General features: G+C 69.5%; 47 protein-coding genes and 1 pseudogene (2 of these 48 cut by a window edge). 32 read left to right on the forward strand and 16 right to left on the reverse strand.

Features of this window, described 5'->3' with window-relative positions; translation table 11 throughout:
- The 3 genes from KV396_RS06880 to KV396_RS06890 form a co-directional block, all read left to right on the forward strand.
- Nucleotides 1-1,473, forward strand: the end of a protein-coding gene (locus KV396_RS06880; protein ID WP_247957305.1) for an SdrD B-like domain-containing protein. 2,019 nt of this gene lie to the left of the window's left edge; the window shows 1,473 of its 3,492 coding nt (coding positions 2,020-3,492); its start codon lies beyond the left edge, outside the window; the stop codon is at nucleotides 1,471-1,473.
- A 185-nt stretch (nucleotides 1,474-1,658) separates the two neighbouring features.
- Entirely contained in the window at nucleotides 1,659-7,220 is a 5,562-nt protein-coding gene (locus tag KV396_RS06885; protein WP_247957306.1) for a DUF7507 domain-containing protein, read from the forward strand.
- A gap of 95 nt (nucleotides 7,221-7,315) precedes the next feature.
- A complete protein-coding gene (locus tag KV396_RS06890; protein ID WP_247633362.1) occupies nucleotides 7,316-8,893 on the forward strand; it encodes a LuxR family transcriptional regulator in 1,578 nt (525 codons plus the stop codon).
- Here KV396_RS06890 and KV396_RS06895 read toward each other — a convergent pair.
- Nucleotides 8,872-9,453, reverse strand: a complete 582-nt coding sequence (locus tag KV396_RS06895) for a hypothetical protein (protein WP_247957307.1) — start codon at nucleotides 9,451-9,453, stop codon at nucleotides 8,872-8,874. The genes KV396_RS06890 and KV396_RS06895 overlap by 22 nt on opposite strands.
- A 110-nt stretch (nucleotides 9,454-9,563) precedes the next feature.
- Here KV396_RS06895 and KV396_RS06900 point away from each other — a divergent pair, with 110 nt between their 5' ends.
- The 8 genes from KV396_RS06900 (at nucleotide 9,564) to KV396_RS06935 (ending at nucleotide 21,857) form a co-directional block, all read left to right on the forward strand.
- Nucleotides 9,564-11,120, forward strand: a complete 1,557-nt coding sequence (locus tag KV396_RS06900) for a LuxR C-terminal-related transcriptional regulator (protein WP_247957308.1) — start codon at nucleotides 9,564-9,566, stop codon at nucleotides 11,118-11,120.
- A 360-nt stretch (nucleotides 11,121-11,480) separates the two neighbouring features.
- Nucleotides 11,481-12,254, forward strand: a complete 774-nt coding sequence (locus KV396_RS06905) for an RNA polymerase sigma factor (protein WP_247957309.1) — start codon at nucleotides 11,481-11,483, stop codon at nucleotides 12,252-12,254.
- A gap of 32 nt (nucleotides 12,255-12,286) precedes the next feature.
- Nucleotides 12,287-13,828, forward strand: coding sequence for a response regulator transcription factor (locus KV396_RS06910; RefSeq protein WP_247957310.1), 1,542 nt, complete (start codon nucleotides 12,287-12,289; stop codon nucleotides 13,826-13,828).
- 108 nt (nucleotides 13,829-13,936) lie between these two features.
- Entirely contained in the window at nucleotides 13,937-17,476 is a 3,540-nt protein-coding gene (locus tag KV396_RS06915; RefSeq protein WP_247957311.1) for a DUF11 domain-containing protein, read from the forward strand.
- Between the two features lie 293 nt (nucleotides 17,477-17,769).
- The gene (locus tag KV396_RS06920) at nucleotides 17,770-19,782 is read left to right on the forward strand and encodes an RCC1 domain-containing protein (RefSeq protein WP_247957312.1); all 2,013 of its coding nucleotides are present in this window, start codon (nucleotides 17,770-17,772) and stop codon (nucleotides 19,780-19,782) included.
- A 106-nt stretch (nucleotides 19,783-19,888) separates the two neighbouring features.
- A complete protein-coding gene (locus tag KV396_RS06925; protein WP_247957313.1) occupies nucleotides 19,889-21,265 on the forward strand; it encodes a sigma-70 family RNA polymerase sigma factor in 1,377 nt (458 codons plus the stop codon).
- Nucleotides 21,266-21,369: 104 nt separating this feature from the next.
- Nucleotides 21,370-21,606: a hypothetical protein gene (locus KV396_RS06930; protein ID WP_247633357.1), complete on the forward strand. Its 237-nt coding sequence runs from the start codon at nucleotides 21,370-21,372 to the stop codon at nucleotides 21,604-21,606.
- Nucleotides 21,603-21,857 carry a hypothetical protein gene (locus KV396_RS06935; RefSeq protein WP_247633356.1) on the forward strand — a complete coding sequence of 85 codons (255 nt, stop codon included), beginning with the start codon at nucleotides 21,603-21,605 and terminating at the stop codon, nucleotides 21,855-21,857. The genes KV396_RS06930 and KV396_RS06935 overlap by 4 nt, the downstream gene beginning before the upstream one ends.
- 48 nt (nucleotides 21,858-21,905) lie before the next feature.
- Here the strand turns inward: KV396_RS06935 and KV396_RS06940 are convergent, their stop codons facing one another.
- Both KV396_RS06940 and KV396_RS06945 read right to left on the reverse strand, forming a co-directional pair.
- The gene (locus KV396_RS06940) at nucleotides 21,906-23,090 is read right to left on the reverse strand and encodes an alcohol dehydrogenase catalytic domain-containing protein (protein WP_247957314.1); all 1,185 of its coding nucleotides are present in this window, start codon (nucleotides 23,088-23,090) and stop codon (nucleotides 21,906-21,908) included.
- 104 nt (nucleotides 23,091-23,194) lie between these two features.
- On the reverse strand, nucleotides 23,195-23,557 hold the full coding sequence (locus tag KV396_RS06945; RefSeq protein ID WP_247633354.1) for a winged helix-turn-helix transcriptional regulator: 363 nt from the start codon (nucleotides 23,555-23,557) through the stop codon (nucleotides 23,195-23,197).
- A 70-nt stretch (nucleotides 23,558-23,627) separates the two neighbouring features.
- On the opposite strand from KV396_RS06945, the gene KV396_RS06950 reads away from it, so the two are divergent.
- Nucleotides 23,628-24,671, forward strand: a complete 1,044-nt coding sequence (locus tag KV396_RS06950; protein ID WP_247957315.1) for a zinc-binding alcohol dehydrogenase family protein — start codon at nucleotides 23,628-23,630, stop codon at nucleotides 24,669-24,671.
- Between the two features lie 4 nt (nucleotides 24,672-24,675).
- On the opposite strand, the gene KV396_RS06955 is transcribed toward KV396_RS06950, so the two are convergent.
- A complete protein-coding gene (locus KV396_RS06955; RefSeq protein ID WP_247957316.1) occupies nucleotides 24,676-25,368 on the reverse strand; it encodes an aspartate/glutamate racemase family protein in 693 nt (230 codons plus the stop codon).
- 158 nt (nucleotides 25,369-25,526) lie between these two features.
- Complete coding sequence (locus KV396_RS06960; protein ID WP_247957317.1) at nucleotides 25,527-25,976, reverse strand: MarR family winged helix-turn-helix transcriptional regulator; 450 nt, start codon at nucleotides 25,974-25,976, stop codon at nucleotides 25,527-25,529.
- A gap of 114 nt (nucleotides 25,977-26,090) precedes the next feature.
- Between KV396_RS06960 and KV396_RS06965 the strand changes: the two genes are divergently transcribed.
- Entirely contained in the window at nucleotides 26,091-27,281 is a 1,191-nt protein-coding gene (locus tag KV396_RS06965) for an MFS transporter (protein WP_247957318.1), read from the forward strand.
- Between the two features lie 117 nt (nucleotides 27,282-27,398).
- Here KV396_RS06965 and KV396_RS06970 read toward each other — a convergent pair whose 3' ends face one another.
- The gene (locus tag KV396_RS06970) at nucleotides 27,399-28,196 is read right to left on the reverse strand and encodes a shikimate 5-dehydrogenase (protein ID WP_247957567.1); all 798 of its coding nucleotides are present in this window, start codon (nucleotides 28,194-28,196) and stop codon (nucleotides 27,399-27,401) included.
- A gap of 667 nt (nucleotides 28,197-28,863) precedes the next feature.
- On the opposite strand from KV396_RS06970, the gene KV396_RS06975 reads away from it, so the two are divergent.
- On the forward strand, nucleotides 28,864-29,070 hold the full coding sequence (locus tag KV396_RS06975; RefSeq protein WP_247623963.1) for a cold-shock protein: 207 nt from the start codon (nucleotides 28,864-28,866) through the stop codon (nucleotides 29,068-29,070).
- A 208-nt stretch (nucleotides 29,071-29,278) separates the two neighbouring features.
- Here the strand turns inward: KV396_RS06975 and KV396_RS06980 are convergent, their stop codons facing one another.
- The 3 genes from KV396_RS06980 to KV396_RS06990 form a co-directional block, all read right to left on the reverse strand.
- Nucleotides 29,279-29,947, reverse strand: coding sequence for an HAD hydrolase-like protein (locus KV396_RS06980; RefSeq protein ID WP_247633349.1), 669 nt, complete (start codon nucleotides 29,945-29,947; stop codon nucleotides 29,279-29,281).
- Between the two features lie 70 nt (nucleotides 29,948-30,017).
- Nucleotides 30,018-30,713: an endonuclease NucS gene (nucS, locus tag KV396_RS06985; protein WP_247623961.1), complete on the reverse strand. Its 696-nt coding sequence runs from the start codon at nucleotides 30,711-30,713 to the stop codon at nucleotides 30,018-30,020.
- Between the two features lie 204 nt (nucleotides 30,714-30,917).
- Complete coding sequence (locus tag KV396_RS06990; protein WP_247957319.1) at nucleotides 30,918-32,144, reverse strand: MFS transporter; 1,227 nt, start codon at nucleotides 32,142-32,144, stop codon at nucleotides 30,918-30,920.
- A 60-nt stretch (nucleotides 32,145-32,204) separates the two neighbouring features.
- Between KV396_RS06990 and KV396_RS06995 the strand changes: the two genes are divergently transcribed.
- On the forward strand, nucleotides 32,205-33,269 hold the full coding sequence (locus tag KV396_RS06995; RefSeq protein WP_247957320.1) for a LacI family DNA-binding transcriptional regulator: 1,065 nt from the start codon (nucleotides 32,205-32,207) through the stop codon (nucleotides 33,267-33,269).
- 114 nt (nucleotides 33,270-33,383) lie between these two features.
- Here KV396_RS06995 and KV396_RS07000 read toward each other — a convergent pair whose 3' ends face one another.
- Nucleotides 33,384-34,880 (reverse strand): hypothetical protein, encoded by a 1,497-nt coding sequence (locus KV396_RS07000; RefSeq protein WP_247957321.1) that lies wholly within the window; start codon nucleotides 34,878-34,880, stop codon nucleotides 33,384-33,386.
- Between the two features lie 168 nt (nucleotides 34,881-35,048).
- On the opposite strand from KV396_RS07000, the gene KV396_RS07005 reads away from it, so the two are divergent.
- From KV396_RS07005 to KV396_RS07015, 3 genes are all read left to right on the forward strand, one after another.
- Nucleotides 35,049-35,522 (forward strand): hypothetical protein, encoded by a 474-nt coding sequence (locus tag KV396_RS07005; protein ID WP_247957322.1) that lies wholly within the window; start codon nucleotides 35,049-35,051, stop codon nucleotides 35,520-35,522.
- A gap of 110 nt (nucleotides 35,523-35,632) precedes the next feature.
- Entirely contained in the window at nucleotides 35,633-36,070 is a 438-nt protein-coding gene (locus tag KV396_RS07010; protein WP_247957323.1) for a hypothetical protein, read from the forward strand.
- Nucleotides 36,071-36,093: 23 nt separating this feature from the next.
- Nucleotides 36,094-36,300 carry a hypothetical protein gene (locus KV396_RS07015; RefSeq protein ID WP_247957324.1) on the forward strand — a complete coding sequence of 69 codons (207 nt, stop codon included), beginning with the start codon at nucleotides 36,094-36,096 and terminating at the stop codon, nucleotides 36,298-36,300.
- A gap of 152 nt (nucleotides 36,301-36,452) precedes the next feature.
- Here the strand turns inward: KV396_RS07015 and KV396_RS07020 are convergent, their stop codons facing one another.
- Together KV396_RS07020 and KV396_RS07025 are read right to left on the reverse strand one after the other, a co-directional pair.
- The gene (locus KV396_RS07020) at nucleotides 36,453-36,779 is read right to left on the reverse strand and encodes an L-rhamnose mutarotase (protein WP_247957325.1); all 327 of its coding nucleotides are present in this window, start codon (nucleotides 36,777-36,779) and stop codon (nucleotides 36,453-36,455) included.
- 27 nt (nucleotides 36,780-36,806) lie between these two features.
- Nucleotides 36,807-38,135, reverse strand: a complete 1,329-nt coding sequence (locus KV396_RS07025; protein WP_247957326.1) for an alpha-L-fucosidase — start codon at nucleotides 38,133-38,135, stop codon at nucleotides 36,807-36,809.
- Nucleotides 38,136-38,220: 85 nt separating this feature from the next.
- Here KV396_RS07025 and KV396_RS07030 point away from each other — a divergent pair, with 85 nt between their 5' ends.
- From KV396_RS07030 to KV396_RS07095, 14 genes and pseudogenes are all read left to right on the forward strand, one after another.
- Nucleotides 38,221-39,570, forward strand: a complete 1,350-nt coding sequence (locus KV396_RS07030; protein ID WP_247957327.1) for an alpha-L-fucosidase — start codon at nucleotides 38,221-38,223, stop codon at nucleotides 39,568-39,570.
- 77 nt (nucleotides 39,571-39,647) lie between these two features.
- A complete protein-coding gene (locus KV396_RS07035; RefSeq protein WP_247957328.1) occupies nucleotides 39,648-40,907 on the forward strand; it encodes an ABC transporter substrate-binding protein in 1,260 nt (419 codons plus the stop codon).
- 13 nt (nucleotides 40,908-40,920) lie between these two features.
- Nucleotides 40,921-41,883 carry a carbohydrate ABC transporter permease gene (locus KV396_RS07040; protein WP_247623951.1) on the forward strand — a complete coding sequence of 321 codons (963 nt, stop codon included), beginning with the start codon at nucleotides 40,921-40,923 and terminating at the stop codon, nucleotides 41,881-41,883.
- Nucleotides 41,876-42,760 (forward strand): carbohydrate ABC transporter permease, encoded by an 885-nt coding sequence (locus tag KV396_RS07045; RefSeq protein WP_247957329.1) that lies wholly within the window; start codon nucleotides 41,876-41,878, stop codon nucleotides 42,758-42,760. The genes KV396_RS07040 and KV396_RS07045 overlap by 8 nt, the downstream gene beginning before the upstream one ends.
- On the forward strand, nucleotides 42,760-43,932 hold the full coding sequence (locus KV396_RS07050) for a mandelate racemase/muconate lactonizing enzyme family protein (RefSeq protein WP_247957330.1): 1,173 nt from the start codon (nucleotides 42,760-42,762) through the stop codon (nucleotides 43,930-43,932). The genes KV396_RS07045 and KV396_RS07050 overlap by 1 nt, the downstream gene beginning before the upstream one ends.
- On the forward strand, nucleotides 43,929-44,957 hold the full coding sequence (locus tag KV396_RS07055; RefSeq protein ID WP_247957331.1) for an aldo/keto reductase: 1,029 nt from the start codon (nucleotides 43,929-43,931) through the stop codon (nucleotides 44,955-44,957). The genes KV396_RS07050 and KV396_RS07055 overlap by 4 nt, the downstream gene beginning before the upstream one ends.
- A 5-nt stretch (nucleotides 44,958-44,962) precedes the next feature.
- The gene (locus tag KV396_RS07060) at nucleotides 44,963-45,667 is read left to right on the forward strand and encodes a GntR family transcriptional regulator (RefSeq protein ID WP_247633337.1); all 705 of its coding nucleotides are present in this window, start codon (nucleotides 44,963-44,965) and stop codon (nucleotides 45,665-45,667) included.
- Nucleotides 45,668-45,893: 226 nt separating this feature from the next.
- The gene (locus tag KV396_RS07065; protein WP_247957332.1) at nucleotides 45,894-48,857 is read left to right on the forward strand and encodes a Na+/H+ antiporter subunit A; all 2,964 of its coding nucleotides are present in this window, start codon (nucleotides 45,894-45,896) and stop codon (nucleotides 48,855-48,857) included.
- Nucleotides 48,857-49,360 (forward strand): annotated as a pseudogene (locus KV396_RS07070) (Na(+)/H(+) antiporter subunit C); the annotation flags it as partial. The gene KV396_RS07065 and the pseudogene KV396_RS07070, both read left to right, overlap by 1 nt.
- A 242-nt stretch (nucleotides 49,361-49,602) precedes the next feature.
- A complete protein-coding gene (locus KV396_RS07075; protein ID WP_247623944.1) occupies nucleotides 49,603-51,159 on the forward strand; it encodes a Na+/H+ antiporter subunit D in 1,557 nt (518 codons plus the stop codon).
- The gene (locus KV396_RS07080) at nucleotides 51,156-51,758 is read left to right on the forward strand and encodes a Na+/H+ antiporter subunit E (protein WP_247633335.1); all 603 of its coding nucleotides are present in this window, start codon (nucleotides 51,156-51,158) and stop codon (nucleotides 51,756-51,758) included. The genes KV396_RS07075 and KV396_RS07080 overlap by 4 nt, the downstream gene beginning before the upstream one ends.
- A complete protein-coding gene (locus KV396_RS07085) occupies nucleotides 51,755-52,024 on the forward strand; it encodes a monovalent cation/H+ antiporter complex subunit F (RefSeq protein ID WP_247623942.1) in 270 nt (89 codons plus the stop codon). The genes KV396_RS07080 and KV396_RS07085 overlap by 4 nt, the downstream gene beginning before the upstream one ends.
- On the forward strand, nucleotides 52,021-52,410 hold the full coding sequence (gene mnhG / locus KV396_RS07090) for a monovalent cation/H(+) antiporter subunit G (RefSeq protein WP_247623941.1): 390 nt from the start codon (nucleotides 52,021-52,023) through the stop codon (nucleotides 52,408-52,410). The genes KV396_RS07085 and mnhG overlap by 4 nt, the downstream gene beginning before the upstream one ends.
- A gap of 207 nt (nucleotides 52,411-52,617) precedes the next feature.
- A complete protein-coding gene (locus KV396_RS07095) occupies nucleotides 52,618-53,499 on the forward strand; it encodes a type IV toxin-antitoxin system AbiEi family antitoxin domain-containing protein (protein WP_247957333.1) in 882 nt (293 codons plus the stop codon).
- A 243-nt stretch (nucleotides 53,500-53,742) separates the two neighbouring features.
- Here KV396_RS07095 and KV396_RS07100 read toward each other — a convergent pair whose 3' ends face one another.
- From KV396_RS07100 to KV396_RS07115, 4 genes are all read right to left on the reverse strand, one after another.
- On the reverse strand, nucleotides 53,743-54,504 hold the full coding sequence (locus KV396_RS07100; protein ID WP_247633333.1) for an alpha/beta fold hydrolase: 762 nt from the start codon (nucleotides 54,502-54,504) through the stop codon (nucleotides 53,743-53,745).
- 63 nt (nucleotides 54,505-54,567) lie between these two features.
- The gene (locus tag KV396_RS07105) at nucleotides 54,568-56,424 is read right to left on the reverse strand and encodes a YhgE/Pip family protein (protein WP_407665594.1); all 1,857 of its coding nucleotides are present in this window, start codon (nucleotides 56,422-56,424) and stop codon (nucleotides 54,568-54,570) included.
- Between the two features lie 11 nt (nucleotides 56,425-56,435).
- Nucleotides 56,436-57,302, reverse strand: coding sequence for a hypothetical protein (locus tag KV396_RS07110; RefSeq protein WP_247957335.1), 867 nt, complete (start codon nucleotides 57,300-57,302; stop codon nucleotides 56,436-56,438).
- Nucleotides 57,299-57,671 carry the 3' portion of a TetR/AcrR family transcriptional regulator gene (locus KV396_RS07115; protein ID WP_247957336.1) on the reverse strand. 254 nt of this gene lie beyond the right edge of the window, so the window shows 373 of its 627 coding nt (coding positions 255-627); the start codon falls outside the window, past its right edge; its stop codon occupies nucleotides 57,299-57,301. Before KV396_RS07115 ends, KV396_RS07110 begins: the two co-directional genes overlap by 4 nt.

Raw genomic sequence — 57,671 nt, forward strand, 5'->3', positions numbered from 1 at the left:
GTCGACAACGCCGCGCGGTACGAGGGGGAGGGTCAGGAGATCGTCTACACCTCGACCTCGCGCACGACGGCGACCAGCTTCGGCAACGAGATGGAGGTGCGCAAGCGCGTCTACGACGCCGCGAACGACGCCTTCACCGGAAGCCTGCGGGTCGAGATGGATGCCGAGGGCGCCCTGACGCAGACCGACTTCATCTACCGCGTCGAGCTCATGCCGCACGGCACCTTCACCCACATGGTCGAGGACGTCGTCGACGTGCTGCCCGCGGGCGTGGAGTTCCTGGGATGGGTCGCACCGGGTGACGTGACCTCGGGCACGACGACCGGCGGTGCCACCTACACGGTGCCGGGCACGAACATCACGGCTGCGTACGACGCGTCGACCGACACGGTCACGCTCGAGCGCGGACGCCTCGTGAGCGGTGAGACGCTGGCCCTGTTCTTCAAGGTGCGCGTCGTCGACTACCAGGCGAACGTCGGCATCACCAACATGATCGGCGCCGTCGGCGCCACGATCACGCCGACGAACGACTACCCGCTGAACCTGCTCAAGCGCGACAGCACGGATGCCGCGAAGCTGATCACCGACGCGGGCGCCCGCTTCTCGGTGCTGGCCGACGACCAGCAGACGGTCGTGCTGAGCGACCTGCGCGTGGTCGACGGCAAGATCGTCACGGCCGAGGGCACGACGCCGACCGTGAAGAGCGCCGGAACGTTCTGGCTGCGCGAGGACGTCGCGCCCGCCGGGTACCAGCTGGCGACCGAGCTCACCCGCATCGCCGTCGCGGCGAACGGGGTCTCGGACGACGTGGCGCTCTACAACACCCCGGGCACGACGCCCGAGCCCGAGAAGACGTACGCGATCGGCGACGTCACGTGGATCGACGCGAACAAGGACGGCCGACAGGACGACGACGAGCAGGTTCTGCCCGGCGTGACCGTCGAGCTCATCCAGGACGGCGAGGTCATTGCGACTACGACGACCGACGAGCGCGGCCGCTACCTGTTCGACGAACTGCCGGCCGGGGAGTATCGCGTGAAGTTCACCCTGACCGCGGACCAGAAGAAGACGTACGTCTTCACGCAGGCGGATGCCGGGGCGGACGACACCGTGGACTCGGATGCGGACACCACGACCGGCATGACGCAGACGATCGTGCTCGGGCCGGACAACGTCCACCTCTCGCGCGATTACGAATGGAACGACGTGCGGGCCACCGAGGGCGTCGACCCGACCTGGGATGCCGGCGTGATCGTGCGCGAAGCGCCGACCGAACCGACGCCGGGCACCCCGGGTGCAGGCGCCGAGGAGCCGGGAGAGAGCCCGGTCGACCCGGCGCGGCCGGGCACCCCGGGCGTCAACGCGCTCGCCACGACGGGCGGCGACCTGCCGCTCGCGCTCGCCGGAATCGCGCTGCTGCTGATCTCGGGAGGTGCCGTCACGTTCGCCGTACGACGACGCCGCGCGGTCTGACCCGCGGAAACCTCGAGTCCGGCGCGGGACACCACGAGAGACGTGGTGCCCCGCGCCGGGGTGGGTGAAGCGAGGGTGAAGTTTCGCCTTCGCGGCGGTTGGGCGACCCTTCAGACGACAGCATGCAGATGAGGCTCTGTCCTCGCGACCTCTGCGTCGCCCTGCGGTTTCTGAAGGGGAGTTCAATGACCGGTCCATCTCGCGCGCCCTCGCGCCTGCGCACCGCAGCCGTCGCCATGCTGGCGACGCTCGCCACCGTCACGATGATGCTGGTGGCCGCGCCCGCGGCGTACGCGGCGGGACCCGCCGTGCTCTCGATCGAGATCACGCCGGTGAATCCCACCACCGGCGAGGCGGTGACGGCGACCGGGTACGGACAGCAGAACAACCGTCTCGGATACCGCATCGCGTACTCCTGCTCGGTCGCCGAGTGCACCGACACCGTGGTCACGCTGCCCGCGGTCGCCCTCGACCCGACCTACGGCACCTTCCGCATCCACCGCTACGAGACGTGGACACCGCCCGCCGGCGGTGGCGCGACGATCGCCAACACGGTGACGGGCGGAGTCACCGTGCGATTGGGCACCGTCGCGGCCGGGACGTCGTCGACGTTCCTCGTGCAGTACGTGCGCGACATCGACGCCAGCGCGCCCGGCGCCGCGGCTCCCGCCTACTTCCCGAACGGATACCAGATCAGCAACTCGGCGACGATCACCTCGCCGAACGCGGTCGGACCCGCCACGGCCACTGCAGCGCCGGTCACGTGGCAGATCGCATTGCCCGCAACGCCCACCGTCGTGAAGACCGGTCCGGCGACGGTGCGCCCCGACACCGACATGACCTACACGGTCGCGATGTCGGACGGGTGCTTCACCAACCGCGGCTCCGGTCGCTGGACCGCCGCGGGCAACCTGCTCTGCGGCGAGAGTTACAGCGTGGTGGATCGGCTGCCTGCCCAGGCGCAGTTCGTCAGCGCCGGGGACGGCGGCGTCTACGACGCGGCGAATCACAGCGTGACCTGGACGAAGTCCGGCGCGACCGCGGCCGGTGGATTCGGTGTCGCCGCCGTGGGCGGCTGGACCCAGGGGTACGGATACAACCCGCGCACCGTGACGGTCCGCTATCCCGCGAGCGCCTTCCCCGAGTCGGCGGACGGAGCGGACTTCATCGCTCCCGTCACCAACAACGTCGATGTCAGTGTGACCTACCTCGACGACGCGCAGACCGTGAAGACGGCGACCACCTCGTTCCGGCACGATGTCGTGCGGGTCGAGCCGTTCGGCCGCGCCGAGCAGACGAAGATCGGCAACGCCGACCAGGACATCAACGGATCACGCTGGGTGAACGTTCCGCCGGACACGACCGGACTGGTCTGTCCGACGAGCGGCCGCGACGACTGGAACCGCGTCTGCACGCCGGGACAGACCGTCGCGCCATTCGCGACGCGCACCGACCGCTTCTGGCAGGTCGACACCTACAACCGCGGCAACGTCGCCGGCATCGCGACCGTCGTCGACAACGATCTGGGCAACTCCGACGTGCGCGTGCGGCGGATCACGACCTCGGGCGGCGCGACCGCACCGACGATCGCCTGGACGATCACCGACGGCACGACGACGACGCAGGGAACCACGACCGCGACCACCTACACGGCCCCGGCGGGCTCGTGGCTGACCGCGGCCACCGTGACCTCCGGTTCGCTGGCCGGCCCCAACCTGCTTCCGAGCGGCACGGCCGGAACCCTCTTCCGCATCAACTACGGGTACGACCTTCCCGTGGGCAGCCCGCTGTTCACGTGGCGCAACGCTGCGTCGGCGACCATGACCTACCCCGATCAGCCGCAGATCTCCCCGATCCCGGTGACCTCGACCGCAGCGGTGATCTTCCGCGAAACCCCGAAGGTCGCCGCCGCGGCGCCCGCTTTCAGCGCGGGATTCGTCGGCACACCGGTGGTCGAGGGCGGCGGACAGGTCGTTCCCGGGGGCAAGGTGACGTACCGCGTCAACGGCGCCACTGCCAATATTCCGGCCGACCGTACGGTTTCGCCCCAGTACGTCTTCATCGCACCGATCGGGTGGAACATCACTCCGAACTCGGCGAGCTTCGCCGCGGGAACCGTGCCGCCGGGAGTGAGCTTCACCTCCAAGAACGTGACGATCGCAGGCGTGACGCGTCAGGCGGTCATCGCCTCGTGGCCGACCGGGGCGACGTTCGGCGCCAACGCGACCTGGCCGACGATGAGCGTCTCGGCGAGCCCGACCTCGGCGGTCGCCGCCGGAACGAGCAGTGTCGCGAACGTCTGGACAGGAGACTCGCGCAATGCGTTCGCTCCGGACACCACCACATGGGGCGGAAAGGTCGTCGACACGACGGACGTCGACGGAGACGGCAACATCACGGAGGCGTTCGCCTCGAACTCCATCAGCGTCTCGGTGAGCGGCGTGGCACGTCTCGACGTCGTGAAGGAGATCTGCGTGGTGACCGACGACGACTGCGTGTGGGTGTCGAACCCCGACGTGGTGGTCGGCGTCGATCCCGACGCGAGTGACATCACCTACCGCGTCACGCTCGTGAACTCGGGAAACACCGTGCTCTCGGGCATCGTCGGCTACGACATCCTGCCGCACGTCGGCGACGGCCGCGGCAGCACGTTCGCCGAAACGTTGAACACCGTCACCTTCCGATCCTTCAACATGGCGCTGAGCTACTCGGCGTCGCAGAATCCGTGCCGCACCGAGGTGCTCCCCACGAACCCCGGATGCACCACCGGGTGGACGGCCGGCGCGTTCGGTGCCTCCGCGATCCGCGCGCAGGTGAGCGGCAATCTCGCACCGGGAGAATCGTCGTCGTTCGAGTTCACGGCCAACGTCGTGCCGGGCGCCCCCGCCGACGCGATCGCCTGCAATTCGGTCGCCATCGACAGCGCCAGCACACTGCCGACCGAACCGCGCCCGGTGTGCGCGACCACGCAGGAGGCCGATCTCGCGGTCTCGGTGCCCGATCGCCTGCCGCTGCAGGCCGGACGCCCCGGCACGGTTCCCTTCGTGGTGACGAACCTCGGCGGGTCGGAGGCTGCGCCGGCGACCGTCGAGATCGCCGTTCCTGCCGGCATCCGCATCACCAGCCTGACCCCCGAGGGGTGGGTGTGCGATGCCGATGATGTCGCCGCCGACGGCTCGGTGCTCGGACCCGTGACGTTGACGTGCGATCCGGTGACGGCGGAGGGCGCATCGCGCATGCTCGCGCTCGACGAACCGAACCCGCTCGACCTGCCCGCCGTCATTCCCGATGACCAGCTGGTCGGTGACGACACGTGCTTCGGGGCCGAGGTCTCCGGCCTGATGTCCGACCCCGTCGACGCGAACAACACCGCCGAGGCGTGCTTCGTCGTCGCGCAGGGAGACGCCCTCGTCGGCATCACCAAGACCGACGGCGTCGACACCGTCGCGATGGGCGAGGAGTTCACGTACACGATCGACGTCGCCAACCTGCTCACGGGGGAGGCGATCGCGGATGCGGTCGTGACCGACACCCTGCCCGACACCCTCGCGTTCGTCTCGGCCAGCGCGGGTGGCGTGGTGACCGATCAGGGCGAGGCGGATGCCGACGGCCTGCGCCCGGGAGGAACGGTGACCTGGAGCATCGCGTCCTTGGCGCCATCGGGCCGGCTCGGCGACGGCGATGCCGCGACGGGGGCGGCGGGCTCGACCCAGCAGGTCACCGTCACGGTGCGCGTCGTGCAGGCCGCGGAGACGCAGGACGAGATCGTCAACGGCGTCCGGGTCGAGGCGGGCGATCCGGCTCTCCCGGGTGTCATCCTGGCTGCCGACGACTCCGACACCGACGACCTGATCCGATCGGCCGCACTGACGCTCGTGAAGTCGGCATCGCCGACCATCGTCGACGGCGTCGGCGACGAGGTCGCCTACTCCTTCGAGGTCACCAACTCCGGTGACGTCACCGTCACCGACGTGCAGATCGACGAGACCGCCTTCTCGGGAACGGGTACGGCTCCGGTCGTCACGTGTCCGGCGGAGGCGGGCGAGCTCGCCCCGGGCGACGTCGTCACCTGCTCCGCTGCGTACGAGGTCACGCAGGCCGACCTCGATGCCGGAGCGATCACCAACACGGCCATCGCCTCGGCGTCGGCTCCCGCCGGCGTCGACGGCCCCGAGTCCGAGCCGTCGAGCGCGACCGTCGACGTGACCGCGGCGCCCACTCTCTCCCTGGTGAAGTCGGTGGCATCCGATCCGATCCAGGCGGCGGGTGACGAGGTGTCCTACGTCTTCACCGTCACGAACGACGGCAATGTCACACTCGAGGGCATCGAGATCGAGGAGACGGCGTTCACCGGATCGGGTGAGGACGTCGTCGCGAACTGCGCCGACGGCTCCCTCGCGCCGGGCGACTCCGTCGACTGCACCGCGACGTACGCGGTGACCCAGGCCGACGTGAACACCGGACGGATCGACAACACGGCGGTGGCCCACGCCACCACCCCGGCGGATGACGTCGTGTCGAGCGACCCGTCGTCGGCCCCCGTGATCATCGACGCGGCTCCGGGTCTCACGGTCGTCAAGTCCGCGACCCCGACCGACCTCGCGGTCGACGACGAGGTCACGTACTCGTTCGTCGTCACCAACACCGGCAACGTCACGCTCCAGAGCGTCGCGGTCGTCGAGGGCGAGTTCACCGGATCGGGCGACCTCTCGGCCGTCGACTGCGGCGATGTCTCGCGCACCCTCGATCCCGACGACCAGTTGATCTGCGAGGCGACGTACGTCATCACGCAGGACGACGTGGATGCCGGTTCGCTGTCGAACACTGCGACCGCGACGGGTACCGGTCCGGGCGGGCCGATCGCGTCCGACCCCTCGCGCGAGGATCTCTCGTTCGAGCGCGTGCCCGGCCTGGCGATCGTCAAGACGGCCGACGTCGAGGGCATCGAGGCGGCGGGGCAGGAGATCGAGTACCGCTTCCGGGTGACGAACACCGGCAACGTGACGGTCTCGGGCATCGAGGTCGAGGAGGGGGCGTTCTCCGGAACGGGCGAGCTCTCCGAGATCGGCTGCGAGACCGGAAGCCTCCTGCCCGGTCAGTACGTGGACTGCGTCGCTGCGTACGAGGTCACGCAGGACGACGTGGATGCCGGCGGCATCACCAACACGGCGTCCGCGACGGCGAGCGTGCTCGGCGATGCGACGGTCGATGCCGATCCGTCGACCAGTGAACTGCCGTTCATCGGCGTGCTCTCCCTCTCTCTCGAGAAGGTCGGTACCCCGATCGACGTCGACGGTGACGACAGGATGACGGTGAACGACCGCATCCGCTGGACCTTCACCGTCACGAACCCGAGCGCGGCGACGCTCTCGGGTCTCGAGGTGTCGGACCCGATGGCGGGTGCGATCGAGTGCGAGGCCGACGTGCTCGCTCCCGGAGAGACGGTGGCGTGCGCGGCGATCGAGGAGTATCAGGTCACGGCCGCGCAGGCCGCGGCAGGGGAGGTCGTCAACGTGGCGACGGCCACCGCGACGGGTGTGGGTGACGCCCGGGCGGATGCCGAAGCGACGGCCAGTGTGACGATCGTCGAGGTCGCTCCCGCTGCTCCCTCGCCGGCGGGTCCGTCGGGCCCGCTGGCCACGACCGGCGGCGACCCCCGGGCGTGGACTCTCCTCGCCCTTCTGGTGATGCTCGCCGGCGCGGGACTGGTCGTGGTCTCGCGGCGGCAAGGGGTGCGACGGGGTTAGCGTCGCGCCCGCGTACGGAGCGGCGGCCGACGACCCGAAGGTCGGTCGCCGCTCGGTATATTGCATAGGAGAAAAGAGAGCGATTCCCTCCCCCCATGAGCAGTGATCCCCTGGGTGACGTGCGCCTCCGACCGTCCCCCGACCAGGTCGAGCACGGCCTGCGCCGCGCGCTCGATGAGGAGGACTGGTCGTCGGCCGTGCAACTGCTCGGCACACACTGGTCTCTGCTCCTGGACGAGCATCGGGAGCTCCTCGACCTGGCCCTGAAGGCCGTGCCGCTCGGTGCGTTCGAGCAGGATGCCCGCGCCGCGGCCGTGCGCGACATCCGCCTGCACTCCTCGGCGGACGCCGTCGACCGGATGCTGGGCGCTGCCACTCTCCCCGACGCCGACGACACCGCGAAGCTGGAGTCCCTCGCGCGTTCGGAGCGAGCGCTCAGCCTGCTCAGCGTCGCCTCGTCGCGCATGATCGCGCTCCGCGTGCGAGGCAGGATGTCACGCGCGATCCAGCTCGCCCGGCTGGTGGAGATGTTCGGGCGCATCGCCGCGGTGCATCAGCCCGCACTCGTGCACGATCGTCTGCCGGCGGCGCTGCTGCAGGCGGGGATCACGCGCGGACTCGCCGACGACCTCCCCGGCGCCACCGTCGGGCTGCGCGATGCCTACGAACGCGCTCATCAGTCCCGCGTCGCCTACGTCGAAAGGGATGCCGCCGGGAAGTCGGCCCTCTTCCATGCGCTGGAGGGCGACATCGAGCAGGCGCGCTCCTGGCTGGAGCGTCACGACGATGCACCGACCGCCGACGGCTGGTATCGCTCCCGGATCGCGCTCACCGCGGATGTCGCGCGGAGCCTCGTCGCGATCGAGGGTCTCCGGTCGTCCGAGGCCCAGGCCGCCGTGCGCTTGCTCGATCAGCCCGTCAACGCCGAGCAGAGCTGGGGGCCGACCGTCTCTTACGCTCGGCTGCGCTACGCGCTGGCGTGGGGGGACCGGCTCAGCGCGCTGGATTCACTGCGCTCGGATCGCGTCAGGTACGCGGAGTGGCTGGGCGAAGGCACGACGATGGGACCCCTGTTGGCCCAGGGAGAGGTCGATCTCCTGCTCTCCCTGGGGCAGACGCGTCAGGCGCGCCTCGTCATCGACGCTCAGGACGACCACCTCGTGAACCGTGTGGCGCGCGCGCAGCTCGCCCTCGTCGAGGGAGACGTCGTCGGGGCGGCGCGTCGTGCGGCGGCGACGCTGGGGGAGAGGCAGACGATCCGCGCGCGGGTGAAGGCCCTGACGGTGCACGCCGTCGCCACCGATCGCCGTCCCGGGGGGATGAGTGCGGCCGAGAGCTACTCGGATCTCAGAGCGGCGATCGGCGAGCGCGGGTTGCTGTTCGCTGCGCTGAGCGTGCCGGCCGATGTGCGAGGGCCGCTCGATGCGCTCCTGCCACCGGATCACGGCGCACGCCAAGTGCTTCCGGATCCGACGGATCGGGTGCGCCTGACGCCCCAGCAGCAGCACGTGCTCCTCGGGCTCGAGCGGGGCCTCACCGTGCGTGAGATCGCGCTCGAATCGCACCTGTCGACCAACACCGTGAAGTCGCACGCACGGGCGCTCTACCGCCGTCTCGAGTCGACGACTCGCGATGAGGTGATCGGGCGGGCCTACGAGCTGGGGCTGTTGTGAGGTGCCTCCGTACGGTTTCGTCCGACGCCGGCGCGATGCAGGGCGGAGGCGAGGGCGCCGGAGAGCTCCGACGCCAGCAACTCGCCGACGATGCGCCCGAGGAATGATCCCAGCAGGATCGCCGGGGAGAGGTGCTCGGGCGAGAACACGACGACGGAGACCCCGAAGAGAGCCGTCCCGGCGCACACCGCCGCCAGGAGATACCGTCGGCGTACCCGCGCGCCCGTGCCTCGCGTGCGCCAGACGACGAGATCGATGACCGCTCCGGCCAGCACCAGCGGGAAGATCACGATCACTCCCGCGGTGTTCGCGACCGCGATGAAGACGGCGGCGATCGCACTGGTGAGCACGGCCGTGCCCGGCACATCGGTCAGCCGCCGGGCCAGGAACGGCAGGAGGCTGTGCACTCCGGCCACCAGTGCGTACAGCGGCGGGGCGAGCGGGGCGAGCGCGGTGAGCAGGGGGGCGGTCGCGAGGTGGATCAACAGGTGCACCGCGGCCAGCGCTCCGCAGATCAAGAGCACGCGAGTCGTCGGGCGACGATGAGTCGGGGAAGCCATCACCCTCACCGTATCGGGGTATCTCGGGTCGCCACGTCGCAATATATTAGAAGGCGAACCGATGCCATGCGAGATGCCGGAGGGGCTCTCGCATCAGGGAGGTGAGGTTCGTGGAGTGGTCTCGGAGTGGGCGCGACGCGCTCCTCGGCGACCTGCGCTCCTTCCTCGATCACGAGCAGTGGGACGACATCGCGATCCTGCTCGACGACTACTTCTTCGCCCTGTCGTTCGCTGCACCGGAAGCGGTCTTCGAGGTGTGGGAACGGGCTCCTCGCGAGTGGCTGCAGGAGCATCCGCGGTACCTGATGGCGCGGGAACTGACCCGCAAGGCCTGGCGGTCGTCGGCGCTCACCGAGCACCGCATCGAGCGGATCTTCGCCGACTGGGTCGCATCGCAGGAGCATCCGATGGCCCGCGACGTGCTCGGCGTGAAGACGGCCGAGATCCGCCGCCTCCTCGCGTTCGGACGCATCGAGGAGGCGCTCGGCGCCGTCGCCGAGGTGCAGGAGCTGATCCGCACGACGCGCGATCACGACGGATTCGACGACGTGCTGGGCAGCGTGCTCATGCGCATGGGCCTGACGTTCGTGGCCGGCGGCGAGCTGGAGCGCGCGGTCGAGGCGTTCTCCGAGGGGTGGCGTTGGTCGCGCAGCACCCTCCCGCATCCGATCGCCCCGTATCTGGCCGGGCACTGCGCGCTCGCGCACGCGCTCGCCGGAGACTTCGCGCACGCCGAGGAGTGGCTCGCCCGCAGCGTGGAGGACGCCTCCGAAGATCCACGCACGATGGCGTTCCACCTGCAGAAGGCGGCGGCGCTCAGCCGCACGCTCATCGCAGTCGCCCGCCTCGACCGCGCCGAGGCGGAGGCCTCGCTGGCCGAGCACGCCGACAGGATCGACGACGGCGACCTGTGGTGGGTAGATGCGCACGTGCGTGCGCGCATCGACCTGTACTGGGGCGACGGAACGCGGAGCGCGCGGCTCATTGAGCGTGCACTCGCGGCCTATCCCTCCGCGACCGCGCCCGCGTCGCTTCCCGGGATGCTGCTGCGGGCCGACCTCTCCGACATCCTCCAGCACCGGGGTGACCTCGATCGTGCGGGGGACGTGCTCGAACACGTCGAGATCGTCGACGCGCACGCCTCGGCCGTCACGGCCCAGGCGCGCCTGCTGATGCACCGGAAGCGAGCGGGTGACGCCCTCTCCCTGCTCGACAGAGCATCCGCCCGTCGCCGCACTCCCGCAGTGGTGCCGGCGCGCTGGCTCGTGATCCGCGCCAACGCCGCACATCTGCTGGAGCGGCCGAGCGTGGTCGAGGTCGTGCGCCTGGCCGCCGACCGCATCGCGTCCACCGGTGCCCATGACGCGGTGCACGAGGCGATGCCCGAGGTGCGCGCCGCGATCGACGAGCGGATGCCGTCGGCCGAAGCTGCGGTCGCAGAGGCTGCCGCCGACGACGACGACGCCGCCGCGCCACCCGAGGGTGCGATCGCGCTCACCCGGCGGGAGCGCCAGATGCTGGAGCTGATGCGCACGCACGCGTCGGTGCGTGACCTCGCGGGAGCACTGTTCATCTCGGCGAACACCGCGAAGAGCCACCTGCGAAACCTCTACCGCAAGCTGGGCGCGACCGGGCGCGAAGACGCCTTGCGCCGGGCGGGGTACTGACTCGGGGTGGGGCCCTTCGACAGACTCAGGTACCCACGCGGAGCAGGTGAGATTCTGGCCCGTCGCTCGTCTAGAAGATGAGGACCTCCCCAGGCCTCGATGGAGCGGGCTCGCCCGCGGCTGCGGAGCCTTCCTCCCACATGACCCCGCAGCGTCGCGAAGAAGGAGGGGCGTTCCCCAGCGCCTCTCCTTCTCACGTTCTTCCCCCTAACGCCGGCTTTCCTCACCCCTCTCCACAGAGGGTGAGGGGGTGGGTGATCTCGTGGGTGATTTTTCGGGGCTCGCCGTTTCAGAGCACCCCTCTTCTTGTTCTCTTCTCATAAGGGGAGCGGACGACTGCCGTCCGCTGCAAGGGGAGAAATGATCGATGTGGATGGACCGACGCGCTTCGCGACGGATGCTGCGGCATGGGATGAGAACGACCTCGCCCGTGCGACGAATGGGGGCGAGCGCGGGGCGGCCGATGTGCTGTTTACTCGGAGCATGCCCACCCTGCTGAACCTCTCGCGTGCGATCGCGGGGCGAGCGATGGAGGCCGAGGAGCTGCTCGCGGTCGCGCTGCTCTCGACCTGGGAGAAATGGTCGCAGGGTCGCGGCCCGGTCGAGAACGCCCACGCCTACATCGCCCAGACGATGCGTAATCGTCTGCGCGATGAGATGCGCGCGCCGCGGTCGCGCAACGTCGCGCTCGACGACGCGAATGTGCACGAGTTCGCGCATCACGACGAGACCGATCGCATCCATGCGGCGATCGACAACGAGATCGTCGGGGTGGCGTTCGCGCGGTTGTCGGACGAACAGCGGATGCTCCTCACCGAGGTGCTGGTCAACGGGCGCAAGCCGCAGGAGGTCGCTCGCGAGCTCGGGCGTTCGTCGGGGAGGGTGAGCTCGGCGGTCTACCGCGCGAAGGCCGCGCTGCGAACCGAGCTGGTGGCCGAGTGCCTGAGGCGGGCGTGCCCCGGGGCGGGGTGCGGGACCGACCAGGAGGGGATCGCTCTGCTGATCGGTGCGAAGCACACGTGGAATGCCGGTCATCCCGCCGTAGCCGCAGCGCACGAGTGCCCCGGATGCCGGGCGGGCCTGCAGGCCTACGCGGCGCTGCCCGGGGCGCAGTCCGTGACGGTCGCCGCGTGAGCGCTCCGGCCGACCGGATGATCGGCTGACGCGTGTCCTCGTACGTCAGCGCCGACGCCGGCGACGCGCTCGCCGATGCCCTCCGTTCGGGGGATGAGGATGCCGTCGCCGCCGTGCTCACCCTGCACGTGTGGCCGCTGCTCAACGCCCACTACGACGCCTTCGAGCGGGCGTTCCGAGCCCTTCCGGTCACCGTGCGCGCCCGGCACTTCCCCCTCGAAGCCCTCGGTCAACTCGCGATGGTGACCGGGTCGCAGCGCGCCCGCGAGGTGCTGCTCTTCGATCATCGCCGGGTCGCGGCGAAGGAGGCCGGTGGCATCCACTTCGTGCAGCTCCTCGCCGCACGGCTCGCCGGCGACTACTCCGCGGCGAACCGATCGGCTTCCCGCCTCGCCGACTGGAGTCGTGCGGCGGAGGCCGAGGGCCTCGTCGCCGACGGGCCGGCGGCATTCTTCATGGCGCAGAGCGGGTTCACCGAGCTGCTGAACGGACGCACGGCGACGGCCGTCCGCCGATTCGGACAGGCCCGGCGGATGGCGGCGACCGCCACGCTGCACGACAGCGAACGTGACGCTCTCGGCAAGTCCGCGCTCGCGCACATCGTGCGCGGATCGATCGCCAGCGCTCGGCAGGCCCTCGCGCTGGCCCAGGAACTCCCGGTGCGCGCCCCCACCGTCTTCCAGCGCTTCTCGGCGAGCACGGAGCGCGCAGCACGGGCACTCATCGCCGTCGAGCAGCAGGACGACGCCGCGTCGGCGCTCGCGCCCCTTACGCTTCTGGAGTCCGCCGACGAACTCTGGCCGTTCAAGCTGCTCGCTCTCGCGCGGGACGCCCTCGCCCGCGAGTCCCCCCTCGAAGCGCTCGAGTTCGTCACGGTCGCGCAGTCGACTCAGCTCATCCCCGCGCGATCCCTCGCCTCCGACGCCGTGACGGCGCTGCGGGTCGACGCGTTCCTCGCGATGGATCAGCCCCTCGCCGCCTCCCGTGTGAGCGACAACGACGAGACCGGCATCCTCACCCGTCTCGCGCGCATGCGCGTGGCCATCCGCTCGGGGGATCGGGAACGCGCTCGCCGCCTGAGCACGGTGATCGTCTCCGACCCCGATGCCACGCCGCACGTGCAGCTCGAGTCGCGGCTGCTGCTCGCCTGGGTCGACGTGCTCGACGAGGCCTCGCTGAGCCCGGCGACGGCCGCGATGGCCACCGCCTACGCGGCGCAGCGTGGGGCGCGCCTGTTCACGGGGGTGCCGGGGTACGTGCTCGAGGCGCTGCGCGCGCTCGTGCGCGACCCCGACGCGATCCCGCTGCCCGAGTCGTCGGGGTTGACGACGAGTCAGTCGTTGCTGCGGCATCCGCTCACGCAGCGCGAACGACGTGTGCTGGTCGCCGCGTCGACGTCGGCGACGCTCGCCGAGATGGCCGTCGACCTCAAGGTGTCGCGCAATACGGTCAAGACCCAGCTCTCGTCGCTGTACCGCAAGCTCGGCGTCGGGTCGCGAGCGGATGCCGTCGCCGCCGCGACCCGTCTGGGGCTGCTCGGAACGACTCCCCTCCCCGATCCAGACTCCGTGTGACACGGCATTCGACCCGTCCCGGTGATGTTCCGAGCGGTCGCTCGTCTAGTTAAGGATCGCTGGCGCTCCGCGCCGGACGACACATCATCTGGATGGGGAGGAATCGGAATGAGTAACGAGAGAAGACCGCGCGGGGGCGCGGTCGCACGGACATGGGGGCGGCGACTACGTCGCGCCATCGGTCTCGGTGCCGTGGGCATCCTGGCGAGCTCGGGGCTCGTTCTGGGAGCGGTCGCGCCCGCGAGCGCGGCTGACGGAGACTTCACGATCGATCTGCAGGCGCCGGAGTCGGTACCTGTGGGCCAGTCGTTCAACTACACGGCGACCCTCGACTTCGAGGGACCGGCGACGACGCACAGCGGCGTCGTGCTGACGACGACCATTCCGGAGGGACTCGCCTTCGAGTCCTGCCCGATCGGCGGATCGTCGCCCATCGCGAGCTGCTCGTTCGATGCGGGCACGCGCGCTCTCACGATCACTCTGAACGACACCGACACCGACCCGCTCAGCGTGGCGTACACGGTGCGCCAGCAGCCCTACAACGACCGCTACGAGGGTGAGGTCTTCGCGACCTCGATCACCGGTACCGGTGGGCCTTCGGGCGCCGTGACGTCTGACCCGGTCGAGACGGTGCTGACCGGCTCGAACGATTACGACGCGGCGAAGGGTTTCGAGACGCTCACGGGTAGCGACAACCGCACCGTGACCTACAAGTTCAACATCGGTGTCGGAGGCCCGATCCCCGGGACCTTCGCCTCGCACGCGCAGGAACTGATCGACACCTTCCCCGCCGGGGTCGAGTTCGTGAGTTCGAACGCCGGAATCGGTTCGTGGGACGTGTCGGCGTTCCCGACCGTCAAATGGTCGAACGACACCGTCTTCTACGCCTTCGGATCGATCGACATGTCAGGCAATGCGATCTCGATCACGGTTCGGTACCCCGAGGAGTCGTTCCCGGGGCTGGTGCGTCCGCCCACGAACACGGTCGATCTTCGCACCCAGGACGCGAACGGCGTCTGGCACGACGGGTCGCCCGCATCGGTGCAGTCGGTTCCCTTCACCGACGGCAATGCACCCGGCGTCGCCGCGTCGAAGGAGTTCCTCTTCGGCGGGAGTTCCGCAGGGTACCTGTCGCTCGCGGTCGTGATGAAGGGCGCCTACATCGGCCCGGTGGGAACGCCGAACCTCGACGCCCTCGTCCTGGAGGACTCGGGCGCGGCGGGCAGCCCGAATGCCGCGTGGTTCGAGCACTACAACGTCCTCAACCTCGATGTCGCCTTCAACGGCGTGCTCGCCGCGGCCGACCTTCCGTACACCCTGGAGTACCAGGTCAACGGATCGCCGACCTGGCGCAGCGTGACGCCGGCGAGCGGCACGGGCGCGTCGGCGAGGTTCGTCGCCCATGTCGTGGGTTCCGAGGGGTGGGATGCGGGCGTCTCGCTGGGACTCGCGGCCGGCGAGACGCTGAGCGGATGGCGCATCGTCGTCGCGCCCGGCGCGGAGACGGTTCCGCTGGCGAGTGAGGTGCAGGTGACCATGGCGGGGCAGCCGGTGTTCCGGTCGATCTCCGAGGGCATCATCGAAGCTCCCGCACCTGCAGGAGCGCCAGTCGGACCGGTGGACAACACGCTCAGCGTGCGCAACGGCGACAGCTCCATGACCGCCGAGGACGACTACTCCTTCACGCCCGCTGACTCCGTCTACCTGACCACGCGGATCGACGGCCCCTCGTCGATGAGCGTCGGCGGGACCGGAACCTATCGCGCGGGCATCGTCAACCAGAACCCCAGCGAGGTCTACCAGGACTCGGTGATGTCGGTTCTGCTGCCCTGCGGTGTGCTGTACGACTCGACCCAGCAGATCTCTCCCGTGAACCCGCCCACGCTCGGTATCCCGACTCCTGCTCCGGCGATCGGCTCGGGTGTGACGGTCGATGCGTCGAAGCGCATCACGAACGCTGACGGCTGCGAGCAGCAGGTCGTCGAGTTCACGTTCGACGAGGTGCCGCCGATGCGTGCGCCCGGGGTGGCGAACCACCGCGGCGTCGAGAACACCGGCTGGATGTACGACATCCCGGTCACCGTTCTCGCCGAGGCGTACGACCCGACCGCGACCACCATCGCCCCGCAGTCGTGGGTGCATACGAACGACCCGCGCTTCCTCAGCGTCGCCGACGGCGGTACGGGAGCGGCGACGGTGCCGATGATCGGTTACAACCCGTTCTTCAACACCGATCTGAACGACTTCGACCCCGTGCGCGGCGTCATCGCCTACGCGCAGACGTTGACCACGATCAACACCGCCGGTGGCGTGTTGATCGACAAGCTGTCGTCGGCATCCGTCGATGGACCGTACGCGATTAGCAGCGAGGTGAACGAGGACGCGTTCTGGCGCATCTTCGTGAGCAACGTGCTGCCGGGCACGGTGTCGGACGCGGTCTACTTCGACCGCCTGCCGAACGTCGCAGACGGCGACGACTTCTCGGTCACGCTCGCGGGCCCGGTCACCGGCATCCCGACGGGTGCGACGGTGGAGTACTCGACCGACGCGGCCTCGGCGACCACGGGAACGTGGACCACCGACCCGACCGGGGCCGCGGCGTTCCGCGTGCTGGTGCCGACGATGGCGACGGGCGCGAACTTCACGCTCATCGTCCCGACCTCGGTCGAGGGCGAGACGATGGCGGCGCAGTCGGCCGACAACGAGATCTCGGCGACGGCGATCTACAGCGGCAACGCGGTGGCGTTCCAGTCGAACCCGGCAGTGGTGACGATCTCGTCGGCACCCGGCATCGGCATCGTGAAGACGACGAACGGGATCGACGTTCCGAGCTCGGATGCCGCACCGGTCGTTCCCCAGGGATCGAACGTGCAGTGGAGCTATGTCGTCACCAACACCGGTAACACGGTGCTGACCGATGTGACCGTCGCCGACATCGGCGGCGCGATCGGGTCTGACGGTGAGGCCGTCGAGGTGTTCGCGCCCGACGGATTCGACGGCGCGCTGGCTCCCGGTGAATCGGTGACGTTCACGGCGAGCGGCACCGCGATCGAGGGGCTCTACGAGAACACCGCGACCGCGACGGGAGTGCCGTCGGATGAGGAGGGCACGCCGATCCCGGATGCGGCCCCCGTCGATGCGGCGGACTCGTCGTGGTACACCGGTGGAGCGGTGGGACTCGAGATCGTGAAGCAGGTGTCGCTGAACGAGGACGGCCCCTGGTCGGAGACGGTCACGGCGCCGGCCGGCACGATCATCTACTGGAGCATCGCCGTCACCAACACCGGCGAGACGCCGCTGACGAACGTCGTGGTGTCCGACCCGCTGGCGACTTCGTTCGAGGAGACCACGATCGAGACCCTCGCCGTCGGTGAGACGCGGGTGTTCGTGGTCGAGCACGAGCTGACCGAGGGGCTGACGAACGTTGCGACGGCATCCGTCGACATCGATGGCGAGCCGGTGGTCGTGGCCGACGATGCGGCCGCGTCGATCACTCCGGTCGTACCGCCCACCCAGACTCCGGCTCCGCCGGTGCCGGGCCTCGCCATCACCGGTGGCGGGCTCGCGGTCGGGTTCCTGGTGCTCGCACTGGGTCTGATCGCCGCGGGTGCGTTCTTCGTGATCCGTCGACGTCGCACGGCCGAGTAGCCGGCGGCTGACGCCCTGAGAGCGCCCGGGCATCCCTCGAGAGAGCGGATGCCCGGGCGCTCCGTCGTGTGCGGAACGGCCGCACATGAGTTCCACTGAATACACGTTCAGCGGTAAAGAAGTATTCAGTTGCATACATCTCCGGAACCCCAGTAGCCTCCGTGACGACGGTGCGTCAGATTCTCTGCGCTCATCCGTTGTCACTTATGCGTCGGCTACCCAGGCCGACCTGGTCGGCCACCCTGCCGACCGAGGGGAGGGGCGCCGTCGTGCGCCCGGAGATGAGGAAACCGATGGGGGAGTACACGAAAGACGCGCGCTCGACGCGCAGACGCCCGACTCGCGGACTGGGGATCGCCACGGTCCTCGGCGCCGCAGCGGTGGTGGCTCTGTCACCGCTGGCGGCCTCGGCCGCACCGATGCCCGACGCCGGCCCGACGATCGGGGGCGCGACCGTGAGCGACACCGTGATCGGTGTGCGGTTCACGGACGTCTCGGCCGACCTCGGACCGTCGTACGCGCTCGGCGACGACGGCAACGCCTACGCCTGGGGCCTCAACTCGCTGGGACAGCTCGGCGACGGCACCACCACGAACCGCCCCACCCCCGTGCGGGTGGCGGCGCCCGCCGGAGTGACCTTCACCGAGGTCGCGGGCGGTGAGGGCTTCGCGATCGCCCTCGACCCGAGCGGCCAGGCCTACTCGTGGGGGCAGGGCTTCTACGGGCAGCTCGGCGACGGAGACATCCAGAGCCGTATCGCGCCCGTCGCGGTGCAGATGCCCGCGGGCATCACCTTCACCGATGTCGATGCGGGCTCGTACCACTCGCTCGCCGTCGGCTCCGACGGCCTTCTCTACGGCTGGGGCTACAACGGGCAGGGGCGCGTCGGCGACGGCACCACCACCCAGCGGACCGCTCCGGTGCAGCTCCCCACCCCGGCGGGCGTGACCTTCACAACCGTCGACGCGGGGAGCACGTACTCGCTGGCCCTCGCGAGTGACGGATCGATCTACGCCTGGGGGATGAACTACGGCGGCACGCTCGGCGACGGCACGCAGAACGACCGGGCGACCCCCGCTCTCGTGCAGACACCCGCGGGCGTGACGTTCACGCAGATCTCGGCGGGCAACAGCCACGCGCTGGCACTCGCCTCCACCGGCGAGGTCTACGCCTGGGGCTCGAACCTCGGCGGACCCATCGGCAACGGCGACACCTCGGGCGACCCCGTGCTCACCCCCGCGATCAGCGCGATCCCCGCGGGGGTGACGATCGCGCAGATCAGCGCGGGTTCGTCGTACTCCCTGGCTCTCGACGGCAGTGGTCAGCTCTACTCGTGGGGCGCCAACGGCAACGGCACGCTCGGCACCGGCACCACGACCGGCCGTTACGTTCCGGGTCTCGCGCAGCTGCCCGCAGGAGTGACGTTCACCTCGATCGACGCCGGCTCGCAGCACGCGCTCGCCACCGGCTCCGACGGCAAGACGTACTCGTGGGGTATCAACAGCATCGGCATGCTCGGCGACGGAACCAACCAGAACCGTCGGGCCCCCGGGCTCGTGCGCACCGAGGTCACCGTCACCGGCGTGACCTTCGACGGCATCCCCGGCACCGACCTCGTGCAGAGCGACGGCGCCTGGAGCGTCACGACGCCCGCGTACTGCGGACCGTCCGACGTGGCCGTCTCGTACACGCAGTTCGGCGTCGCGGCATCCGTGGTCTTCGATGACGGCTATGTCTTCGGCTCCGCCCCGACGATCACCGAGAGCCCCACGCCCTCGGTCGTGGTGGCCGGTCAGTCGGCGACGCTGACGGCCGCGGCCGACGGCGACGACGCACCGACCGTGCAGTGGCAGCAGGCGCTCACGGCGGGAGGCCCGTTTGAGGACATCGTGGGGGAGACCTCGACCTCGATCTCGGTGAACCCCACCGACACGACGTACTACCGCGCCGTGTTCACCAACTGCCTGGGCCAGGCGATCACCGAGCAGGCGACCGTCAGCCTGCGCGCCTCGACCGGCGACCCGGGAACCGAGAACCCCGGAACGGAGAACCCCGGAACGGACGATCCCGGCACCGAGAACCCGGGCACCGAGAACCCCGGCACCGATGAGCCCGGTACCGAGAACCCGGCGGGCGGCGGCAGCAGCGCACCCGGCGAGGGTTCGAGCTCGAACGGCAGCGCCTCGGCGGACGCGACCCTCGCGCTCACCGGCGGCGGAGCGCCGTGGGCTCCGATCGCGATCGGCGGGGGCCTGCTCCTCGTCGGCGCGGCCGGATTGCTCCTGCGCGGGAGGCGGTTGGTCTGACGACCGCACGCGTCGAATCGGCGGCACCGGATGACCGGTGCCGCCGATTCGCGTTGGTCCCGGGCGTGCGGGAGTGCAGGACAATGATGATCGGGGAGGTCGTCAGATGGCAGTACGGGCACGACAGCGCACGATCGATCCGGCGATCCTGCGCGAATACGCGGAGGACGACCGGCTCAGCGCGGCCGCCAACGCGGGCGATCGCGCGGCCGCCGGCATGTTCCTGCTCCGCAACCAGCGGATGCTTCTCACCACCGCTCGCCGACTCGCCACCAGCGGCATCGACCCCGACGACCTGCTCGCCGATGCCCTCGTCGGCCTGCTCTCGCTGTGGAAGAGCGGCACCGGACCGAAGGAGAAGGCGGGGGCGTACGTGATCCGCTCCATGCGCAACCGCATGATCGACGAGTTCCGCTCGCCGCGCTCTCGCGTGCTGCCGCTCGTCGATACCGAAGACAACCTGCCGACGGTGATGCAGGACACGCGGCACATCGAGCTCGACGCCGAGTACCGTCGCGTGCGCACAGCGCTGCTGCTGCTCCCCGACGATCAGCAGCAGGTGCTGCGCGCCACGATCATCGACGGACGCAAACCCGCCGAGCTGGAAGAAGAGCTCGGGCGGCCGGCGTCGTCGATCTACGCCCTCAGCCTGCGCGCCCGCAAGGGACTGCGCCGCGCCATGCTCCGGGTGATCCTCGAAGAGGACGATCCGCCCGCCGAGTGCCGTCACGCGGCCACGAGACTCCCCCCGGTGGTCACCGAAGACGTCGACGAGGCCGCGGACTCGGCCGGTATGGAGCACATCCGCGACTGCCCCCGTTGCCGCGCCGCGTGGGGTCGTTTCGGCACCACGGCCTCGCTGCTCGGCGTCGCCGCCGTGCTGCTGATCGGCAACATCGTGCTGGGCCCCACCAGTGCCGAGGCGTCCGAGGAGCCCACGCGCGACGCCGAACCGTCGGCCGGATCGTCGTCGGTCGGATCGAGCGCGCCGAGCGTGAGGGGTGGGGCCGCGGCATCCGTCTGGCAGGTAGTGGGGAACATCTGGCCGGTGCTCGCGATCGTCACGGGTCTCGGCATCCTGGGCGTGGCCGTCGTGCCGCCCGTGATCGAGCAGATCGCCGCCCCGGCGCCGATCGTCTCCGAACTCGTCGTCACCTCCGACATCACCGGGCAGGGCACGGCGACTCTCGCCGTCTCGCTCACCGGGCGCGAGGAGTCGTCGACCGTCTCTCTCACCCTGCCCGAGGGGCTCGCGGTGGTCGCGGCCCCGACCGGGTGGGAATGCCGGCCGACGGATGCCGCGCTCGTCTGCACGGTCGAGGGGCAGCCGGACGGCCTGTTCGTGCTCAGCGACGACCGGGCCGAACAGGTCGGCGACTACCGCCTCGAGGTCTCGGCCGTCATCGGCGACCAGACCCTCACCGGCAGCGCCTGGGGCCAGATCGGTCCCGATTCGCAGACCGTCCGCGCGTCGATCGACTGAGCGCGACGTCTACGTGCCGAACGGATGCCTGTCAACGGGCATCCGTTCCCGGCCCGTCGCGGGCACGCTGGAATCCTCACGACCGATGACGAGAGGAGCACGACATGTCGAATCCCGAGGGTCTCATCAACTCCTTCGGCGCCGAGGAATCGGCGATCCGCCCCGAGGAGGAGGACCTGATCGCGGAGGAGCACGCCGAATCCGACGACGAGGTGTCTGCGGAGGAGCGCATCGCCGGTCAGGACGCGATCGGCGGCGGCGTCAACACCGATCCCGACCTCGGACTCGCGAGCTCGCCGTCGGACGTCTCGGCCGCCGACCTTTCCGACGGCACCTCATGAGCGGGTCGGACTCGAGCGCAGACATGCCGACCGGAGCCGAGGCCGAGGAGCGCATCGCGGAGCTGCTGGAGCAACGACAGCGCGACGGCGTCGGGGTGGACGACGTGCCCGCGGGTGGCGGCGGTGCCGATTCCGGCGCGGCCGGTGCAGTGGGGGTCGACGACGACACGGATGCCGCGGCATCCGCCGACGCCGACTCCTACGACTCCGCGCACAACGACGAGCCGGGGGTCGGCAACCGCCGCCCGTGACGCCGCCCGTGACCTCGCGGGCCGGCGGCCGGCCGGGCGGGCACGGCCTCAGGCCGCCGACGGGTGCAGTACGACCTTGATGCAGCCGTCCTCCTTCTTCTGGAACGTGCGGTACAGCCCGGGCGCATCCTCGAGCGGAGCGTGATGGGTCGTCAGGTCCATCACCCCGAGCGGATCGGCGGCGTCCTCCACCAGCGGCATGATGTCGTCGATCCAGCGCTTGACGTTGCACTGCCCCATGCGCAGGCTGATCTGCTTGTCGAACAGCGTCTTCATGGGCATGATGTCGGCGTCTCCCGCGTAGACACCGCTGAGCGAGACCGTTCCCCCGCGACGCACCGCGTCGATCGATGCGTACACGGCGGCGAGGCGATCGATGCCTGCCTTGTCGAGCAATTGGCGCGCGGCGGCGTCGGGGAGCAGCCCCACCGCCTTCTGCACGAACTCCACTCCGGCGTTGCCGTGCGCCTCGAGACCGACGGCATCCACCACTCCGTCCGCGCCGCGGCCCTCGGTGAGGTCGCGCAGCTCTTCGACGATCGTGTCGGTGAGATCGAAGGTGTCGATGCCGTGACGCTCGGCCATTGCCCGGCGTTCCGGAACGGGATCGACGGCGAGCACCCGGTAGCCGCGGTGCCGACCGATGCGAGCGACGAACTGACCGACGGGGCCGAGCCCCATCACCGCGAGCGTGCCGCCCTCGGGCACTTCGGCGTACTCCACGCCCTGCCATGCGGTGGGGAGGATGTCGCTGAGGAAGAGGTATCGCTCGTCGGGGAGGTCGGCGCCGATCGGGATGTGGTTGTAATCGGCCAGGGGCACCCGCAGGTACTCCGCCTGTCCGCCCGGAATCTGGCCGTAGAGCTTGGTGTAGCCGAAGAGCGCCGCCCCGCTGCCGTACTCGCGCACCTGCGTGGTCTCGCACTGCGACTGGAACCCGTGCGTGCACATGAAGCACTCGCCGCAGGAGATGTTGAACGGGATGACCACCCGGTCGCCGACCTTGAGTTTCGTCACGCCCGCGCCGACCTCGACGACGACCCCCATCGGCTCGTGGCCGAGCACGTCGCCGCGGTCGATGAACGGTCCGAGCAGCTCGTACAGGTGGAGGTCGGACCCGCAGATCGCCGAGGACGTGATGCGGATGACGGCATCCGTCGGTTCCTGGATGACGGGGTCGGGCACCTCCTCGACCGTCACGTTGCGGGTGCCCTGCCAGGTGAGTGCCTTCATCGTGTGCTCCGATCCGTGGGTGTCGTCCCACCGTCGTCGCCGTCGACGGCGCCGGCATACCCGGTTGACAGGCCCCGGCGAGGGTGCTTCGAGGGTGCGCGGCCTCAGACCGCGGGAAAGCGTTCGATGTTCGACTCGACCCAGTCGCGGAGTCCGCGCAGAGGGCGAGCGGCATCGATGCCGAGCTCGGTCAGTGAGTACTCGACCCGCACCGGCACCTCGGCGAAGACCTCGCGCGTGAGCAGGCCCCGGTCCTCGAGGCGGCGGAGCGTGGCGGTGAGGACCTTCGGGCTGATGCCCATGAGCCGCTTCTTGAGTTCGCCGAACCGCAGTGCGCCGTCTTCGAGGGCTCCGATCGCGAGCGCGCTCCACTTGTCGGCGAGCAGGTCCAGAACGCCGCGGCACGGGCACTGGGCGTCGTAGACGTCATGCGGGGTGCCGAGCGCGCAGGTGTCGAGCGTGGTCATCCCGCAATGGTAACCGAAAGATACTAGAGACCCTTGCGGGTAACTGGGGTGGACTGGATATGGTCGAGCCATGGCAGAACAGACGTCCCCCACGACACCCGCAGAACTCCCCGCGACCATGCTCGCGATCGACGCGCCCGGCGGTGCGGCATCCGATCCGGGTTCGATGGTCGACGTGGAGATCCCCACTCCCGTTCCCCACGGACACGACCTGCTCGTCGCGGTCGACGCCGTCTCGGTCAATCCGGTCGACGTCAAGAATCGCGGCCGGGCGAAGAAGGGGGATGCCCCGCGTGTGCTCGGCTTCGACGCCGTCGGTCGCGTCGTCGCCGTCGGCGAGGACGCTCGTCGCTTCGGCGTGGGTGACCGCGTCTTCTACGCCGGTCAGATCGACCGTGCGGGATCGGACGCGCAGTTCCAACTCGTGAACGAGAACATCGTGGGCGCAGCACCGGAATCGCTGACGGATGCCGAGGCCGCCGCCGTGCCGCTCACGGCGATCACCGCCTGGGAGGCGCTGTTCGATCGGCTCCGCCTCGGCGCCGACAGCGAGGGCACCCTGCTAGTGATCGGTGCCGCGGGCGGGGTCGGGTCGCTGATCATCCAGTTCGCCCGCGCGCTGACGCGACTCACGGTGATCGCCGTGGCCTCCCGCCCGGAGTCGGAGGAATGGGTGACGCGGATGGGCGCCGACCACGTCGTGGGGCGCGACTTCGCCGACGCCGTCCGCGAGATCGCACCGGGGGGCGTCGACTACGTCTTCACCTCGTTCACCCCGGGCAACATCGACGCCATCGCCGCGGTCATCCGCCCCCGCGGAGAAGTCGTGTCGATCGACGAGACCGGTGGCAGCATCGACGCCCTCAAGGGCAAGAGCGTCACATGGCACTGGGAGCTCATGTTCACCCGGCCCATCCACGAGCCCGACGACGACTACCAGCACGAACTGCTCACGCGCGTCGCCGGTCTCCTCGACGCCGGGGAGGTGAGCACGACGCTCACGACCACTCTCTCGCCGCTCGATGCGGCGACCCTTCGCGAGGCGCATGCGCTCGTCGAGACCTCGCGCACGATCGGGAAGGTCGTCGTGACCGGTCCGTGGGGCGCGGAGTAAGCGGCTAGTCGGCCAGCGCCGCCGCGATCGCGGCATCCACGTGCAGCGAGGTCGTCGGGAACACGGGTACCGGCACGTCGCTGGCCGACAGCAGCAGCTCGATCTCGGTGCAGCCGAGGACGATGCCCTCCGCGCCGCGCGCGACCATCCGGTCGACGACCTCGACGTACGCCCGTCGCGACTCGTCGCGCACGACGCCGTGCACCAGCTCGTCGTAGATCACGGCGTGCACGGTGCGGCGGTCGTCGGCATCCGGAACGAGGGTGCGGATGCCGTGCGCCGCGAGCTTCTCGGCGTAGAACGGCTTATCCATCGTGAAGGCGGTGCCGAGCAGGCCGACGGTGGCGAGCCCCGCGCCCGACACCGCCGCGCCGGCGGCATCGGCGATGTGCAGGAAGGGGATGCCGACGGCATCCGTGATCCGGTCGGCCACGAGGTGCATGGTGTTGGTCGCAAGCACGAGGATCTCCGCACCTGCGGCCTCGAGCGCGCGGGCGCGATCGGCGAGGAGAGCGCCCGCGGAGTCCCAGTCGTCCTGCGCCTGCAGCGCCTCGATCTCGGCGAAGTCGAGCGAGTCGAGCAGGATGCGGGCCGAGTGGTAGCCGCCAAGTCGTGCGGCGACCCGCTCGTTCGCGAGCCGGTACCACTCGAGGGAGGACTCCCAGCTCATGCCGCCGAGAACGCCGATCGTCTTCATCCGATCAGGGTATCGGCGGCGTGGGACCCTTCGACAGGCTCAGGGACCCAGCTTCTGCAACGGGTCGCTGTGTCTGAAACTGGGTCGCCGTGCACGCAACTGGGTCGCTGAGCACGCAACTGGGTCGCTGAGCCCGTCGAAGCGCCCCGCCGCGAGACTCACGCCAGCGCGGAACTCCCCTGCAGGGCGTGCACGACCGGGGCGAGCTCGGGCTGATCCATGGCGTCGCCGAGCGTGCGCTCGAGGGTCTCGTCGTGGATCGGGTGCGCCTGGTCGTACAGCGCACGCCCGGCGGCGGTGAGCTCGGTGTAGATGCCGCGGCGGTCGTCGGCGCAGAGGATGCGGGTCAGCAGCCCGCGGTCCTCGAGGCGGGTGACGAGGCGGGTCGTGGCGCTGGGGCTGAGGGCGGTCGCGCGCGCGAGCTGCTGCATCCGCATGTGCCAGCCGTCCTGGCGGCTGAGCGCATCGAGCACGGTGTACTCGACGACCGACAGGCCGACGGATGCTCCGAGTGCGCGTTCGAGTTCGGTCTCGATGATCCCGTGCAGGGCGGCGAGTGTGCGCCAGCCTCGTGCGCGGATCTCGACGGCGTCGTCCGAGATGCCCATGGTGACCTCCGAAAGTCGTTGCTTACGCAAACTACTTGCGCGTGCAATCATTGTGTTCCGGACGCAATATCCCGCGTCTGCAACTACCTTATCAGAGCACCACGGAGCACCACCATGCCACTCGGACTCATCGCACTCGCCCTCGGAGCCTTCGGGATCGGACTCACCGAGTTCGTGATCATGGGCCTGCTGCCCGAGGTCGCCGCCGACTTCGCCGTGAGCGAGGCCACCGCCGGCTGGCTCATCTCCGGCTACGCGCTGAGCGTCGCGGTCGGAGCGCTCGTCGTCACCGCCGCCACGGTGCGGCTACCGCGCAAGGCCGTGCTCATCGGGCTGCTCGTGCTGTTCATCGCCGGCAACGCCCTCACCGCGATGGCTCCCGACTACACCGGCGCCATGATCGGGCGCATCGTCGCGGCGCTGTGCCACGGGGCCTTCTTCGGCATCGGCTCGGTCGTCGCCTCCGAGCTCGTCGCCCCCGACAAGAAGGCCGGTGCGATCTCGATCATGTTCACCGGCCTCACCGCGGCGAACGTGCTGGGCGTGCCCTTCGGAACTTTCATCGGCCAGCAGTTCGGCTGGCGTGCGACGTTCTGGGTGATCACCGTCATCGGTGTCGTCGCCCTGATCGGGATCGCCGCGGTCGTCAAAGCGCCGCGCACCGACGGTGCCGCCGTGAGCCTGCGGCAGGAGCTCTCGGCGTTCCGCTCCGGGCAGGTGTGGCTGTCGCTCGTCATCACGGTGCTCGCCTTCGGCGGCATGTTCGGCGCTTTCACCTACGTCGCGTACACGCTCACCGGAGTCTCCGGCTTCGACACCGCGGCCGTGCCGTGGCTGCTCGTGCTCTTCGGCGTCGGCCTCGTGGCCGGTAACGCGATCGGCGGACGCCTCGCCGACCGCTCGATCGACCGCACGCTCCTTCTCTTCATCGCGGCGCTCGTCGTCGTGCTCGTCGCGTTCGCCCTGCTCGCCTGGTCGCAGCCGGCGACGATGGTGATCCTCGTCGCGATGGGCGGCTTCGGCTTCGGCACCGTTCCCGCGCTGCAGAGCCGCATCATGCAGTTCGCGGGTGGTGCGCCGACGCTCGCCTCGGGCGCGAACATCGGCGCGTTCAACGTCGGCAACGCGCTCGGAGCCTGGGCCGGAGGGGTGGGGATCGCCGCCGGGCTCGGCTACACCTCCCCCATCTGGATCGGCGCGGCGATCACGGCATCCGCCCTGGTGATCATGCTGTTCGCGGCGCGGGCGGCCTCTGCGGCGCGGCGCGCGCACCGCGCGGAGTCGGTCGAGCTCGTCTCGGTCTGAGGATCTCGGGGTGGGGCCCTTCGACAAGCTCAGGGACCCAGTTTGTGGGGCCCTTCGACAAGCTCCGGGACCCGGTTGCTGGGTCGCTGAGCCTGTCGAAGCGCCCCGCCCGGGCGACTACTGCGCGCGCATGAACTCCTCGGCCTGGCGCACCTGCTCGGCCGACGGGCGGATGCCCGTGTACAGCACGAACTGCTCGAGCGCCTGCCGCGTCGCGACCTCCGCGCCGCTGATGACCGTCTTCCCCGCCGCGCGCCCCGCGCGCACGAGCGGCGTCTCGGCGGGCAGCGCCACGACGTCAAAGACGACGGACGCCGCGGCCACCGCCTCCTCCGAGAACGACAGCGTGTGCTCGTCGGGCCCGCCGGCCATGCCGATCGGGGTGATGTTCACGATGATGTCGGCGGTGCTGTCTCCGGCATCCGCTTGCCAGGCGAAGCCGTACAGGTCGGCGAGGGTGCGCCCTGCCTGCTCGTTGCGCGCGACGATGGTCACGTTCGCGAATCCGGCGTCGCGGAAGGCGGCGGCTGTGGCCTTGGCCATGCCGCCCGATCCCTTCAGCAGCACCGAGGCTGCGGCATCCAAGCCGTTCTCCTCGATGAGCTGGGCGATGGCCGAGTAGTCGGTGTTGTACGCGGTGAGCACGCCGTCGTCGTTCACGATCGTGTTGACCGAGTCGATCGCCGACGCCGACTCGTCCATGCGGTCGACGAGCGCGATGACGTCTTCCTTATACGGCATCGAGATCGCGCACCCGCGGATGCCGAGGCCGCGCACGCCCGCGATCGCCTGGGCGAGATCGGTCGGCGCGAAGGCTTTGTAGATCCAGTTGAGGTCGAGGGCCTCGTAGAGGAAGTTGTGGAAGCGCGTGCCGTTGTTGCTCGGTCGAGCAGACAGCGAGATGCACAGCGTCATGTCCTTGTTCAGCATGGTCACCCGCTCAGGCTACTCAGCTTCGAGCGCCTCGCGGATTCGGGAGAGGCGGAACGCCGGAGGTGCCCCCGTGCTGTCCGCCCCGCCTCTTCCCGAAACCTGCGATCCTTGCGGATCAGTCTCCCCACCCTTGCCGCTTCCGCCACGGCCCCCGTCGTAGCGTGTTCGTGCTTCCTCCCCTATGGTGAAGATGCATGCACATGGGGATCGATCGTCTCCGTCTTTCCCCAGAAGACGGGAAGCCTTCCCCAGAGGCAAGACGATCCGTGCATGCGATTGGGCCCTCTCGAGTAGGTCAGTCCCCAATGGGCTACTCGAGGGGGCCGCTATCGACATGATTGCACTTTTTTTGAGATTTGTCCCCCAAATGGGGGACACGGATCCAAAAAAAGAGGTACAGTGGAATCTGACGCACCCTCCGGTCGTCTTCGGCCCTCATCGCTCCCCCCGCGGTGAGGGCCACACCATTTTCTGAGCGAGGGTCCGTCCTCGGGGGCGTCGGCGCACGACGCCCCCGCTACCGTGCCGCTCGTGCAACATTTGGATTACCTTCTGATTGCGGCTATTGCCCTCGGGGTCTCCTCCACTAGCGTTAGCGATGTCGGTGCATCCCTGCGTCGGCTATTTTTTCCAGCAGAACAGGCAGTACATGAGCACCCAGGGCACGGTCAAGTGGTTCAACTCGGAGAAGGGCTTCGGCTTCATCTCCCCCGACGACGGAGGCGCTGACGTCTTCGCGCACTACTCCGCAATCGATTCCTCCGGCTACCGGTCTCTCGAAGAGAACCAGCGAGTCGAGTTCGACGTGGCGCAGGGCCCCAAGGGCCTGCAGGCAGAGAACATCCGCCCCCTCTGAGCGGGCAGGAGCATCGCTCCCCGACCGGATCCGTCGCCATCGGTGACATCCGGCGGGGAGCTTTGTGCTTTTCGGGGTGATTCAGGGGCACGGGGCGTGGCGGTCGGCGTGCACTAACTCAGGAAGAACGGGCGATTTCCGCCGGATCCGGCGCGAATCGCGCCCGATCGGTCGAGTCTTCCTGAGTTGGGTACGCGACCGATCGGCGTCAGGCCGAGAGCAGCAGTGCGCGCAGCTCGTCGACGGATGCTGCGCGGAACGCCGCGTCGTCACCCTCGTGCGCGTCGCTGAAGCCCCACTCGACGAAGATCACCGGAACGCCGTTGGCGTTGCCGCCCTCGACGTCGTGGTGACGATCGCCGATGAGCACCGGGCGCGAGACGTCGGCGCCGCGCTCTTCGAGGCGGCGCAACGCCTCGGCCACGATGTCGGTCTTCGAGGCGAGGGTCGACTCGTCGGGCGTCGCTCCGACCGTCGTGACGAAGTCGGCGCGCAGGTCGAAGTGATCGATCAGGGCGTCCACCTGGTTCTCGGGCTTCGAGCTCGCGGTCGCCTGCGGGATGCCGGCGGCGTGCACGTCGTGGATCAGGTCGGTCACCCCGGGGTAGGTGGTGACGTCGGTCGTGTAGCCGTCGGCCTTGCCGAGCGTGCGGTAGAACGACACGGCCTCGGCGGACTGCTCGGGCGTCATGCCCGCCTGGTCCTGGAACGACTGGAACATGGGCGGCCCGATCCAGTGCACGAGCTGCTCGCGCGTCGGCGCCGGGTGCCCGAAGTGGGTGAGGGCGACGTTCAGGCGGCGAAGGATGCCGACCGAGGCGTCGACGATCGTGCCATCGACATCCCACAGCACGCAGGAGTAAGGGGAGGAGGCCATGCCCTCCAGCCTATGGGGCGCGGGGCGCATGATCGCACACGGTGCACGGACGTGCAGGTAGGGGCAGGCGTCAGAACAGGCGGGGGATGCCCGACTCGATGCCCTTCATATCGTCGTAGTCGAGAACGAGGCAGCGGATGCCGCGGTCCTCGGCGAGCACGCGCGCCTGCGGCTTGATCTCCTGCGCGGCGAACACGCCCTGCACGGGGGAGAGGTGCGGGTCGCGGCCGAGGAGTTCGAGGTAGCGGGTGAGCTGCTCGACGCCGTCGATGTCGCCGCGGCGCTTGATCTCGACCGCGATGGCGGCGCCGTCGGCATCCCGCACCAGCAGGTCGACCGGGCCGATCGCCGTCGGATACTCGCGGCGCACGAGCGTCGCGCCCTCGGAGATGCGCTCGACCTGCTCGGCGAGGAGGCGCTGCAGGTCGGCCTCGACGCCGTCCTTCTGCAGGCCGGGGTCGATGCCGAGCTCGTGCGAGGTGTCGTGGATGACCTCGTAGATCTGCACGCGCAGCGCATCGCCGGTCTTCTTGTGGCTGACCCGCCATACCTCGACGACGCCGGCGCTCGCTTCTTCCTCGCCGGGCTCCTCGGTGGTGAGGGTGCACGGCGGGCTCATCCAGTTCAGCGGCTTGTAGCTGCCGCCGTCGGAGTGCACGAGCAGACTCCCGTCTCCCTTGTGCACGAGCAGACGCGTGGCAAGCGGAAGATGGGCATTGAGCCGACCGGTGTAGTCGACCGAGCAGCGGGCGATGACGAGACGCACCCGACGAGCCTACTTCGTCGCGCGCGGGTTCTCGCGCGACGGGTTCGCGAGTCTGCGCAGGGCTGGCGTGGGGTGCTCACCCTGCGTCCGCGACGCGCGCTGGGGAGGAGATCTCGCACTGTGCAGGATCCATTCCGGCATCCGCTCCTGCGTAGCGAGAGATCTCCTCCGATACGGCGGGCGGATGCTGCGCGGCCGACGCGCCTACTTCGTCGCAGACACCTTCTCGTCGGCGCGGAGCGGGCGGGCGGCGCCGGAGAACAGACCGGATGCCACGATCAGCGCGACCAGGATGAACAGCGTGTTGAGCAGGCCGATGTGCTCGCTGATGAAGCCGAGCACGGGGGGCCCGCCGAGGAAGGCGACGTAGCCGATGGTCGCGGCGGCGCTGACACGGGCCGCGGCCTTGGCGGGGTCGTCGGCCGCGGCCGACATGCCGATCGGGAAGCCGAGCGAGGCGCCGATGCCCCAGAGCGCCGCGCCGACCAGCACCAGGGGCAGGTTCGGGGCGAGGATGAACAGCAGTACCCCGCTCGCCGCCGACACCGCGAGCACGCGCAGCACCGCCACCCGGCCGAAGCGGTCGACGAGGGGTCCGCCGAACAGGCGCACCACGGTCATCCCGACCGAGAAGACGGCGAGGGCGATGGCACCGGTGCCCGTCGTGAAGCCGTGACCCTGCTCGGTGCCGAGGGCGATCCAGTCGTTCGCGCCGCCCTCGGCGAAGGCCATGCCCAGCATGACGACGCCGAGGAGGTAGGTGCGCGGCTCGCGCCACGCCTCGAGCGAGGTGTGCAGGCGCTCGCGCCAGGCGGGCTTCTCGGCGGGTTCGGGATCGAGCGCGGCCTCGCGCACGGGAACCTGCAAGAAGGTGGCGACGGCGACGAGAGCGAGCAGTATGCCCATGATGCCGGCGTGGGTCGCGACGGTGAGCTGCAGCCAGGCGGCCAGGGCGCCGATTCCCGCGCCGATCACGGTGCCGAAGCTGAAGAACGCGTGGAACACCGGCAGCACCGTCTTGCCCATCTGCTGCTCGATCGCCGTCGCCTCGACGTTCATCATGACGTCGAGGCATCCGTTGCCGAATCCGAAGAGCACCATGCCGGCGAGCACGAGCGGCACCGAGCCGAACACGGTGGACCCGAAGCCGACGAGAGCGATGCCGGCCGAGAACATCAGCATCATCGTGAGCATGCCGACGCGCGCGCCGGTGCGGGCCATGACGGCGGGGCTCGTCGAGATGCCGATGATCGAGGCGATGCCCATGCCGAGCAGGATGAGTCCGACCTGCGCGTTGTCGAGGTCGAGATCGGCCTTGATGCTGGGGACGCGCGATGCCCACGTGGCGATCGACAGACCGCTGGCCATGAAGATCGCGAAGATCGCGGCGCGCCAGCGGACGAACTGCGAGCGGGTGAGGACGGCATCCATGGGCGTCATCCTATCGAATCGATTCGACGCGCGGAAAGGCGGGCGGGCTATTCTCGAAGCATGAGCAGTCAGGAGCCGCCTCGGCGCGCGACCATCGCCGACGTCGCCCGTGAGGCAGGAGTCGCGACGTCGACGGCATCCGTCGTCTTCAGCGGCAAGGCCAAGGTCGCCGACGCCACCCGCGAGCGCGTGCTCGCCGCCGCCGCCGACCTCGGCTACGCCGGCCCCGACCCGCGGGCCGCATCGCTGCGACTCGGACGCAGCGGCATCGTCGCCGTCGTCTTCGAGGGGCACCTGCGCAACGCCTTCCTCGATCCCGTCACCACCGCCATGATGGACGGTCTCGCCGACGGGCTCGCCGAGCTCAGCGCCGGCATCCTGCTCATGCGCGACGAGCCGGGCGAAGACGGCCCGGGTCTCGCCAGCGCACCGGTCGACGCCTACGTGCTGATCGGCTGGTCGGGTCGCACGCGCGAGTCCGTCGAGGTGGTGCGCGGTCGCGGCCTGCCGGTGGTCGTGATCGAGGGCGACCCGGGCGACGGCACGATCCCCCGCATCGCACTCGACAACGCGGATGCCTCGGCCGAAGTTGCCCAGCATGTCTACGACCTCGGGCATCGCGACGTCGCCCTCATCACCCTCACGCTCGGCCACGACCGCGAACGCGCGCCCATCACGCCCGAGCGCCTCGCCGCCGCGACCGTCGGGGTGACCGTCGACCGGCTCGAGGGCATGCGTCGCGTGTTCCCCGACGCTCCGGCGATCTCGGCATCCGGCAGCTTCATCGACGAGGGCATCGTCATCGGACGGATGCTGCTCGCCGATGCCGCGACCCGACCCACCGCCGTGCTGGCGCAGAGCGACCTGCTCGCGGTCGGTGTGATCCGCGCCGCGCAGGAACTCGGCCTGCGGGTGCCGGAGGACGTCTCTGTCGCCGGGTTCGACGGCATCGCGATCGACGGGCTCGGCGGGCAGTCGCTCACGACGACCGTGCAGCCGGCCGTCGAGAAGGGGCGCGCCGCCGGCGAGCAGATCGCGCGGATGCTCGGCGGAGAGGCCGGGGAGACGCAGAACCTGACGTGCGTGTTCCGGCCCGGGACGACGACCGGGGTTCCGCCGCGCTGAGGGGCTTCTCGGGGTGGGGCCCTTCGACAGGCTCAGGGACCCAGTAGCGGAAACTGGGTTGCTGAGCCGAAAACTGGGTTGCTGAGCCTGTCGAAGCACCCACCACGCAGCACGTCAACTGCGCTGCGGCCCCAGGGGCAGCTCCGTCTCGCCGAAGTCGAGGATCCGGTAGCGGCCGCAGTCGACGACCTCGTCGGGGATCGCCTGGATCGGCAGATCCCACGCGCCCGTCTGGGCATCCTCGACGAGGAACGACACGGTTTCGGCGTCGAAGTCCGTCCGGTTCACGAGCCACGCGTAGCCGTTGAGCTGGTGATCGACCTGCACGAGCTGCGACGGGTCGTCGAGGTGGAGCTTGGGCAGGCGAACGGTCCAGAACTGCCCGGCGCCGGTGCGGGCGGATGCCTCGACCCAGTCGGTCACGCACGCGGCATCCGCATCGGGGGCGTTCGCGGCGTCGCTCAGGCGGGGGATGCTGAGGCCGCCGCCGACCAGCAGGATCACCGACGCGACCGCCGCCGCCTGTCGCCGGAGTCGTGCAGGCATCCGCAGCGTGCCCGGCATCGCCACGAGCGCGAGCACCGGGGCGAACGCGAGCGGTTGCAGGTAGCGCGCGGCGTGCGTGCCGAGCGCGATCGCGCCGACGGCGACCAGCAGTGGCAACACCCAGGCAGCCACGGCGACGAATCGCGAGCCGGGGTCGTCGACCCGCACGGTCTGCACGACGGCCAGCGTGATCAGGGCGAGGTCGAGGAGGAGCCCGACGACGCCGAGCGGCGTCGAGAGACGCGCCGCGAACAGGTCGGCGTAGTAACCGATCGACTCGCGCCAGAGGTCGGGCTGGGCGTATCCAGCACCGGTGTTCGCGATCCATGCCGAGAACGGAATACGCGCGGCGAAGCCGAGTGCCGTGCCGCCGATGAGTGCAGCGAGAATGCTCAGCATCCGTCGTCTCGTTACTGTGCGCAGGGAGCCTGCGATCACGATCGCACCGAGCGGCACGGTCGCCCAGGCGGCGAACAGCGGGTTCGACAGCGTCGAAACGAGGGCTACGGCGCCGAGCACGAGAGACATCGGCACGAGGCGGGCGCCGTCGAGCATCCGTCGGGCAATGCCGATCGCGAGAACTACCCCGACGACGGTCGCCGAGTAGTACGTGGTCGTGAGCTGCAGCGAGGCGAGTTCGAGGGCGTCGCGCGAGGCGGATGTCTCGGTCATCGCGAGCGCGCCGAACGCGGCGAGGGCGACCAGCGACCAGGCGACCGGTGCCCGTCCTTCTCGCCGTCGCCCGGCGACGAGCCGCAGCGCGCCGTAGAGGGCGAGCAGGTTCACGACCGCGCTCACGGCGAAGAGCGCGTTCGCATCCAGCGGCAGCGCCACGTCGAGACCGGTGAAGACCGTCGTCTCGGGCAGGAACAGCACGCTCGACATCGCCCAGTCGAGCGGATCGCCGGCGAGCAGAGAACGCGAGAGTATCGCCACGACGAGCGAGTCGCCGTCGCGGAACAGTAGGTCGGCGCGGGCGGAGGAAGCGACGGATGCCGCGACGATGAGCGCCACGGCGGCGGCCATCACCCAGCCCCCGAGCTCTCGCACCCACGTCCGCGTCACGGGCTTACTCTGCCACGACAGTGTTCTCGAGGGGGACGCTTCGACAGGCTCAGCGACCCAGTTCTTGTCAGCGACCCAGTGGCGTGGGATGAACACGAACTGGGTCCCTGAGCCTGTCGAAGGGCCCCGCCCCATGGCCGCTCGATGCCGCAGTTGTATAGTCAGCGCATGCGGAGGATCTGCGCCGGTATCGGCCTAGCGGGGATGCTCGCTGTCGGGCTCACCGGGTGCAACCTCCCGTTCCCGGGCGAGTACACGAACTCGCCGCTGAAGTTGTCGAAGGTGGATGGGAGCCCGGCCGTTGCCTACTGCGGCGATCCCGGGACGCTCGTCTATGTCGTTATGTGGTGGGCGCAACGGTCGGACACCTCGTATGGTGAGGTCGCCTTCAAAGCGTCAGGAACGGCGGAGATTCTCACCGGAACGATCATCGGGCCTTCCTCCCTCCCCTCCGGAATGACCGTCGCGGACGACTCAGGATTCCCCGCAGACTTGGACAACATAGACGTCACTGTCGAGGTCGACGGTATGAAGTCGAGCGTTCAGTTCTTCTTCGAGGATGATGTCGCGTCGATCGGGGACTGGCAGCCGGACGGATGGATGCGCGCGGACGGGTCGTACAGCGAAGAGCCGTGCGGGTGAACCACGACGGTGGTGGGGTCGACGGGGCCGTCGTGCGGAACCGCGCGACGACGCCTCAGGGGAATGTTCACCGAATCCGGAGGATCTGCGCCGGTATCGGCCTAGCGGGGATGCTCGCTGTCGGGCTCACCGGGTGCAACCTCCCGTTCCCGGGCGAGTACACGAACTCGCCGCTGAAGTTGTCGAAGGTGGACGGGAATCTGGCCATCGCGTACTGCGGTGATCCCGGAACGCTCGTCTTCGTTGACATGTGGGTGGCGCGGCGATCGAACACCGCGCGCGGCGACGTTTCGTTCGAAGCGTCGGGCTCGGCGGAGATCGTCCGCGGATCGGTCATCGACACCGCCGCGCTCCCTGCGGGGCTGACCGTCACGGCCGATTCCGGATACCCCTCGGATCCGGACAACATCGCTGTCACTCTCGAAGTTGACGGAGTGCAGTCGTTCGCTCAGTTCTTCTTCGAGGATGATGTCGCGTCGATCGAGGACTGGCAGCCGGACGGATGGATGCGCGCCGACGGGTCGTACAGTGCGGAGCCGTGCGAGTGAATCCTGACCTCATCATCGGGGGAGTGCTCGTCGCCGTCGGGATCATCGCGATCCTGGTGAGACGGCCCTTCATGCGGCTCATGTATCGCGGTCTCCGCATGTTCTATGGAGAGCCAGTGGCTGACGACTCGATTCGCGGACGCCCGATCGTGCGCATCGCGGTGGTGGGCGCGTTCATGATCGTGTGCGGTGGCGTGCTGTTGGTGACGGCGGCGATGGAGCTGCTTTGAGAGGACAGGGTGTTCGCGTGGGGGACGCTTCGACAGGCTCAGCGACCCAGTTCTTGTCAGCGGCGCGGGCCCGCCCCGTCGTCTCGCTTCGCTCGCTCAGGAACCGGCGGCTCGGTCCCTGAGCGAGGAGCGAAGCGACGAGACGAAGGATCTCAGCCGACCTGGGCGCGGAGGTCCCAGACCTGTTCGATCGGGGCGAAGCCCTCGGCGCCGTCGGCTCCGCGGAACAGCTCGACGAAACGGCCGATGTCCTTCTGCCACTCCGCGTTCGCCGGGTCCTCGTCGAGCGCGGCGACGGCGGCATCCCAGTCATCGCACTCGACCAGGTGGAACAGCCGCTGGCCCGAGCGCCAGATGGTCCAGTCGTGGATGCCGATGCGCGCGAACGTCGCGGCGAGAGCATCCGGAATCCGGGCGTGGTGCGTGCGGTAGTCGTCGATCGCGCCGTCGCGGATCTCGGAGTGCAGGGCGATGCGCATGCGGCATCCTTTCGTCGGTCGTGCGGGTCAGTCGCGCGGGCGGAAGGAGATCGCGACGGGGGTCGCGGCATCCGCCACCTCCACCACGATCGCATCTCCGTCGCGCGAGGCAGGCACCGGCAAGTCCCCGATGCGCGCGCTCGACTCATCGAGCAGGCGGTCGGGATCGGACAGGCGGATGCTTCCGGGCTGATCGGTCACGGCGTGCACGGCGCCGTCGGTGCGGGTCCAGCGCACCCACGGCTCGTCCGACGGCTGCAGGCGCGGCTCGGGCCGGGCGCCGAAGACGGCATGCCCGAACCGCTGGTTCCACTCGCCCAGCCCCTCGAGCGTCTGCCGCTGCGCGTCGGGGATGCGACCGGATGCCTCGAGCCCGATGTTCAGCAGCAGGTTGCCGCCGCGCGACACGACGTCGACGAGCAGGCGCACGGCCTCGTCGGCGGTGAGAAGGTGCTCGGGACCCTCGTTGCGGTTGTGCCCGAAGGAGAGGCCGATGCCGCGGCAGTTCTCCCACGCCTCGCCGACCTCGACCGCGGTGCCGTGCACATACTCGCTGGTGCGGAAGTCCCAGTGCGACTCGCCCCACCGGTCGTTGACGACGCCCTCGGGAACCGCGTCATAGAACTCCTGGAACGCGTGCGCGAGGCTCTTCGGCCCGGGCTCGATCCCGGCCTGCGGCCAGCGGATGTCGCCCCAGAGGATGTCGGGTCGATAGCGGTCGATGAGGTCGATGACGTGATCGTGCGCGTACTCGGCGTAGGCGAGGTCGTCGGGGGCCGGGGCGTCGTCGCGGTCGATGGGCGGCAGGTCGGAGAAGTGCCAGTCGAGACCGCCGGAGTAGTAGACACCGAAGCGCAGGCCGCGGGCGCGCGTGGCGTCGGCGAACTCGGCGATCAGGTCGCGCTGCGGTCCGCGGGCGACGGTGTTGCGCCCGTCGGTGGCCGGGGCGTCCCACAGGGTGACGCCATCGTGGTGCTTGGTGGTGGGGATGAAGTACCCGGCGCCGGTCGCGGCGACGACCGCGAGCACCTCGTCGGCGTCGAACTCCTCGGCCTTCCACTGGTCGAGGAAGTCGTCGTAGGGGGCTCCGCCGTGCACCTCCTGCTGGTGCCGGTGCGCGGGCGATCCCTCGATGCGGATCGTGTTGGCGTACCACTCGGCGTAGGGGTTGTGGGCGTACCACTCCTCGCGCGGCACGGCCCCGAGCTCGCCCGTGGGCTCGGCCCAGGCGGGAACCGAGTACGGCCCCCAGTGCACGAAGATCCCCAGCGCCGAGCCGCGGAACCACTCCGGCAGCGGGCGCTCGAACGCGCGGTACTCCGCGGGGCGAACGGGATCGGTCTTGAACATGGCCATCATCGGCACCTTTCGTCACACCCTTGTGAACTGCTTCGACTATCACCTATCCTATAGGAAATCTGGAACTCAACGAGGAGCTTCAATGACACCGGCAGACTTCCGACGCCCCACCACCCGCATCCCCGGCGGTGAATGGTTCAGCGGCGCGGGCTTCGGCATCTTCGTGCACTGGGACCAGGCATCCCAGCAGGGCATCGAGATCTCCTGGCCGCTGGTCGGCCGCTCGATCATCCCGGGCGTGGATGCCGTCGACGACGCGGTGACCGTCGCCGAATACCAGGCCACTGCGCCCACGTTCGACCCGCAGAACTGGGATGCCGCCGACCTCGCGCGCCGTGCGAAGGCGGCCGGTGCCACCTACGTCGTCTTCACTGCGCGCCACCATGCCGGATACAACATGTTCTTCACGGAGCAGTCGGACTTCGGGGTCGAGCACGGCCCGTTCGGTCGCGACATCACCCGCGAGTTCGTCGACGCCGTGCGCGCCGAGGGCCTCAAGGTCGGCATCTACTACAGCCTCCCGGACTGGAACCACCCCGATTACCCGGCGTTCCGCGACGAGGACCTGCCCTACAAGCTCGAGCACTGGCCCGCCGCCGGCATGCCCGAGTTCGCCGACACCCCGGATGCCACGGATCGTCACCGTCGCTCCAGCCCCGAGGAGTGGTCGCGCTACCTCGAGTACGTGCGGGCGCAGCTGACCGAGCTGCTCACGAACTACGGCACGATCGACCTGCTCTGGTTCGACGGCGACTGGGAGCGCTCGGCGGCGGAGTGGACCGCTCCGGGTCTGCGTCGCCTGATCAAGGAGTTGCAGCCCGACGTCGTGATCAACGACCGCCTCCCCGGGCAGGGCGACTACCGCACGCCCGAGCAGGGGTTCCCGCTCACGGTGCCCACCGGACCGTGGGAGCTGTGCCTCACGATCGGCGACCACTGGGCCTGGCGCACGCACCCCGACAACGAGAAGTCGGCGCGGTCGCTGCTGGTGACCCTCATCGACGTGGTCGAGCGCGGTGGCAACCTGCTGCTCAACGTCGGCCCCGGCCCCGACGGCACCCTGCCCGAGGTCGAGAACGAGCGCCTGCAGGAGTTCGCCGACTGGATGCACGCGCACGCCGAATCCGTGATCGGCGTGGAGCCCACGCAGGGCATCGACTTCCACGGCCCGACCACCGCCCGCGAGGGGCGCCTCTACCTGCACCTGACCGCGATCCCGGTCGACGAGATCATCGTGCGCGGTCTGCCGGTGCGGCGTATCACCCGCGTGCACCGCCTCGCCGACGGCCTCGAACTGCAGCACGACGCCAGCTTCGAGGTGCACGAGGCCTCCACCGCCGGCGACGACTCCGGCGAGCTGCGCATCGTCGCGCCGGCATCCCCCAGCGGTGCCCTCATCGACGTCATCGCCATCGACTTCTCCACCGAGTGATACCCGCAGTAACCCGAGCAATACCCCCTCAACAACACACGCATCAGTTGCAGCATCCAATGAAGGAGGCAGTCAGTATGAATGCAGTCTCGAACCGGCGCGCGAAGCGCCTCGTCCTCACCGGCGTCGCCGGCCTCAGCGCCCTCGCTCTCGCGGGGTGCGCGAGCGGCGGCGGCGGGGGAGGCGGCGGCGAGGCGGGCGGCCCGCTCGTGCTCTACACCTGGGCCGCCAGCGAAGGCGACCAGGCTCAGTGGGCCGACTTCATCTCCGGGGCGCAGGCCGAGGATCCCGACCTCGACATCTCGGTCGAGGGACCGAGCTTCTCCGACTACTGGACCAAGGTGAAGACCCGCCTCTCGGGCGCCAACCCGCCCTGTCTGCTCACCACCCAGGCCGCCCGCGCACAGGAGCTCGGCGACCTGCTCATGCCCCTCGACGACCTGATCGAGAAGAGCGGCTTCGACATCGAGAACATCGACGAGTCGATGCTCAGCGGCATGACGGTCGACGGCACGATCCGTGCGATCCCCTACGACGCCGAGCCCATCGTGCTGTTCTACAACGTCGAGGCGTTCCAGGCCGCCGGCCTCGAACTGCCGGGTGCGACCTACACGCGCGACCAGTTCGTGTCGGATGCCAAGGCCCTCACCGACGGCGACAAGAAGGGCCTCGCGCTCGCGCCCGGCATCTTCATCCCGAACGCGTGGTCGCTGGCCGACGGCGTGCCCGCGGTCACCGAGGACGGCGAGCTCGACCTCACCAACCCCGAGTTCGTCGAGCAGATCCAGAGCTTCTTCGACCTCGTCGCGGTCGAGGGCGTCGCGAAGGCACCCGAGGCCGCCGACGGCTCGGAGGTCTCGCAGCAGGCGTTCACGAGCGGCGAGGTGCCGATGCTCATCGAGGGTCCGTGGATGTACGGCAGCTTCGCGGATGCCGCGGACTTCACCCTCGGCGTCTCGATCGTTCCGTCGACCAGCGGTGAGGCCGCGGCGATGACCGCCGGCTCCGGCTTCGGCATCGCGGCGAACTGCGACCGCCCCGACGAGGCGTTCGCGGCCATCGAGGCGCTCACCTCGCTGTCGGTGCAGGAGAAGCAGGCCGAGGCCCGCGGCATCGTTCCCGCCCGCATCGAGGCGCTCCCGGCCTGGGCCGAGGGCAAGACCGAGGGCTCGTCGGAGGTCGTCGAGGCTCTGCTCTCGAACGCGACCCCGCAGCGCACCACCCCGACCTGGAACCAGGTCGAGACCCTGATGACGCAGTACGGCGTGCAGGGCTACCGGGGTGAGCTGACGGCGGAGGAGATCATGGACACGATCACGAACTCGGTCGCGGGCTGAGCGGATGGCGATCATGAGCGACCGGAGCGAGGCCACGGCCTCCTCCGCGATGCCCGGCGTGGCGGGGGTGCCCATCGGCGCCCCCGCCCCGCCGGGGCCGCGGCTGCCGCGTCGGCGTGGGAACGGGTGGGTGGCGGTCGCGTTCCTCGCCCCCGGGATGATCGGGTTCGTCCTCTTCATCCTCACCCCGCTGTTCGGGTCGGCCTTCATCAGCCTCTTCGACTGGAAGCTGTTCGGGAACCCGGACTTCATCGGCCTCGAGAACTACGTCAAGCTGTTCCGCGACCCGACCTTCTACACGGTGCTCGGCAACACGGTCATCTTCGCCGTGGTCTACACGGCGCTGAACCTGTTCGTCGCTCTCACGATCTCGCTCTGGCTCAACACCCGTATGAAGGCCGCGGGCGCGTGGCGGGTGATCTTCTTCCTCCCGGTCATCACCCCGATGGTCGCGAACGCCCTCGTCTGGCGGCTGCTGCTCTCGCAGGACGGGCTCGTGAACTCGATGCTCGCCACCGTCGGTATCGACGGACCCAACTGGCTCTCCGACTCGGCCTGGGCACTGCCCTCGGTGATCGCGATGTCGGTGTGGCAGTCGTTCGGCTACAACGTCATCGTGCTGTCGGCGGGACTCAGCGCCATCCCGAAAGAGCTGCTCGAGGCATCCCGCATCGACGGCACCAGCGCCTGGCAGCGACTGCGGTACATCATCCTCCCGCTGCTCTCGCCCTCGCTCTTCTTCTGCTCGACCATGACGATGATCGGGGCCTTCCAGGTGTTCGTCCAACCGCTGTTCCTCACGCAGGGCGGCCCGGGCGAGAGCACCAACACGTTCGTGCTGTACCTCTACCGCAACGGCTTCGTCTTCGACCGGCTCGGCTACGCCTCCGCTCTCGCGTGGATCCTCTTCGTCGTGGTGATGCTCATCACGGCCCTGCAGTTCGTCGGCCAGCGCAAGTGGGTGAACTATGAGTGATCGTGACCTCTCGGCGACCGCGCTGCTGATCCTGCCGCGCCGTCGGCACCAACGCCGATCGACCCTCAAGGAGTGGCTGAACACCGCCGCGATCGCGCTCGTCGCGCTGATCTTCGCGTTCCCCTTCATCTGGATGTTCCTCACGGCCCTCAAGCCCGAGAACGAGGTCTTCACGGCGACGCCGCAGATCTTCGGGTCCGAGATCCGCTGGGCGAACTTCGTCGAGGCGTGGACGGTCGTGCCCTTCGGGCGCTTCATCCTCAACGGGCTCATCGTCGCGATCGCTGGTGCCGCGCTCTCGGTCGTCGTCGCCGTGCTCTCGGCCTATGCCTTCTCGCGGCTGCGCTTCAGGTTCCGCGACAAGCTCTTCCTGCTGTTCGTGCTCACGCTCGTGCTGCCGCAGGAGGTGCTCGTCGTGCCGCTGTTCATCATGATCAACAGCTGGGGCTGGAACGACACCTACGGCGCGCTCATCATCCCGTTCGCCTTCACCGCGTTCGGCACGTTCCTCATGCGCCAGTTCTTCCTCACGATCCCGATCGAGTACGAGGAGGCCGCGCTCATCGACGGCGCCTCGCGCCTGCGCACGCTCTGGTCGGTGCTGCTGCCGCAGCTGGTCGCACCGCTGAGCGTGCTCGCGGTCTTCTCGTTCATCGGCTACTGGAACTCGTACCTGTGGCCGCTGATCATCATCAACACACAGGACATGGCGACCGTGCCGCTCGGGCTGGGGATGTTCACCGGCCAGTTCGGCACGCAATGGTCGCTACTCATGGCGGCGTCGACGCTCGCCGTCATCCCCTCGTTGATCCTCGTGCTGCTGCTGCAACGGCAGCTCATCAAGGGGGTCACCCTGGGCGGACTCGGAGGACGATGATGAACGCATCGCAGAACACCGGCTCGAGCATCCTCGACGCCACCACCACCACGGCCCACGCTGCTTTCGCCGATGTGACGGCGGGCAGCCGGATCGTGCACGTCGAGGCGCAGCTCGTCGACCTGCCGGTCGAGACCGTGCGCACCGACGCCCTGCAGACCTTCGTCAAGCAGGAGACGATCTTCGTGCGGATCCGCACGGCCGACGGCACCGAGGGTGTGGGATACAGCTACACGATCGGCACGGGCGGCGGGGCGGTGCTGAGCCTGCTGCGCGAGACGCTGCTGCCCGCACTGATCGGGCTGGAGGCCGAGCGGCCCGAGGCGGTGTGGCTCGCGCTGTTCGGCATCACCCGCGCCACCACCGTCGGACCGATCACCGCGCTCGCGCTCGCCGCGGTCGACACGGCGGTGTGGGATGCGAAGACGCGGCGTGCGGGTCTGCCGCTGTGGGTCGCGGGTGGGGGTGCCTCGCCGTCGATCCCGATGTACGACACCGAGGGCGGATGGCTGCACCTCACCGTCGACGAGCTCGTCGCGCACGCGGTCGCGTCGAAGGAGCGCGGCATGGGCGGGGTGAAGATCAAGGTCGGCAAGCCCCGCGGTCACCAGGACCTCGAGCGTCTGCGGGCCGTGCGCGACGCCGTCGGCGACGACCTCGACATCATGGTCGACGCCAACCAGTCGTTCACGGTGTCGGAGGCGGTGCGCCGTGCGCGCCTGTTCGAGCAGGTGGATGTTTTCTGGTTCGAGGAGCCGCTGCCCGCGGAAGACATCGAGGGCCATCGCCAGCTCGCCCGGTCGACCTCGGTGCCGATCGCGGTCGGCGAGAGCATGTACTCGATCGGCCACTTCCGCGAGCACCTGCAGCGCGGCGGCGCCTCGATCGTGCAGCCCGATGTCGCCCGGGTCGGCGGCATCACGCCCTGGCTCAAGATCGCGCACCTGGCCGAATCGTTCAACGCCCCCGTCGCCCCGCACTTCCTCATGGAGCTGCACGTGTCGCTCGTGTGCGCCATCCCGAACGCCCTCTACCTCGAGCACATCCCGCAGCTGCGGGCCGTCACCACCGACGAGCTGCGCATCGAGGGCGGTCGCGGCTGGGCGCCGACCACGGCGGGCCTCGGCATCGCGTGGGACGACGAGGCGCTCGGGCGGTTGATCGTCTCGTGACCCGTCCCGTTCCCGTGCGCATCGGTCGCGGCGGACTCTCGGCCCCGCCGATCGGGTACGGCGCGGCCGCGCTCGGCAACCTCTACAGCGCGCTCGCCGACGACGCCTGGCCCGCGGTGGTTCCCGCGGCGTGGGCCGGCGGCATCCGCTACTTCGACGTCGCCCCGCACTACGGTCTCGGTCTGGCCGAACGGCGGTTGGGGGAGAGCCTGAGGGCGCTGCCGCGCGAGGAGTTCATCGTCTCGACCAAGGTCGGACGGCTGCTCGTGCCGCAGGATGCCGCGGGCCGCACCGACATCGACAACCTGTTCGCCGTGCCCGCCGATCATCGGCGCGTGCGCGACTACTCGCGCGACGGGGTGCTGCGCTCGATCGACGACTCGCTCACGCGGCTCGGCCTCGATCGGATCGACCTGGTGCTGGTGCACGACCCCGACGACTTCGAGGCCGAGGCGCTCGACGGCGCCTTCCCCGCGCTCAGCGACCTGCGCGACCAGGGCGTGATCCGCTCGTTCGGGGCGGGCATGAACCAGAGCGCGATGCTCGCCCGGTTCGTGCGCGAGACGGATGCCGACGTGATGATGGTCGCCGGGCGTTGGACGCTGCTCGACCAGTCCGCCGGCGACGACCTGCTGCCCCTCGCCGCCGAGCGCGATGTCTCGGTGCTCGCCGCGGCCGTCTTCAACTCCGGCATCCTCGCGACCGATACCCCCGGGCAGGGGAGCCTGTTCGATTACGGTCCCGCCGACCGCGCGGTCGTCGAGCGCGCGCAGGAGATCGCGCGCATCGCGCATCGGCACGACCGCACGCTGCCCGAGCTCGCGGTGCAGTTCCCGCTGCGGCATCCGGCCGTCGCCGCCGTCGTGCTGGGCGGGGCCAGCGCCGCCCAGCTCGCGCAGAACAGCGCGCTCGCCGACCGACCGGTGCCGGAGGAGGTCTGGCGCGAACTGCAGGAGCAGGGCCTGCTCGGAACGGATGCCTCCGCGCGGCAGCCGCGGGCGCGAGAAGGGCAACCCGTACGATGAGACTCATGTTCAGCGACGACGAAGCCCGTGGGCCACGGGCTCTGCCCGCCCGCCGTGCCCTCGTCGACGACGTCTACGACGCCGTGCTCGGGCTGCTCATGGACCGGGTGATCGAACCCGGTGCCCGCGTGAACATCGACGCGGTCGCCCGCGACCTCGACGTCTCGCCGACCCCGGTGCGCGAGGCACTCACCCGCCTCGAGTCCGAGGGGCTCGTGATCAAGCGCGCGCTCAAGGGCTACGTCGCCACCCCGCTGCTCGATGCCGACGGCCTGCGCGACCTCTACGACATGCGCGAACTCCTCGAGCCCGAAGCGGCCCGCCGCGCGACGACGCACATCGACGCCGAGACCGAGGCCGAGCTCACCGCCTCCGTGGCGCAGATGCGCACGGCATCCGCCCCCGACGACGACGAGCACTTCGAGAACTACCGCCGCTTCATCGACGAGGATCTGCACTTCCACCACCTCATCGCCGAGCACGCGCAGAGCCCGCTGCTCTCGGAGGCGATCGTGCGGCTGCGCTCGCACATGCACCTCTACCGGCTCAACTTCCGCCACGACTTCGAAGACGACACGGTCAGCGAGCACGAGAAGATCCTCTCCGCGCTGCGCGATCGCGATGCGGATGCCGCGGCAGCCGCCATGCTCACCCACATCACCAACTCCTACGCCCGCCTCGGCCCGGTGCTCGCGGCGCGCTCGGAGTAGCTCCCGGGGCGGGACGCTTCGACAGGCTCAGCGACCCGGTCGTGGTGGGTCCATGAGGTCGCGACCGTGGGTCCCTGAGGTCGCGACCGTGGGTCCCTGAGCCTGTCGAAGGGCGCCGCCTCAGGGCCGCGGCCTAACGGTTCCCTAACGCCAGGTAGAATGGAACCAGACACCCGCCCGCCTGCGCCGTTTTACCCCGGCCGACGAGCCCTGAGGAGCCGCGTATATGCTGACGCTCCTCGCCGTGTTCCTCCTCGGGTCTCTCCTGATGCCCGTTCTGGTGCGCTGGCTGGGGTCTCAGGCATTCGCGATCGCCGCTCTCATTCCCGCGGCGGCATTCGTCCATGCGCTCGTGATGACGCCGCAGGTGATCGATGGCGACTCCCCCTTCGTCTCGGTGTCGTGGATCCCGCAGCTCGGGCTGAACCTGTCGATGAACATGGACGTGCTCGGCTGGGTGCTCACGCTCATCGTCACGGGTGTCGGTTCGCTCGTTCTCCTCTACTGCCGCTGGTACTTCCACGACGACTCGGCCGGGATCGGCCAGTTCGCCGGCGTTCTGCTGGGCTTCGCCGGCGCGATGTACGGCCTCGTGCTCACCGACGACCTGGTCATGCTCGTCATGTTCTGGGAGGTGACGAGCATCCTCTCGTACCTCCTCATCGGCCACTACCGCCGCCGCGCGGCCAGCCGTCGTGCCGCGCTGCAGGCGCTGCTGGTCACCACGCTCGGCGGACTCGTGATGTTCGTCGGCGTCGTGCTGCTGGTGGTGGATGCCGGCACGTCGAGCATCCGCGAGATCCTCGCCGAGGTGCCGACCGGTCCGATGATCGATGCCGCGATCGTCATGCTCCTGATCGGCGCGATCAGCAAGTCGGCGATCTTCCCGTTCCACTTCTGGCTGCCCGGTGCGATGGCCGCTCCCACTCCGGTGAGCGCCTACCTGCACGCCGCCGCGATGGTGAAGGCGGGTATCTACCTCATCGCGCGCTTCGCGCCGATCTTCGCGCTGAGCCCCACCTGGCGTCCGATCGTGATCAGCCTCGGCATCCTGACCATGCTGATCGGCGGGTTCCAGGCGCTGCGCGAGACCGACCTCAAGCGCATCCTCGCCTTCGGCACCGTCAGCCAGCTCGGTTTCTTCGCCGTGGTCGTCGGCTACGGCACGCAGGCCGCGGCGCTGGCGGGGCTCGCGCTGGTCATCGGCCACGCGCTGTTCAAGTCGGCACTGTTCCTCATCGTGGGTGTGATCGACCGCCAGCTCTCGACGCGTGACATCAACGAGCTCTCGGGCGTGGGCCGGCAGGCTCCGGTCATGACGACGGCGGCGTTCATCTCGATCGCCTCCATGGCCGGCATCGCCCCGACCCTCGGTTTCGTGGCGAAGGAATCGACGCTCACCGCCCTGCTCGACGATGCGATCGGCGGGTCCGCGTGGGGACTCGTCGCCCTGATCGGCGTGATCCTCGGATCCATGCTCACTGCGGCATATGGCGTGCGCTTCCTCTGGGGAGCCTTCTGGACCAAGCGCGACGCGCAGGGCGATCGGATGCCGGACACCCCCTGGCCCGACCCGCCCGTCGGGTTCCTGTCGGCGCCGATCATCCTCGCGGGCGTCACGCTCGCCGCCGGCATCGGTGCTCCCGCGCTCGACGTCGCGCTGCAGGGGTACGCGGTCACGGCGACCCCCGGCCTCGACGCCGAGGGACTGGCCGTCGAAGGCCCGGGGCACCTCGCCCTCTGGCACGGCTTCGAGCCGGCGCTCGGCATCTCGATCCTGTCGATCGTGCTGGGCTTCGGGATCTTCCTGCTCTCCCGCCGCACGGGCTGGGACCGCAAGGCCCGCCTGCTGCCGTTCACCGCGGCCGATGTCTACTACTTCGTCATGCGCGGCGTCGACCGGCTGTCGGTGCTCAGCACGACCCTCACCCAGCGCGGTTCGCTGCCCGTGTACGTCGGCACGATCTTCGTGGTGTTCGTCGCCGCCGAGGTCACGGCGCTCGTCGCGACCGACATCGACCGCTTCCAGCTGTCGGCCTGGCACACGCCGGTGCAGATCGTCGTGGCGCCGATCATGGCCGCCGCCGGTCTCTTCGCGGTGCGGGCGCAGAAGCGCTACACCGGGGTCGTGCTCGTGTCGGTCACGGGCCTCGGCATGGTGGTGCTGTTCGCGACCAGCGGCGCCCCCGACCTCGCGCTCACGCAGATCCTCGTCGAGACCGTCACGATGGTGACTTTCGCCCTCGTGCTGCGCCGCCTGCCCTCGAAGATGGGCGAGCACAACGCCTCGGTCGGGCGCATCCCGCGTGCGTTGCTGGCGGTGGGCGTCGGTCTCACGATGGCGCTCGTCGCCGTGGTCGCCACGCAGTCGCGCATCCACGAGCCCATCTCCACCTCGTTCGCGCAGCTCGCCTACGAGATCGGCCACGGCAAGAACGTCGTCAACGTCGCCCTGGTCGACCTGCGTGGATGGGACACGATGGGTGAGCTGTCGGTGCTCGTGCTCGCCGCGACCGGTGTGGCCTCGCTCGTCTTCGTCACCCATCGCGCCGACATGCTCGCCGCCACCCTCAAGCTGCCGCGGTCGAAGCGCCGCCGCACGCAGAGCCGCCCGCTGGTCGAGACGACCGAGGGCATCCGTTTCCAGACCACCGAGAACGAGAGCAGCCCCCGGGCCTGGCTCGTCGGCGGAACGAAGATGAAGCCCGAGAACCGGTCGATCCTGCTCGAGGTGATCGTCCGGGTGCTGTTCCACACCATCATCGTGGTGTCGATCTTCCTGCTCTTCTCCGGTCACAACCTCCCCGGCGGCGGTTTCGCCGGCGGTCTCGTCGCGGGCATGGCGCTCGTCATGCGCTACATCGCGGGTGGCCGCTGGGAGCTCGGTGCAGCCGCACCCACCGACGCGGGACGTCTGCTCGGCGCGGGCCTCATCCTCGCGGTCGGCAGCGCGCTGATCCCCCTGTTCTTCGGCCAGGCGCCGCTCACCAGCACGTTCTGGGAGTGGGAGATCCCCGGCTTCGGCCACATGGAGTTCGTCACCTCGACGATCTTCGACGTGGGCGTCTACCTCGTCGTCATCGGCCTCGTGCTCGACGTGCTGCGCAGCCTCGGGGCCGAGGTCGACCGTCAGACCCAGGCGCTGCGCGATGCGCCGATGGTCTCGCGTGAGAGGCGGGGTGCCCACTGATGGACGTCTCGCTCACCCTCATCGTGATCATGGCCGTGCTCTTCGCCTGCGGCGTGTACGCGATGCTCGAGCGCAGCCTGACCCGCGTGCTCATCGGATTCCTGCTGCTCGGCAACGCGACGAACCTGCTGCTGATGATCGTCATGGGCGTGCCCGGACGCGCGCCGTTCTACGGCGTCGACGGTGAGATCAGCGATCCGCTCCCGCAGGCGCTCACCCTCACCGCCATCGTCATCACGTTCGCGGTCTCGGCGTTCCTGCTCGCGCTCATCTACCGCTCCTGGCAGCTGGGCCAGGCCGACACGGTCGAGGACGACGAGGCCGACATCGCGCTGCGCGAGCGCACCGACGCCGACGAAGATCTCATGGACGACGAGTCCGAGTCCGACGACGACAAGGCCACCACCGACTTCGTCGGCGTGCAGACCGCGCCGATCACGGTGCTCCACATGCGCGACCACTCGTCGATCCAAGACGACGCGCCCGTCGATCGGGCGTACGGCTCGTACGGGACGGATGCCTCCGCGGGCGTCCTCGATGCCGAATCGGCGCCTCCCGACGACGACGAGGTGGAGACCGAGTCCGTCGACGAAGCGGATGCCGAAGGATCCTCCTTCCGGACGGATGCCGACACCCACGCCGCCGATGCCGACGAAACGGATGCCGCGGACGCGGCCCGAGATACGGCTTTCGATCCGGCATCCGACGACAACGCCCCCGAGCACACCGATGAGGAGGATCGCCGATGAGCGTTCTGGTCCCCCTCCTCGTCGGGCTCCCGCTGCTGGGAGCCGCGATCACGCTCGTCTTCGGTCGCAACGCGCGCCTGCAGGTGTTCGTCACCGTCGTGACGCTCGCCGCCGTCTCGGTGATCGCCGCCGTGCTGCTGGTCGCCGTCGACGCCGGCGACACCCCGATGGCGGTGTCGGTGGGCGGATGGCCGGTGCCGTTCGGCATCGTGCTGTACGTCGATCGGCTCGCCGCCCTCCTCGTGCTGATCTCGAGCATCGTGCTGCTCGCCGTGCTCCTCTTCTCGATCGGCCAGGGTGCCGCCGACGGCACCGACGAGACCCCGATCTCGATCTTCAACCCCTCGTACCTGATCCTCGCGGCGGGCATCTTCAACGCCTTCATCGCGGGCGACCTGTTCAACCTGTACGTCGGCTTCGAGATCCTGCTCGTGGCCTCGTACGTGCTGATCACGCTGGGCAGCACCGAGTCGCGCATCCGCACCGGCGCCGTGTACATCGTCGTGTCGCTCGTGTCGTCGATCCTGTTCCTCGCGTCGATCGCGATGATCTACGGAGCCGTCGGCACGGTCAACATGGCGCAGATCGCCGAGCGCATGGCCGAGCTGCCGCAGGAGACGCAGCTCGTGCTGCACCTCATGCTCGTCGTGGCGTTCGGTATCAAAGCCGCCATCTTCCCGGTGTCGTTCTGGCTGCCCGACTCCTACCCGACCGCGCCCGCCCCGGTCACCGCCGTCTTCGCCGGATTGCTGACCAAGGTCGGCGTCTACGCGCTCATCCGCACCGAGACGCAGCTGTTCGCCTCGAACAGCATCGACACGCTGCTGTTGATCATCGCGCTGGCGACCATGGTCGTCGGCGTGCTCGGCGCCGTCGCGCAAGCCGAGCTCAAACGAATCCTGTCGTTCACGCTCGTCAGCCACGTCGGGTACATGATCTTCGGTCTCGCGATCGCGACGCCCGCGGCCATCGGCGCCACGGTGTATTACATCGTGCACCACATCGTCGTGCAGACGACCCTGTTCCTCGCCGTGGGGCTGATCGAACGAAGAGCCGGCAGCACCTCGATCCTGCGGGTCAAGGGGCTGCTGAAGATCGCGCCGGTGATCGCCGTGCTCTACTTCATCCCCGCCATCAACCTCGGCGGGTTGCCACCCTTCTCCGGGTTCATCGGCAAGTTCGCGCTCTTCGAGGCCGCGGCATCCGTCGGCACCCCCCTCATGATCGTGCTGATCATGGGCGGAATCCTCACCTCGCTCCTCACCCTGTACGCGCTCATGCGCGCCTGGAACCTCGCGTTCTGGCGTGAGGAGGAGGACTCGACCGAGACCGAGGGACGCATCTCGTACCTCGGCAACGCGCCCGCCGCCGATGAGCAGCAGGAGCGTCGCCGCATTCCCAAGATCATGACGCTCGCGACCGCCGGCATGGTCGGGGTCACCGTCGCGCTCACCGTCTTCGCGGGCCCGCTCTACGAGCTCTGCGACCGCATCGGCGAGACGCTGCTGCAGCCCGTCAACCTCGTGCAGCTCGAAGAGGAGGTGGGCGGATGAGTCCCGAGGGCAAGCGCCACTTCTGGCGCGACCTGCGCGCCCAGCTGCCGTTCCTCGCCTGGCTGGTCGTGCTGTGGATGCTGCTGTGGGGGCAGTTCACGCTGCTGGCGTTCGTCTCCGGACTCGTCGTCGCGGTGTTCGTGACCCGGGTGTTCCGCCTGCCGACGGTCGAGCTGTCGGGGCGGGTCAACGTCTTCTACGCCGCGCTGTTCGTGGTGCAGTTCCTCTGGGCGCTGCTGCGCGGTGCCGTCACCGTCGCCATCCAGGTCTTCGACTTCCGCAAGCAGCCGGGCACCGCCATCATCGCGGTGCCGCTGCGCTACGCCGACGACCTCGTCATGACGCACGTCGCTGTCGTGTCATCGCTCGTGCCGGGCTCGCTCGTGGTGGAGGCCGACCGTGATCGCCGCGTTCTCTACATGCACGTGATCGGCGTGGACGGGATGGACGACGTCGAGAAGCAGCGCCGCATCGTGCTGCGCTGGGAGCGGCGGGTGGTGCGTGCGCTCGGCGATCCCGCGCAGTATCGTGCGCTCAAGGCCGATGAGCGGGCACGCGCGACCGCCGCCGGATCTTCGACGAAGGGCGGTGCCCGGTGAACATCCTGCTGCTCGTGATCATGGTGGTGTTCGGCATCGCCGCGATCCTCACCGTCATCCGCATCTTCCGCGGGCCCACGATCCTCGACCGCGCGGTCGCCTCCGACGTGCTGCTCACCGAGGTCATGTGCGTGCTCGGTGCCGAGATGGCGATCAACGGCCATACCCGCAGCATCCCGGTGCTGCTCATCATCGCCGCGATCGGCGTCTTCGGATCGATCTCGGTCGCCCGCTTCGTCGCACGAAGGGACAACACGACGCCATGAACATCTTCGGTCTCGTCATCCCCGACGCCGTCATCGACGTGACGGTGCTCGTGCTCATCCTGCTCGGCGCGCTGCTCTGCCTCTCGGCCGCGGTCGGGCTGCTGCACTTCCGCGATGTGCCGTCACGACTGCACGCCGCCACCAAGCCGCAGGTGCTCGGACTCGTGTTCATCTGCCTCGCGGTCGCCCTCGCGCAGCGCAGCGTCGGCGGCATCCTGCTGGGGCTGCTGCTGGTCGCCCCGATCGTGCTCATGCAGTTCGCGACCGCCCCGCTCTCGGCGCACATGGTCGGACGCCAGGCGTACCGCAACGGCTCCGCCGATCAGCGCCACCTCGTCGTCGACGAGCTCGCCGACGCCAAGCAGACCCCGCCCGCCGCGGGGTAGTGCCGGGCGCGTCGGTTCACAACTCCGGATAATCAGGCACTATCCACCTGAATCTGCTGTCCTGCGCGCCATCCCATCAGTTTCTCCGGAGTCGTGAACAAGCTGGGAGGGCGCGACTACTCCTCCACGGCGCGCCAGTGTGCCGGACTTGTTCCGATGGCCGCGATACGTGAGTAGCGCAGGCCCCCCGCCGCACACACTGCTGTGGTGCGAAACAGCAAGAAAGCCGTCAGAGATCGAGTCGTAGAGGTGTATGCGCCCTGCGTGTTCACGCGATCGGATCTGCTCGCTCGCGGGCTGAGCGGGCGCTCGATCACGCGGGCCGTCGAGGCGGGAGCGCTGCTACGGCTGCGACGAGATCGCTATGCGTATCCGGACATCGCGGCCGAGGTCGCAGAGGCCGTGCGCATCGGTGGACGACTGTCCTGCCTGTCGCTTCTCGTGGCGATCGGAATCTTCGTGCATCGGGCCTCGGGCCTGCACGTGCAACTCGCACCCGACGCGTCGCGCGTGCGACCGCCTGGCTCAGCACGCACTCGGCTGCATTGGAGCGCACCGTCGTCCGTGCCGGCGCCCCTGCATGCGGCGGCATTCGAGGATGTCGTCCGACATGCGATCAGATGCCAGACGCCTCGTGGTGCACTGGCGACGCTCGACAGCCTGCTCCACCACAGGCTTCTGACTCGGAGACAACTCGCCACGATCTTCGACGGGTTGCCGCAGCGCTACGCCCGCCTTCTTTCCCTCGTCGATGCGACCGCAGAGTCGGGGCCGGAGACCTTCATGCGCCTCATCCTGAAGGCGATCGGCGCAGAGTACGAGACGCAGGTGCGCATAGAAGGAGTCGGGCGCGTGGACTTCGTCATTGAGGGGTGGTTGATCATCGAGTGCGACAGCAGGGAGTTTCACGAAGGATGGCTCGCGCAGGTCGAGGATCGGAGACGGGACCTGGCTGCTGCCGCACGCGGCTACGTCACGATTCGACCGCTTGCAACGGACGTCATGGAGCGACCGGACATCGTGCGAGGTGCCGTGATCGACGTGATGGCTGCTCTTGGCATGCGTGGCGGACGCGGCCGGCGTTCATAATTCCGGATACTCAGGGGCTCAGCACACACTTGCGCTCATGAAGGGCGCGAGAGCGCGCAGAACTCCGGAGTTGTCGACGTCCGAGACCGGTGGGCGGGGAGGGGGAGGAGTGCGATCGTCCGAGCGTTCGCTCTGGACGCTCTGTTCATAACTCCGGAGAAAGCGCCGTCGATGTGGCTACCGCGAGCCTGTGGCCGGTGCGTGCGACCTTTCTCCGGAGTTATGCGCACTGCGCGACGCCCCTCACAACTCGGCGGCGAAGCCCTCGATCAGGCGGGCGGCGGGCTCGGAGTCGCTGATCAGCGTGCCGTGCCCGTGGTCGGGGATCACCTCGAGCCGGGCGCCGGGAATCGCATCGAGGATCGCACGGCACCAGCTCATCGGCGCGAGCGGGTCGTCTTCACCGCGCAGCACGAGCACCGGCGCCGTGATCCGCACGAATGCCTTCTCGGGCTGGTGAGCGATCGTGGCCCTGATCTTGCGGATCAGGTGCGGCCCGCCGCGCAGGTACTCGCGCGCGCCGCGCCAGATCACCAGCGGCCGCTCGCCCATCAGGTCGCGCATCAGGTACGAGCCCTGCGCGGCGAGGTTGCGCTTGGTCTTGTCGACGGTGGGCCCGGCGAGTACGACACCCGAGACGAGGAGCGGATGCCGTGCCGCGAGCTCCGCCGCGATCTGGCTGCCCATCGAGTGCCCGATCACCACGACGGGTCCTTCGCCCGTGTGCCGGAGGTATGCCGCGACGAGGTCGGCGTGGCGCTCCATCGTGAGGGTGCGGGTGGGTTCGGGGGCCTCGCCGAACCCCGGCAGGTCGAGCGCGATGAGCCGACCCGGGAGCCGCTGCGCGATGTCGAGGTAGACGCTGCGCCCCATGCCGATGCCGTGCAGCAGAAGGAACGTCGGCTCGCCCTCGCCGAAGGTCTCGGCGATCAGTGTCGACCCGGCGTGCTCGAACTCGAGGAGCGTGACGGGGGTCCCGGCGGGGGCGAGATAGCTGGTGGGCACCGTTCCACGTTAGTAGAGACGGCCTCCCGCCCCGCGCCGGGGACTCAGCCCCGGCGCCGCACCTCAGCCGATGAGACTGGGCTGCAGGTCGCGCAGCGTGCGCCGATGCGTCATGCGTGTCACGCCGATCATCGCGAACAGCAGCGCACCGACCAACCAGATGCCGAGCACGATCAGGTCGCCGCCCGCTCGGGCGAGATCACCCCCGTACATCAGCTGCCGCATCGCATCGACGACGTAGCCGAGCGGCAGCACGTGGTGCAGGGCCGCGAGCGGGGCGGGCAGCGTCTGCCAGGGGAACGTGCCGCCGGCGGTCACGAGCTGCAGCACCATGAGCACGAGCCCGAGGAACTGCCCCACCGAGCCCAACCACACATTGAGCGCGAGGATGATCGCCGCGAACGTCGCCGAGGCGAACACCAGCACCCCGAGGGTGCCGAGCGGATGGTTGAACGTGAACCCGAGGGTGAGCGCGAGGATGCCCATGAGCCCCAGCATCTGCACCGCGCCGAGCGCCGCGGGCGTCAGCCACCCGGCGAGCGTGATGCGGATCGGGGAGTGCAGCGCGGTGATCGCGCGCCGCGAGATCGGCTTCACGATGAGGAACAGCGCGTAGATGCCGATCCAGGCCGAGAGGGCGGCGAAGAACGGGGCGAGCCCGGCGCCGTAGTCCTCGGCCGAGGCGACCTTGTCGCTCGACACCTTCACCGGGTCGGCGATCGTGTCGGCCTGCAGGCTGCGCAGCTCGGGGGTGGATGCCGGGATCTGGTCGACACCGGATGCCAAGCCGTCGCGCAGTTCGGCCGCCCCGCTGGCGAGGGTGCTCAGTCCGTCGCGCAGTTGCGCGGCGCCGTCGTTGGCGGATGCCGCGCCCTCCGCGACCGTTCCCGCACCGGTAGCGAGGCTCGAGGCGCCGGTCGAGAGGGTCGCCGCGCCGGAAGCGACCTGTGCCGCGCCATCCGCGAGCTGATCGATCTTGCCGACGTCCGCCTGCACGGTCGCGTTGCCGTCCTGCAGCCGCGTCGCGAGCGGGTCGAGCTTCGCGAGCACCTGGTCGATCTCCTCGGGTGTGAGGCCCTGATCGGTGAGGATCGTCGTGATGTCGGTGCGCACCTGCGGCAGGGCATCCGTCGCCTGCTGCACGACCGAGCCCGCCCGGTCGGCGATGTCGGCGAGCTGGCGGTTGCCGTCGCTCACCTGCGCGGCACCGTCGGCGAGGGACTGCGCCCCGGTCGCCAGGGTCTGGGCGCCGGAGGCGAGCTGCGCGGTGCCGTCGGCCAGCTGGGCCGTGCCGTCGGCGAGGGTCGCGCTGCCCGTGGCGGCGGTGTTCGCGCCGTCGGTCAGCTGCGTCGCCCCGTCGGTCGCGGTCACGAGGCTGTCGCGGATGTCGCTGAGCCCGGTAAGCAGCCGCTCGGCCGCCTCGCTTCCGACCATCTCGGCCACCGAGCTGCGGATCTTCTCGACCGCCTGCGTGCCCATCGACGATGCGAGGTAGTTGTTCGCGTCGTTGGTCTCGAGGTCGATGCGGGCCTGGTGCGGGTCGTCGCCCGCGGCCGAGGTCAGCGCCGTCGAGAAGTCGGAGGGGATGGTCACGGTGAAGTCGACGGTGCCGTGGCGCAGGGCATCCGCTGCTTCGTCGGCCGTCATCCGCTGCCAGTCGAAGGCGTTGCCGTCGATGAGGTTGTCGGCGACGTCCTCGCCGTAGTTGACGGTGTCGCCGGCGGCGGCGTCGGATGCCGTGGACGGCGCCCCCGCATCGTCGACGACGAGAGCCACCGGCACCTCGGGGAACTTGGCGTAGGGGTCCTGGTTCGCCCAGAGGTAGAGGCCGCCGTAGAGGATCGGCACGCACACGAGCGCGATGAGCGCGATGATGCCCATCTTGCTCGCCGTCAGCCGCCGCAGCTCGGCGGCGATCATCGCGGGAACCTTCATGAGGCGGCTCCGTTCGTGTCGTCTTCGGGGTCGGGGTCCGGGGTGGGGGACGCTTCGACAGGCTCAGCGACCCACTCCTGCGGCTCAGCGACCCACTCGTGAGGCTCAGCGACCCGCTCGCTGGGTCCCTGAGCCTGTCGAAGGGCCCCGCCCCGCTCGACCTCACCGTCGTCCGAACCGCTCACTTCGGCATCCGCTTCCGCGTCGGCATCCGCTTCCGGCTCGAGCACGAGTGGCTCGACCGGGCCGGAGGCGTTGACCGCGCCGAGCTCCTGCATCCGCTCCAGCGCCACGGCGGCCGAACCGCCGAGGATCACGAGCATCGCGAACCCGCGCTCGGCGAACTCGGCGGCGATGCGCCACCAGCCGTCGGGCGAGCCACCGTGCCGGTCGGGCGACACGAGCACGACGGCATCCGTTCCGTCGCGCAGCACCGCGAGCTCGCACAGGATGCGCACGCGCGCCGAGGGGTCGATGTTGCCGATCGGCACCGAGGCGAGCTCGGCGTATCCGAGCTGCGACAGCCAGCGCTTGGCGTGCAGCGGCGTCGCGCCGAGCCCGGCGAACATCAACTCCTCGCCGACGACGCCCGCGAGCGAGATGTCGGGGTGCGGGTCGCTGACGTCGGGGGCGTCGACGAGGGCGACCCGGCGGCGCAGCTCCTTGGCGCTGTCGGAGTCGTCGATCGTGACGCGACCGGTCTCGGGGCGCATGCGTCCGCTCGCGATCAGGCCGAGGACGGTCGGACGCTGCTCGGTCTCGGCGAGCGCGTAACGCACCTCGCCGGTGTGGAACTCGAGAGTCGTGGGCGGGAGGGCCTGGCCGTTCTTGCCCTTGCTCACGTCGTGCAGGGTGATCCTCATGCGGGGGCCTCCGTCGGGCCGGTGACGATGTCGGGGTGGGCGGCGAGCAGCTCATCGGTTTCGCGCCACGAGAGCCCGGCGATGCTGAGCACCGCGCGGACGGCGAGGTTCGCGGCGCCCGTGCTCGCGGCATCCGTGCGGGAGATGACCGTGCGCGCGATCTCCTCGATGAGGCGGGCGAGGGTGGGGGCGGCGAGGTCGCTGCGGAAGCTCCCGTCGTCCTGGCCGCGGCGTACCAGGGCGGCGACCGTGCGGCGCAGCGGGGCGAGGGCGTCGGCCGTGTGCTGCACGTGCGCCTCGTCGAGCGCGAGAGCGGCCGCGACCTGTACGTGCGCGGCCTCGTGCCAGAGGCGTGCCGTGAGGCGGGCG

The sequence above is a fragment of the Microbacterium galbinum genome (assembly GCF_023101185.1).
Classification (GTDB): Bacteria; Actinomycetota; Actinomycetes; order Actinomycetales; family Microbacteriaceae; genus Microbacterium; species Microbacterium galbinum.

Excerpts from the sequence above, each read along its gene's own strand:
- KV396_RS06885 (WP_247957306.1), top strand. The coding sequence starts at position 1,659 with ATGACCGGTCCATCTCGCGCGCCCTCGCGCCTGCGCACCGCAGCCGTC.
- KV396_RS06890 (WP_247633362.1), top strand. The coding sequence starts at position 7,316 with ATGAGCAGTGATCCCCTGGGTGACGTGCGCCTCCGACCGTCCCCCGAC.
- KV396_RS06895 (WP_247957307.1), bottom strand. The coding sequence starts at position 9,453 with ATGGCTTCCCCGACTCATCGTCGCCCGACGACTCGCGTGCTCTTGATC.
- KV396_RS06905 (WP_247957309.1), top strand. The coding sequence starts at position 11,481 with ATGATCGATGTGGATGGACCGACGCGCTTCGCGACGGATGCTGCGGCA.
- KV396_RS06915 (WP_247957311.1), top strand. The coding sequence starts at position 13,937 with ATGAGTAACGAGAGAAGACCGCGCGGGGGCGCGGTCGCACGGACATGG.
- KV396_RS06920 (WP_247957312.1), top strand. The coding sequence starts at position 17,770 with ATGGGGGAGTACACGAAAGACGCGCGCTCGACGCGCAGACGCCCGACT.
- KV396_RS06925 (WP_247957313.1), top strand. The coding sequence starts at position 19,889 with ATGGCAGTACGGGCACGACAGCGCACGATCGATCCGGCGATCCTGCGC.
- KV396_RS06930 (WP_247633357.1), top strand. The coding sequence starts at position 21,370 with ATGTCGAATCCCGAGGGTCTCATCAACTCCTTCGGCGCCGAGGAATCG.
- KV396_RS06935 (WP_247633356.1), top strand. The coding sequence starts at position 21,603 with ATGAGCGGGTCGGACTCGAGCGCAGACATGCCGACCGGAGCCGAGGCC.
- KV396_RS06940 (WP_247957314.1), bottom strand. The coding sequence starts at position 23,090 with ATGAAGGCACTCACCTGGCAGGGCACCCGCAACGTGACGGTCGAGGAG.
- KV396_RS06945 (WP_247633354.1), bottom strand. The coding sequence starts at position 23,557 with ATGACCACGCTCGACACCTGCGCGCTCGGCACCCCGCATGACGTCTAC.
- KV396_RS06950 (WP_247957315.1), top strand. The coding sequence starts at position 23,628 with ATGGCAGAACAGACGTCCCCCACGACACCCGCAGAACTCCCCGCGACC.
- KV396_RS06955 (WP_247957316.1), bottom strand. The coding sequence starts at position 25,368 with ATGAAGACGATCGGCGTTCTCGGCGGCATGAGCTGGGAGTCCTCCCTC.
- KV396_RS06960 (WP_247957317.1), bottom strand. The coding sequence starts at position 25,976 with ATGGGCATCTCGGACGACGCCGTCGAGATCCGCGCACGAGGCTGGCGC.
- KV396_RS06965 (WP_247957318.1), top strand. The coding sequence starts at position 26,091 with ATGCCACTCGGACTCATCGCACTCGCCCTCGGAGCCTTCGGGATCGGA.
- KV396_RS06970 (WP_247957567.1), bottom strand. The coding sequence starts at position 28,196 with ATGACGCTGTGCATCTCGCTGTCTGCTCGACCGAGCAACAACGGCACG.
- KV396_RS06975 (WP_247623963.1), top strand. The coding sequence starts at position 28,864 with ATGAGCACCCAGGGCACGGTCAAGTGGTTCAACTCGGAGAAGGGCTTC.
- KV396_RS06980 (WP_247633349.1), bottom strand. The coding sequence starts at position 29,947 with ATGGCCTCCTCCCCTTACTCCTGCGTGCTGTGGGATGTCGATGGCACG.
- KV396_RS06990 (WP_247957319.1), bottom strand. The coding sequence starts at position 32,144 with ATGGATGCCGTCCTCACCCGCTCGCAGTTCGTCCGCTGGCGCGCCGCG.
- KV396_RS06995 (WP_247957320.1), top strand. The coding sequence starts at position 32,205 with ATGAGCAGTCAGGAGCCGCCTCGGCGCGCGACCATCGCCGACGTCGCC.
- KV396_RS07005 (WP_247957322.1), top strand. The coding sequence starts at position 35,049 with ATGCGGAGGATCTGCGCCGGTATCGGCCTAGCGGGGATGCTCGCTGTC.
- KV396_RS07010 (WP_247957323.1), top strand. The coding sequence starts at position 35,633 with ATGCTCGCTGTCGGGCTCACCGGGTGCAACCTCCCGTTCCCGGGCGAG.
- KV396_RS07020 (WP_247957325.1), bottom strand. The coding sequence starts at position 36,779 with ATGCGCATCGCCCTGCACTCCGAGATCCGCGACGGCGCGATCGACGAC.
- KV396_RS07025 (WP_247957326.1), bottom strand. The coding sequence starts at position 38,135 with ATGGCCATGTTCAAGACCGATCCCGTTCGCCCCGCGGAGTACCGCGCG.
- KV396_RS07030 (WP_247957327.1), top strand. The coding sequence starts at position 38,221 with ATGACACCGGCAGACTTCCGACGCCCCACCACCCGCATCCCCGGCGGT.
- KV396_RS07035 (WP_247957328.1), top strand. The coding sequence starts at position 39,648 with ATGAATGCAGTCTCGAACCGGCGCGCGAAGCGCCTCGTCCTCACCGGC.
- KV396_RS07040 (WP_247623951.1), top strand. The coding sequence starts at position 40,921 with ATGAGCGACCGGAGCGAGGCCACGGCCTCCTCCGCGATGCCCGGCGTG.
- KV396_RS07045 (WP_247957329.1), top strand. The coding sequence starts at position 41,876 with ATGAGTGATCGTGACCTCTCGGCGACCGCGCTGCTGATCCTGCCGCGC.
- KV396_RS07050 (WP_247957330.1), top strand. The coding sequence starts at position 42,760 with ATGAACGCATCGCAGAACACCGGCTCGAGCATCCTCGACGCCACCACC.
- KV396_RS07060 (WP_247633337.1), top strand. The coding sequence starts at position 44,963 with ATGTTCAGCGACGACGAAGCCCGTGGGCCACGGGCTCTGCCCGCCCGC.
- KV396_RS07065 (WP_247957332.1), top strand. The coding sequence starts at position 45,894 with ATGCTGACGCTCCTCGCCGTGTTCCTCCTCGGGTCTCTCCTGATGCCC.
- KV396_RS07075 (WP_247623944.1), top strand. The coding sequence starts at position 49,603 with ATGAGCGTTCTGGTCCCCCTCCTCGTCGGGCTCCCGCTGCTGGGAGCC.
- KV396_RS07080 (WP_247633335.1), top strand. The coding sequence starts at position 51,156 with ATGAGTCCCGAGGGCAAGCGCCACTTCTGGCGCGACCTGCGCGCCCAG.
- mnhG (WP_247623941.1), top strand. The coding sequence starts at position 52,021 with ATGAACATCTTCGGTCTCGTCATCCCCGACGCCGTCATCGACGTGACG.
- KV396_RS07105 (WP_407665594.1), bottom strand. The coding sequence starts at position 56,424 with ATGATCGCCGCCGAGCTGCGGCGGCTGACGGCGAGCAAGATGGGCATC.
- KV396_RS07110 (WP_247957335.1), bottom strand. The coding sequence starts at position 57,302 with ATGAGGATCACCCTGCACGACGTGAGCAAGGGCAAGAACGGCCAGGCC.